At 42.7% G+C, this 50,449-nt stretch carries 42 protein-coding genes, 5 pseudogenes and 2 riboswitches; of the genes and pseudogenes, 34 read left to right on the top strand and 13 right to left on the bottom strand.

Features of this window, described 5'->3' with window-relative positions; translation table 11 throughout:
- The 4 genes and pseudogenes from JL57_RS18300 to JL57_RS18285 all read left to right on the top strand — a co-directional run.
- Positions 1-219: pseudogene (locus JL57_RS18300) on the top strand (IS110 family transposase); the annotation flags it as partial.
- Positions 220-822: 603 nt separating this feature from the next.
- On the top strand, positions 823-1,515 hold the full coding sequence (locus tag JL57_RS18295) for an HAD family phosphatase (RefSeq protein WP_034143411.1): 693 nt from the start codon (positions 823-825) through the stop codon (positions 1,513-1,515).
- Positions 1,516-1,933: 418 nt separating this feature from the next.
- Positions 1,934-2,623, top strand: a complete 690-nt coding sequence (locus tag JL57_RS18290; protein WP_034143410.1) for a TrmB family transcriptional regulator — start codon at positions 1,934-1,936, stop codon at positions 2,621-2,623.
- Between the two features lie 58 nt (positions 2,624-2,681).
- Complete coding sequence (locus tag JL57_RS18285; RefSeq protein WP_034143409.1) at positions 2,682-3,920, top strand: diaminopimelate decarboxylase; 1,239 nt, start codon at positions 2,682-2,684, stop codon at positions 3,918-3,920.
- 5 nt (positions 3,921-3,925) lie between these two features.
- On the opposite strand, the gene JL57_RS18280 is transcribed toward JL57_RS18285, so the two are convergent.
- Entirely contained in the window at positions 3,926-4,837 is a 912-nt protein-coding gene (locus tag JL57_RS18280) for a LysR family transcriptional regulator (RefSeq protein ID WP_034143408.1), read from the bottom strand.
- A gap of 119 nt (positions 4,838-4,956) precedes the next feature.
- Here JL57_RS18280 and JL57_RS18275 point away from each other — a divergent pair, with 119 nt between their 5' ends.
- From JL57_RS18275 to JL57_RS18250, 6 genes are all read left to right on the top strand, one after another.
- Positions 4,957-6,234, top strand: a complete 1,278-nt coding sequence (locus JL57_RS18275; RefSeq protein ID WP_034143407.1) for an amino acid permease — start codon at positions 4,957-4,959, stop codon at positions 6,232-6,234.
- A gap of 197 nt (positions 6,235-6,431) precedes the next feature.
- On the top strand, positions 6,432-6,956 hold the full coding sequence (locus JL57_RS18270; RefSeq protein WP_034143406.1) for a YfiT family bacillithiol transferase: 525 nt from the start codon (positions 6,432-6,434) through the stop codon (positions 6,954-6,956).
- A 307-nt stretch (positions 6,957-7,263) separates the two neighbouring features.
- Positions 7,264-8,850, top strand: coding sequence for a substrate-binding domain-containing protein (locus JL57_RS18265; RefSeq protein WP_034143405.1), 1,587 nt, complete (start codon positions 7,264-7,266; stop codon positions 8,848-8,850).
- Between the two features lie 115 nt (positions 8,851-8,965).
- Complete coding sequence (locus JL57_RS18260; RefSeq protein ID WP_034143404.1) at positions 8,966-9,655, top strand: vancomycin high temperature exclusion protein; 690 nt, start codon at positions 8,966-8,968, stop codon at positions 9,653-9,655.
- A 65-nt stretch (positions 9,656-9,720) separates the two neighbouring features.
- Positions 9,721-11,727, top strand: a complete 2,007-nt coding sequence (locus tag JL57_RS18255) for a molybdopterin-dependent oxidoreductase (RefSeq protein WP_034143403.1) — start codon at positions 9,721-9,723, stop codon at positions 11,725-11,727.
- A gap of 144 nt (positions 11,728-11,871) precedes the next feature.
- Positions 11,872-13,155: a LysM peptidoglycan-binding domain-containing protein gene (locus JL57_RS18250; RefSeq protein ID WP_034143402.1), complete on the top strand. Its 1,284-nt coding sequence runs from the start codon at positions 11,872-11,874 to the stop codon at positions 13,153-13,155.
- Between the two features lie 187 nt (positions 13,156-13,342).
- Here JL57_RS18250 and JL57_RS18245 read toward each other — a convergent pair whose 3' ends face one another.
- The 3 genes from JL57_RS18245 to cax all read right to left on the bottom strand — a co-directional run bounded on the left by JL57_RS18245 (position 13,343) and on the right by cax (position 16,587).
- The gene (locus tag JL57_RS18245; RefSeq protein ID WP_034143401.1) at positions 13,343-14,695 is read right to left on the bottom strand and encodes an ammonia-forming cytochrome c nitrite reductase subunit c552; all 1,353 of its coding nucleotides are present in this window, start codon (positions 14,693-14,695) and stop codon (positions 13,343-13,345) included.
- Positions 14,696-14,826: 131 nt separating this feature from the next.
- Positions 14,827-15,312, bottom strand: a complete 486-nt coding sequence (locus JL57_RS18240) for a NapC/NirT family cytochrome c (RefSeq protein ID WP_034143400.1) — start codon at positions 15,310-15,312, stop codon at positions 14,827-14,829.
- Positions 15,313-15,552: 240 nt separating this feature from the next.
- A complete protein-coding gene (gene cax, locus JL57_RS18235; protein WP_034143399.1) occupies positions 15,553-16,587 on the bottom strand; it encodes a calcium/proton exchanger in 1,035 nt (344 codons plus the stop codon).
- 166 nt (positions 16,588-16,753) lie between these two features.
- On the opposite strand from cax, the gene JL57_RS18230 reads away from it, so the two are divergent.
- On the top strand, positions 16,754-17,281 hold the full coding sequence (locus tag JL57_RS18230) for a GNAT family N-acetyltransferase (protein WP_291300243.1): 528 nt from the start codon (positions 16,754-16,756) through the stop codon (positions 17,279-17,281).
- 128 nt (positions 17,282-17,409) lie between these two features.
- On the opposite strand, the gene JL57_RS18225 is transcribed toward JL57_RS18230, so the two are convergent.
- The 5 genes from JL57_RS18225 to JL57_RS36490 form a co-directional block, all read right to left on the bottom strand.
- Positions 17,410-18,330, bottom strand: a complete 921-nt coding sequence (locus JL57_RS18225; protein WP_034143398.1) for a SufD family Fe-S cluster assembly protein — start codon at positions 18,328-18,330, stop codon at positions 17,410-17,412.
- Positions 18,311-19,060, bottom strand: a complete 750-nt coding sequence (locus JL57_RS18220; protein ID WP_034143397.1) for an ABC transporter ATP-binding protein — start codon at positions 19,058-19,060, stop codon at positions 18,311-18,313. The genes JL57_RS18225 and JL57_RS18220 overlap by 20 nt, the downstream gene beginning before the upstream one ends.
- A gap of 81 nt (positions 19,061-19,141) precedes the next feature.
- Positions 19,142-19,888, bottom strand: a complete 747-nt coding sequence (locus JL57_RS18215; protein WP_291300242.1) for an epoxyqueuosine reductase — start codon at positions 19,886-19,888, stop codon at positions 19,142-19,144.
- Positions 19,889-20,123: 235 nt separating this feature from the next.
- On the bottom strand, positions 20,124-21,692 hold the full coding sequence (locus JL57_RS18210; RefSeq protein WP_034143396.1) for a sodium:solute symporter: 1,569 nt from the start codon (positions 21,690-21,692) through the stop codon (positions 20,124-20,126).
- A gap of 30 nt (positions 21,693-21,722) precedes the next feature.
- Positions 21,723-21,827 (bottom strand): symporter small accessory protein, encoded by a 105-nt coding sequence (locus JL57_RS36490; RefSeq protein ID WP_366557049.1) that lies wholly within the window; start codon positions 21,825-21,827, stop codon positions 21,723-21,725.
- Positions 21,828-22,391: 564 nt separating this feature from the next.
- Here JL57_RS36490 and JL57_RS18205 point away from each other — a divergent pair.
- Positions 22,392-23,933: a L,D-transpeptidase gene (locus JL57_RS18205; protein ID WP_034143395.1), complete on the top strand. Its 1,542-nt coding sequence runs from the start codon at positions 22,392-22,394 to the stop codon at positions 23,931-23,933.
- A gap of 497 nt (positions 23,934-24,430) precedes the next feature.
- Here JL57_RS18205 and JL57_RS18200 read toward each other — a convergent pair whose 3' ends face one another.
- Positions 24,431-25,519, bottom strand: a complete 1,089-nt coding sequence (locus JL57_RS18200) for an aromatic acid exporter family protein (protein ID WP_045691280.1) — start codon at positions 25,517-25,519, stop codon at positions 24,431-24,433.
- Between the two features lie 275 nt (positions 25,520-25,794).
- Here JL57_RS18200 and trkA point away from each other — a divergent pair, with 275 nt between their 5' ends.
- The 3 genes from trkA to JL57_RS18185 are packed head-to-tail and all read left to right on the top strand — an operon-like array spanning position 25,795 to position 29,145.
- Positions 25,795-27,126: a Trk system potassium transporter TrkA gene (gene trkA, locus JL57_RS18195; RefSeq protein ID WP_034143394.1), complete on the top strand. Its 1,332-nt coding sequence runs from the start codon at positions 25,795-25,797 to the stop codon at positions 27,124-27,126.
- A 14-nt stretch (positions 27,127-27,140) separates the two neighbouring features.
- Positions 27,141-28,592, top strand: coding sequence for a TrkH family potassium uptake protein (locus tag JL57_RS18190; protein WP_034143393.1), 1,452 nt, complete (start codon positions 27,141-27,143; stop codon positions 28,590-28,592).
- A 58-nt stretch (positions 28,593-28,650) separates the two neighbouring features.
- Positions 28,651-29,145: a GNAT family N-acetyltransferase gene (locus tag JL57_RS18185; RefSeq protein WP_291300241.1), complete on the top strand. Its 495-nt coding sequence runs from the start codon at positions 28,651-28,653 to the stop codon at positions 29,143-29,145.
- Positions 29,146-29,458: 313 nt separating this feature from the next.
- Here JL57_RS18185 and JL57_RS18180 read toward each other — a convergent pair whose 3' ends face one another.
- The gene (locus tag JL57_RS18180) at positions 29,459-29,977 is read right to left on the bottom strand and encodes a NapC/NirT family cytochrome c (protein ID WP_291300240.1); all 519 of its coding nucleotides are present in this window, start codon (positions 29,975-29,977) and stop codon (positions 29,459-29,461) included.
- A 176-nt stretch (positions 29,978-30,153) separates the two neighbouring features.
- On the opposite strand from JL57_RS18180, the pseudogene JL57_RS34775 reads away from it, so the two are divergent.
- The 12 genes and pseudogenes from JL57_RS34775 to JL57_RS18130 all read left to right on the top strand — a co-directional run.
- Positions 30,154-30,261, top strand: a pseudogene (locus JL57_RS34775) (RidA family protein); the annotation flags it as partial.
- A gap of 19 nt (positions 30,262-30,280) precedes the next feature.
- Positions 30,281-31,034, top strand: a pseudogene (locus JL57_RS18175) (hypothetical protein).
- A gap of 86 nt (positions 31,035-31,120) precedes the next feature.
- Positions 31,121-31,753 (top strand): hypothetical protein, encoded by a 633-nt coding sequence (locus JL57_RS18170; RefSeq protein ID WP_034143392.1) that lies wholly within the window; start codon positions 31,121-31,123, stop codon positions 31,751-31,753.
- Between the two features lie 215 nt (positions 31,754-31,968).
- Entirely contained in the window at positions 31,969-32,142 is a 174-nt protein-coding gene (locus JL57_RS34770) for a hypothetical protein (RefSeq protein ID WP_291300239.1), read from the top strand.
- A gap of 44 nt (positions 32,143-32,186) precedes the next feature.
- The gene (locus JL57_RS18165) at positions 32,187-32,672 is read left to right on the top strand and encodes a hypothetical protein (RefSeq protein WP_291300238.1); all 486 of its coding nucleotides are present in this window, start codon (positions 32,187-32,189) and stop codon (positions 32,670-32,672) included.
- 94 nt (positions 32,673-32,766) lie between these two features.
- Positions 32,767-33,420 carry a futalosine hydrolase gene (locus tag JL57_RS18160; protein ID WP_034143391.1) on the top strand — a complete coding sequence of 218 codons (654 nt, stop codon included), beginning with the start codon at positions 32,767-32,769 and terminating at the stop codon, positions 33,418-33,420.
- The gene (locus JL57_RS18155; protein ID WP_034143390.1) at positions 33,417-34,259 is read left to right on the top strand and encodes a 1,4-dihydroxy-6-naphthoate synthase; all 843 of its coding nucleotides are present in this window, start codon (positions 33,417-33,419) and stop codon (positions 34,257-34,259) included. The genes JL57_RS18160 and JL57_RS18155 overlap by 4 nt, the downstream gene beginning before the upstream one ends.
- Positions 34,260-34,342: 83 nt before the next feature.
- The gene (locus tag JL57_RS18150; protein ID WP_034143389.1) at positions 34,343-35,236 is read left to right on the top strand and encodes a uroporphyrinogen decarboxylase family protein; all 894 of its coding nucleotides are present in this window, start codon (positions 34,343-34,345) and stop codon (positions 35,234-35,236) included.
- Positions 35,237-35,528: 292 nt separating this feature from the next.
- The gene (locus JL57_RS18145) at positions 35,529-36,833 is read left to right on the top strand and encodes a phenylacetate--CoA ligase family protein (RefSeq protein WP_034143388.1); all 1,305 of its coding nucleotides are present in this window, start codon (positions 35,529-35,531) and stop codon (positions 36,831-36,833) included.
- 144 nt (positions 36,834-36,977) lie between these two features.
- Positions 36,978-37,838 (top strand): GNAT family N-acetyltransferase, encoded by an 861-nt coding sequence (locus JL57_RS18140; protein ID WP_034143387.1) that lies wholly within the window; start codon positions 36,978-36,980, stop codon positions 37,836-37,838.
- Between the two features lie 43 nt (positions 37,839-37,881).
- Positions 37,882-38,676: an NRDE family protein gene (locus JL57_RS18135; RefSeq protein WP_034143386.1), complete on the top strand. Its 795-nt coding sequence runs from the start codon at positions 37,882-37,884 to the stop codon at positions 38,674-38,676.
- Positions 38,677-38,780: 104 nt separating this feature from the next.
- Positions 38,781-40,355 (top strand): ASKHA domain-containing protein, encoded by a 1,575-nt coding sequence (locus tag JL57_RS18130; protein WP_034143385.1) that lies wholly within the window; start codon positions 38,781-38,783, stop codon positions 40,353-40,355.
- Positions 40,356-40,451: 96 nt separating this feature from the next.
- Here the strand turns inward: JL57_RS18130 and JL57_RS18125 are convergent.
- Together JL57_RS18125 and JL57_RS18120 are read right to left on the bottom strand one after the other, a co-directional pair.
- Positions 40,452-41,066 (bottom strand): annotated as a pseudogene (locus JL57_RS18125) (cache domain-containing protein); the annotation flags it as partial.
- A gap of 54 nt (positions 41,067-41,120) precedes the next feature.
- Complete coding sequence (locus JL57_RS18120; protein ID WP_034143384.1) at positions 41,121-41,528, bottom strand: hypothetical protein; 408 nt, start codon at positions 41,526-41,528, stop codon at positions 41,121-41,123.
- Between the two features lie 188 nt (positions 41,529-41,716).
- Here JL57_RS18120 and JL57_RS18115 point away from each other — a divergent pair, with 188 nt between their 5' ends.
- From JL57_RS18115 to JL57_RS18085, 7 genes and pseudogenes are all read left to right on the top strand, one after another.
- Positions 41,717-41,983: a hypothetical protein gene (locus JL57_RS18115; protein ID WP_034143383.1), complete on the top strand. Its 267-nt coding sequence runs from the start codon at positions 41,717-41,719 to the stop codon at positions 41,981-41,983.
- Between the two features lie 130 nt (positions 41,984-42,113).
- A riboswitch (purine riboswitch) is annotated at positions 42,114-42,216 on the top strand.
- 383 nt (positions 42,217-42,599) lie between these two features.
- The gene (locus tag JL57_RS18110) at positions 42,600-43,763 is read left to right on the top strand and encodes an alanine--glyoxylate aminotransferase family protein (RefSeq protein ID WP_034143382.1); all 1,164 of its coding nucleotides are present in this window, start codon (positions 42,600-42,602) and stop codon (positions 43,761-43,763) included.
- Positions 43,764-44,043: 280 nt separating this feature from the next.
- Positions 44,044-44,145, top strand: a riboswitch (purine riboswitch).
- A 283-nt stretch (positions 44,146-44,428) separates the two neighbouring features.
- Positions 44,429-45,220, top strand: a complete 792-nt coding sequence (locus JL57_RS18105; RefSeq protein ID WP_034143381.1) for a xanthine dehydrogenase family protein subunit M — start codon at positions 44,429-44,431, stop codon at positions 45,218-45,220.
- Complete coding sequence (locus tag JL57_RS18100; protein WP_034143380.1) at positions 45,217-45,666, top strand: (2Fe-2S)-binding protein; 450 nt, start codon at positions 45,217-45,219, stop codon at positions 45,664-45,666. The genes JL57_RS18105 and JL57_RS18100 overlap by 4 nt, the downstream gene beginning before the upstream one ends.
- Before the next feature lie 240 nt (positions 45,667-45,906).
- Positions 45,907-47,142 carry an RNA-guided endonuclease IscB gene (gene iscB / locus JL57_RS18095; RefSeq protein ID WP_034143379.1) on the top strand — a complete coding sequence of 412 codons (1,236 nt, stop codon included), beginning with the start codon at positions 45,907-45,909 and terminating at the stop codon, positions 47,140-47,142.
- 60 nt (positions 47,143-47,202) lie between these two features.
- Positions 47,203-49,482, top strand: a complete 2,280-nt coding sequence (locus JL57_RS18090; protein WP_034143413.1) for a xanthine dehydrogenase family protein molybdopterin-binding subunit — start codon at positions 47,203-47,205, stop codon at positions 49,480-49,482.
- Between the two features lie 217 nt (positions 49,483-49,699).
- Positions 49,700-50,449: pseudogene (locus JL57_RS18085) on the top strand (sensor histidine kinase); the annotation flags it as partial.

The raw sequence follows: 50,449 nt of genomic DNA, 5'->3' as shown, positions 1-50,449 counted from the left end.
AGAACAACTCGCAATGGCATGGAAATCAACCCTGTTCTGAGAGAGTTCTACAAGTCAAAATGTGTCAGCAAGAAGAAAAAGGTGGCTCTCGTGGCCGTCATGCACAAACTTCTTCACTACATATTTGCTGTTCTTCGTGACCAAAAGCCCTTTGTGATTAAACGACCTGAAGATCATCAAACTTGGAGGACAACAAAGCCTCAACCAGCAGCTGCTTAAAGGAATAGTTTGGATACGACAGAGCCATTCGGATCGTGTCAAAGGTGATGCGAGGGATACCGGAGGGCGTTAGACCGAGGATATGCTCGCCATCATCCTATTGACACGTGCACTACACCCAAACGCTTGAAGACTGCAAAGTCTCTTTTACTCCAGAGAGTTACCCCAAATTGAAAGAGAGTTTGCTTGGCTAGCGCCGAGCGTCCCGTTTCTCTAGGTGGGCTTCCCAAAAATTAACGTTTAGGTCATTGTTCGGATTTTTCAATGGCTTAGTTTGTTATGCCGTATTTTACAAACCGAAAATTAAAAGAAATAATCAGACAAACTCTTGACTTTTATTAGCTGGTCTATTTCTGCCTGATCTAGTCACGGTCCTTTGATCTATAGAGATTTTCAATGAAACCGATTGGCTACTTCCATAAGGATATCCGAAATATGTTAAGGGAAAAGGTGCAAATTGTGAAAGTTTAATGAGATCGAAGTCGAGATTCTGTGAAATGAAAAGGTGGACTATGTTTAATTTTTAGGGAATTGCCCTAGTAGAGGAAAATGATGAATTTGAATGAGTTATGATCAGTGAATAAACAGTTCGGGAGGTTATGTATGATGCGCCTGGTGATTTTTGATTTTGATGGCACAATCCATCTTGAAGAAACCCCTCGCATCTTCTTGCGGGTCCTAAGCCAAGACAAAGGGATGCGTAAAAAGATCCGTAAGTTCTATATTTCGATGTCTTGGGTATACATATTGTATCGTTTGGGACTTTGCCGTCAATTAGCGATTAGGCGAGTTTTACAGGGTATCGTGAAGATGATGTCTGGGATGAATCAGACGGAAATAGAAGGTTTTTTTGGGCAATGTTTAGAATTGGCAAGAGGTAGTTTTAGTCCCGTGTCTCTTAGCCGGGTCAAGGTTCACCTTGAGTCAGATGATCAAATTTTGCTTCTCTCCGGTGCCTTTTCACAGTTTGTTGGCTCAGTCGCCAGAGATCTGGGTATGAAGTTTTGGCTTGGGACCGAAATTGAGTTGTCGGCTGGTGTTTGTACAGGACGAATAACCTCTATTATGAATGGACCCTCAAAGGTACTGGCGCTGAGAACATTTCTGCAGGAACAAAGGAAGGCAGGCGCAGTTTTTGATATGAGCGAGGCCTATGCCTATGCTGATTCAATCCAGGATCTACCCCTGCTATCCCTCGTTGGACATCCGGTGGCCGTTAATCCGGACCAAGAGCTTCTCAAAGAGGCTAAACTAAGAGGGTGGGAAATAATCAGGGACAGCTCATATCAAGAATAGGCTGTTCAACGACCTGGGAGGTTGGAGATGACGTTGAGCAACGGATTAGAAGGATGACAAGACTGGTTTGATTTAAGAAGATAAAGGCTGGAAGTGAGTACTGTACTTTAGTACAAAAAAGGACGGCATAGCGTCCTTTTTTGTTTTTTATTTCATGCTTAAATTCACATGGAAAATTATTAACAATTTTATAACTTTAAACTTCAAAAAAGACCGTTAGATATTTTTAAATGGAGTTGAAAATATATTAAATGTATTATATAGTGTTCCTGTACAGGAACACTATATAATAGCGGCAATGAAAATGAGTTTAAAGTGTATTGTAAAGTAGATGTGTTTTAACGAAGCTCAAACTTTCCTTTTGGGGGTCATAAAATTAACCTTACATAGGTTAGAAAAAATTAGGAGTATAAACGTTATGGAAATTATAGAGTTACTGATGAATTTCAATCTCACAAAACAGGATGCAACAATTTATCTTACCCTATTATCAGAAGGTGATCTTACAGGTTATGAAGTGGCAAAATTCACGGGCATTTCACGTTCAAATACTTACATCGCCCTTGCGGGTTTAGTTGAGAAGGGGGCTGCACATGTGATTGAGGGTAATGCAGCACGCTATACTCCCGTGCCAGTTGATGAGTTTTGTGATAATAAAATCAGAAATTTGCAGGAGATAAGATTAAGCCTCATAAGAAATATGCCCAAACAACGAGAAGAAAACGAAGGGTACATTACTATAAAAGGGAACCGGAATATTATCAATAAAATAACCAAAATGCTCATTGAAGCTGAGAAGAGGGTTTATATTTCACTATCAGGTCAAACCTTAGATATAATTAAGCCACAGTTAAATCAAGCAGTGTCCAGAGGTCTTAAAGTTGTAATCCTTACGAATCCGCCTTTTGAACTTAACGGTGCTACAATTTATCACGTGGAAAAAACCCAGCATCAGATAAGACTTATTGTCGACTCTGCAAATGTACTTACAGGGGATATTATTGATGATGATAGTGCAACTTGTCTTTATTCAAAAAAGCAAAACCTGATTGATTTGTTTAAGGAGTCGTTAACCAATGAAATAAGACTAATAGAGCTAATGAAATGAGATTAATCAATGCTGTATTTATTTTTGTGCACAATGTAGTAAAAACGGAGGTAACACAATGAAAAAAACATTTGTGAATTTAGAGCAATTAAAGGAAATAGTAGAAAAATACCCAACACCTTTCCATCTGTATGATGAAAAAGGTATACGAGAAAATGCTCGCAGATTAAAGCAGGCATTTTCATGGAACAAGGGCTTTAAGGAGTATTTTGCAGTTAAAGCTACGCCAAATTTAACAATCTTAAAAATCCTCAAAGAGGAGGGCTGTTATGTAGACTGTTCAACATTAACTGAACTTCTGATGGCTGATACCGTGGGATTTAATGGAGATGAAATAATGTTTTCGGCAAACGTAACGCCTAAAGAAGATTTTGTGCTGGCACGCAAACTCAACGCCATAATTAACTTAGACGATCTTACAGATATTGATTTTTTAGAGAATGTCGCAGACATTCCGGATACAATTAGTTGCCGATATAATCCAGGCGGTACATTTGCTTACAATAACGTGATCATGGATACCCCTGGTGAAGCAAAATATGGTTTTACCTTCGAGCAATTAATCGAAGGTTTTAGAAAACTTCAAAACAAAGGGGTAAAGCATTTCGGGTTGCACGCCTTTTTAGCAAGCAACACCGTCGACAATAACTACTATCCTGTACTTGCTAAAATGTTGTTTGAAACAGCGGTCGTTTTAAACCGAGAAACGGGAGTACACATTGCTTTTATTAATCTTTCGGGAGGCATTGGTATCCCATATCACCCAGAGCAGCAGCGGGCTGATATTTTTTTGATCGGTGAGGGTGTTCGCAAGGCATATGAGGAGGTTCTTGTTCCAGCGGGAATGGGCGATGTTGCGATATACACTGAGCTTGGAAGGTTTATGTTGGGGCCTTATGGCTGTCTTGTTACAACTGTAATCCACGAAAAGCACATCTACAAGGAATATGTTGGAGTCGACGCCTGTGCGGCAAACCTTATGCGTCCTGCAATGTACGGTGCCTATCATCATGTTACTGTTATGGGTAAAGAAAATGAGCCGTGCAGCTACAAATATGATATTACCGGCGGTTTGTGTGAGAATAACGATAAATTTGCTATTGACCGAATGCTGCCTAAAATTGAGCTTGGCGACTTAATTGTAATTCATGACACTGGAGCACATGGCTTTGCGATGGGTTATAACTACAATGGTAAACTGCGGTCTGCTGAAGTTTTGTCAAAAGAGGACGGTTCAACAGAATTGATACGACGCGCGGAAACACCGGCTGATTATTTTGCAACGTTTAACTTTTAGGCTTATCACCTAGAGATATAACTCTGTCGCCACTCAACAGCATACTTTCCAACAATGAGCAAGAATTCACGAAGTGCAGGAGAAATCCACTTTTTTCTGTGATAGGCGATTTGGGTAGCGAGTCGCTGCTGTCGATCATCCCAGGCCAGTAGCATCAGTTTACCCTCCCGCACCTCATTTTGCACTGTGATAAGTGGAAGAAAAGAAAGGCCAAGTCCAGACATAACGCAGTTCTTAATTGCCTCAATGCTCCAGAACTCAAGGTCAGGATTAGGAAATATTCCGTGGCTGTTAAGATGCTGTTCAAAGAGTGTACGGTAGGTGCACCCCGGCTCGGTGTGAAGTATCGTTTCGTCTTTTAAGTGGGTAGGTTCAACATATTCATAGGGAACAAGCGGATGGCCAGGTGGTGAAACGAGCGCCATTTTTTCATGTACGAGAGTTTCAATGTACAGATCCCGGTCTTCTGTCTCGGGTTGAAGCAGGAAAGCAAGATCCAGCTCTCCCGAACGGATCAGGTCATGCAATTCCCAGCATACGCCGGGCTTCAATATGATTTTAACGTCTGGATAACGGTTTTTGTATTCTCGAATTATCTCTGGCAAGCGAAAGGCTGCTAGGGATTCGGGAGCCCCTATCGTCAGCGTACCAGAAATAGCAGTATCCGACCGCATTGCGTCTAATGCCAAGTTATGCATTTTAGTAATTTCCTGGGCGTACGGCAGAAGTCGCTGACCTGCATCGGTAAGGATATTCTTTTTGCCTAACCTGTCAAAAAGAGGAGTTTCAAGTTCTGCTTCAAGCGCCTGGATTTGCGCCGTTACGCTTGATTGGGCGTATCCCAGCAAATTGGCGGCGCGGGTAAAACCACCAACCTTGACCACGGCTATAAACGTAAATAATTGACGCAATTCCAATCCCAATCTCCCCTTACCATCGGCTATAGCGATGTATATTATCGAAATCTTTCGTTTCTCAGATGGCACCATTATCTGATACTATTAGAGGAAATACAAGGGAGACAGGAGCAAAAGGTATGGAAAATCAAAATCGACTGAAAGGTACTATCGGCCTGCCGCAAGCGATAGCCCTATATATCGGAGCTGTACTCGGCTCGGGTGTACTCATCGTGCCTGGACTGGCTGCCGAGATTGCCGGTCCGGCTTCCCTTCTGGCGTGGGGGCTTATGACGTTATTAGTATTACCTCTGGCACTGACCATGGGGTTGCTATCGGCAAAGTTTCCGAATGCCGGCGGTGTCTCTCATTTTGTCACATTAGCCTTCGGAACAAAGGCTGGAACGCTTGTTGGCTGGTTTTTTCTCATGTCTGTACCGATTGGCGCACCTGTGGCTGCACTAACAGGAGCTGGCTATATGACAGTTGCCATGGGCTGGGGTGACAGTGCGAGGGTGGCTCTAGCGGCAGGAATGCTTGCAGTCGGTCTATTAACCAACCTTTTCGGTATGAAAGTGGTAGGGCAAGTTCAAATTTCCGTTGTGCTGGCAATTGTTGCCGTGCTGGTGCTAGCAATCATAGGTTCCGTACCTCATATTGAGTCCTCAAATTTTACGCCTTTTATGCCGAATGGCTGGGTGAGTGTCGGGCAGGCGGCCGCTATTTTATTCTGGTGTTTTATCGGCTGGGAGGCGGTTTCCCATTTATCTGAAGAATTTTTAGATCCGCAGCGAGCAGCGGTAAAAGGGGTAACCATTGCCGCTGTCATTGTTGGGTTACTGTATTTTCTCACAGCATTTGCTACAGTTGGAACACACAGTTACCATACCGCCGGATCGGATGCCTCGCTTGTTTTGATCATAAGTAAACTACTCGGACCTGGAGGGGCTTTGGTTGCCGGATTCTCAGGTATGTTCATCTGTACTGCCACCATTATCGCTTATACGGGTGCAACTTCTCGCTTGGCGTATGCCTTAGCACGAAAAGGAGACGCTCCAGGCTGGATGGGTATTTTGTCTTCACGATATAGTACACCAATAGGGGGGATTGCTTTTCTTGCCTTGTGCTTTATTGCCGTGCTTTTCCTGTACGGCAGCGGGGCGATATCCCTAATAACTCTGCTTCAGATTCCCAACGCAACGTTTATTCTTACCTATCTTGGCGGATGTGCAGCAGGAATCCGGCTGCTAAAAGGCAGTTCCTTAGGAGTAGGCATTAGCTGGCTGTCCTTTCTTTCAACAGCTGTGATTTTTCCGTTTGTCGGTTGGGCGGTTTTGTATCCACTGGTCATTATAGGTTTTTGGATTACCCGACAGGTAAGGGAGAAAAATACTTTGTTGTATAAGTTCCTTAATTGAACAGGATTCAATCTTTATTGCCCTGGCTAACTAATAGTTAGATCGTGTGGAAACATACGATTGATAAGACGGGAATGGTCCTTTATGTACTTAAGAAAGCCGGGGAATTTCTTTTATATAATGGGAGGAATCGGTTGTATTTCACCGAATCTTGATAGGTAGAGACATGTCAGTAAAGGAGAAGGGGGAGAACGTTTGTGGATGATTTACGATATCCAATTGGGACGTTTGATTTTGAAAAAGAGGTTCAGGAAAAACAAATCAATTCTTTGATAGACCAAATAGAAGCGCTACCTGAGTTGTTATTTAGGGCCGTCGAAAAAATAACTGATGAACAGCTTGACTCTCCCTATAGACCAGGCAGTTGGACTATTCGCCAGTTAATACATCACATAGCGGATGCTCATATGAATGCTTATATTAGAGTTAAGCTGGCCATGACAGAGGATAAACCCACCATCAAGCCTTATGATGAAGTGCTGTGGGCTGAATTAAGTGACTCTCAGTTACCTGTTGAACTATCCACAAAACTACTTGAAGGTTTACATAAACGATTGGCTGTTCTATTGAGGTCGTTATCGTCGTCAGGTCTTGAGAGGGAGTTAATTCACCCGGATGTTGGGCTATTAACGATTAAGAAGCTAATTGACCTTTACGCATGGCATGGAAATCATCACTTGGCGCAGATTACTGCGGGTATAAGTAGAATTACGTCAAAATAACTATTTGACACAATTAAGTATAAGGGTCAAAATTAAGAGGGCTAACTAACTAAATCTGACATTGGTATAAGCTTTTGTATTGGTAATTGTGTATCAGTAAGAATGGGTCAGGCTGGAAGCAGATACTTCCAGCCTTGTTTCTATTTTTATAGAAGTATCCGTAAATACTAGGACACTGTAGGAGGACTGGGCTAGAATTCGCCGAATTGTATAGATATAAGTGATAGTATAAATCGGGATTTGAGTAGATTCGGTAGTTGATATAGTAGTAAATATAGTAGTTGATAGAGAGTAGGAGTGTTGAACGATGTTATCAAATAAAAGGTATCTGGGAACCTCTTTAGCAACCCAGATGATCCTTATTCCTTTCTTACTTACCATAGGGATGATCATTGTTTCGTCAATTACAGATGGGCTAAGGTTATATGAGCTTGGCAAGGATGCCAAAAATTTGATCTTGTTATCGATTGCCTTTTTCGGTTCGCTTATTATAGGCATTATTGTTGGTTATAGTTTTGTAAAATTGTCAAAGCATAAGCCCAACTCGGCAAAGGAAAGGTATCTCATTGCTCTTGTGCCTATTCTCTATGCTCTGGTCTTTGCAATTTTGGCATTGTCACTCTCAAACGGGAATTTTAATTCAGGCTGGTGGGGAATGTATGCTCTCAAGAATCCTATGTTTTTGATCTTTGGCATAGGTCTCTCTTTATCAGGATTACATTTCATCATACCTGTGGCAGAGCTTATGGGGTATATGGGGTTTCTTATTGGGATTGTTTTGTGTGAATGGGCTGCGAAAACAGCGGTAGATAGCTCTCTGTCGAGAAACTTTAAAGCTGTCTTGGTCCTGCTTTGTATTTTTGTCCTTGCTTTTTCTGGCGTCGCGACAACAAAGGTTATTGATAATGGTATGACAGAACTGCTTTATGGGAAGTCAACAGTCGGGAGTGATCTAACGGAATTTGATCTGATGGAAAAAGCCCCGTTCAAGGATAACAACGGGCTCGCTAAGCTTGATAAACCTGCCAACTTACAATTTTCAGAGTTTGATTCCATGCCGCGTCTGGACGGTGCGACAGCCGCTTATCCGGTTTACGCGGCGTTTGTGGAAGCTGTCTATACGGGACTTGGTGAATACTATATAGCAAACAAGAACAACAATGATAAAGAAATATATCCTGCCTTTGTGGCAAGTGAGCGGTTTCCACTCGATTTAGTGAAGTGTTCAAAAACCGGCACAGCCTACGAAAGATTAATAGCGGGTCAGACCGATATAATCTTCGTTGCAGAGCCGTCGAAAGCTCATGTTGAAGAGATTAAAGCCAAAGGGGATGAGTTTGTCTTAACTCCCATTGGGAGTGAAGCGTTTGTCTTTTTCACAAACTCTAAAAATCCGGTTGAGAATCTGACCATAAAACAGATCCAGGATATCTACTCGGGTAAAATCACCCGCTGGAAAGAAGTCGGTGGACAATGGAATAAGATACTGCCTTATCAACGGCCTGAAAACTCGGGGAGTCAAACGGTCATGCAAAATAAAGTCATGAAAGGCATTACGATGTTAGAGCAAACCAAGGAAACCTATGCCGGGGGGATGGGTGAAATCATTAGTCAGGTTGCTAGTTATAAAAATGCTAAGAACTCCATAGGGTATTCATTTATGTATTACTCGACCGAGATGATTAAAAATAATCAGATTAAGTATCTGGCGATTGATGGTATTAAACCGACCCCTGAAACGGTGCGCAATAAAACGTATCCCTTCACAGTTCCTGTTTATGCAGTCTCGCTAAAATCGAATAAGAAAGAAAATGTCAGTCGTTTTCTTGACTGGATCTTGTCCGAGGAAGGACAAAGTCTAATCGAGAAAACCGGATACGTTCCGGCAAAATAGAAAGAAGTGGATGTTGTAATCGGTGTTAAGGGACCATAATTGATTTGCTCGATGGCTAAAATGTAGTATATTTAAGACAAGGGTTCGAAAATAACAGTTATATGGAAGGTGTGCTATGAGTAAGTTATTAACCTTAAAGGAGCGCCTGAAAAAGGCATTATTTTTCTCAGTTCTATTATTACTTCTTGCTTGTACCACTGGATTAATTGTCAATCAGAACGTTGAGTCAGTTGGAACAAAATACATCGTTACCTCAAACGAAGTTCCTAACGCTGATGCTATTCTCGTCTTAGGTGCTTATGTATTTCCAAACGGAACGGTGTCGACGATGCTTAACGATCGTTTAACCGCTGGATACGAACTATATGAGCAAGGGAAGGCCCCTAAGCTGATAGTGAGCGGAGATCATGGACGGAAAGATTATGATGAAGTTAATTCTATGAAGAGCTTTTTAAAAGACAAAGGCGTACCCAATCAAGATGTTTTCATGGATCACGCTGGATTTAGCACGTATGAGAGTGTCTATCGAGCAAGGGACATTTTTAAAGTCCAGAAGCTAATCATCGTTACGCAGGAGTATCATCTTAAGAGAGCAGTTTATGTAGCTAGGGCGTTGGGCCTGGAAGCGTACGGAGTTGCTTCTGACCGACGTGATTATGGACAGGCTATGAAGATGTATAAGTTTAGAGAAATTGCAGCAAGGAACAAAGACTTCCTGTGGACAAACGTTATTAAACCAAAGCCAACTTTTTTAGGAGATGCCATACCAGTTTTCGGTGACGGCAAGGCGACAGATGATAAATAAGCGTCGAATTTTCAAGATTTCATTAGTAATTTATGCTTATCAAAAACAGAAAGAGGGAATTTAGCATGAATACTGAACTAAAACGATCGGTGTGTCCTTACGATTGTCCAGATATGTGCGGACTTTTAGTTGAAGTTGTGGACAATCAAGCGGTAAAGGTAATGGGTGATCCAGAACATCCTTTTACTAAGGGAACGTTATGTCCGAAGATGGTGCATTATGAACGAACTGTTCATTCTCCGCAGAGGCTGACCCAACCTCTACTGCGCATTGGGGAAAAAGGTGCGGGCCAATATAGGCCCATTAGTTGGGAGGAAGGGATCCGAGTCATTACCGACCGTTGGAAGGGGATTCTGGCTAAATATGGCGCGGAAGCTATTTTGCCATATTCTTATGCGGGGACTATGGGTACAGTCCAACGCAATTGTGGGGAGGGGTTTTTCCACCGCTTGGGCGCTTCAAGATTGGAACGCACGATTTGTGCCGCCTCTAAGAGTCATGGTTGGGCTTCAGTCATGGGGGATACCCATGCACCCCACCCGGATGAAGTGGAAAAAAGCGATTTTATACTCTTATGGGGTACCAATGCCTTAGCGACGAACATTCATCTCCTGAATAATGTTCGTGAGGCGAAAAAACGGGGCGCCTCTGTTTGGTTGATTGATACCTATGAAAATCCTACAGCGCAGATGGTGGATCAGGTCGTACTAGTACGACCGGGGAGTGATGGCGCTTTGGCTCTCGGCATCATGTATATCTTAGTTCGTGAAGGCTGGATTGACCAACCGTTTCTAGATAGTCAGGTTCAGGGTTTTGAACAACTCAGAAGGGGAGTTTTGCCCGATTACCCACCGGATAAAGTAAGTCAAATCACGGGAATTGAAATTAGTTTGCTCGAAAAAATGGCGCAGCATTACGCCAGAGCCCGCGCACCTTTTATTGCTTTAGGATCGGGGCTTTGCCGCTATGGTAACGGAGCGATGACAGTACGCACTATTACCTGTCTTCCCGCGCTGGTCGGGGCTTGGGGCAAACCTGGAGGCGGGTTGCTCGCCAGTATTTCTACAGGTAAGGCTTTTCATGCGGATCGAGTTACGCGTGAGGATTTATTAGCAGAGCCAACCCGAGTGGTGAATATGAATCAGCTCGGCTTGGCTCTAACGGAATTATCAAAGCAGCCGATCATGAGCCTGTATGTCTATCACTCCAATCCGGCCGTAGTAGCCCCTGACCAAACGATGATTATCCAGGGACTCAGGCGAGAGGACCTTTTTACTGTAGTTCATGAGCGATTTATGACAGATACCGCTCGTTATGCTGATATCATCTTGCCGTCTACAAGCTCCTTAGAGCATGCAGACATGTACCGTTCCTATGGGCATTATGGCATTCAGAGAGCGACGGCGGTTATTCCTCCGATCGGCGAAGCCAAGTCTAACTGGGAGGTTTTTCAGTTACTTGCCCAGGCTATGGGTTTTGCAGAGGAGTTCTTTCAGCAAACAACAGATGACCTGATTAATCAACTTATAGATCCACCGACAGCCTGGCTAGAAGGTGTCGACCTGACAAAACTCCGAGCAGGACTTCCTGTCGAACTCTCCCTACCAGAAGATTACAAAATCAATTTTCTGACTCCATCGGGTAAAATTGAGCTCTACAATCCAAAGGATCCCGAGCCGTTGCCGCGCTATAATGAACCTTACGGGGATGATGCTCCCTTTTATCTGATGAGTGCGCCTAGTTTGTACTCGTTGAATTCTTCGTTTAATGAGCGACCTGATTTACTGCTTAAGAAGGAAGCACCTTGCCTTCAAATGAACCCTGAAGATGCTGAAACCAAGAATTTGCAAGACGGTCAAAGAGTGATCGCCTTTAATGTGCGAGGAGAGGTAGAGTTTATTCTTAAGTTAACGACAACAGTTCCCCCGGGAGTTGTCGTAACGGAAGGTCTGTTTTCGAGTGAAACGATGCTCGGAGAAAGTACCGTAAACGCCCTTACATCTCAACGCTTAACGGATAGAGCTGCGGGCAGCACCCTTTATGATGTCAAGGTGGATGTCCGATTATACTGAGGATCTAACGTTTATGGCGAAAAACCAAGTGTTCCATGATCAAAGGGAAAACATTTGTGTCTTTTTTCTTTTCTGAGGCGCGAGAATAACTTTCTGAACATAAATTAACAAAAGAGATTTGCGCGTGCTTAGAGGAGGATATATATGCAGATTCACGTGGTAAGGTCAGGAGAAACTCTTACGAAAATTGCCCAAGCTTATGGTATCACTTTTCAGGAGATTGCTGAGGCCAATCAAGTTCCAGATCGGAATCGATTAGTCGTGGGTCAAACACTTGTAATACCAATTAACGGGCAGTACCACTGGGTTCAACCTGGAGAAAGTCTTTGGATGATCAGTCGTCGCTATAATATAACTGTCCAAGAACTAGTCCGAATTAACCAGATCCAAAACCCTAATAATGTTCCGGTTGGTCTACGCTTGTATCTACCTCAGAAACCAAGGCCAACCGTAGAAACAAATGCTTACATTGATCCCAGAATGACCAGAGCCCGTTCGGCTGGGGCTGTTGACAAAGTGGGAGAGCACCTTACTTACCTGGCTATTTTTACCTATGCAGTCAATCGGGACGGAAATCTTACTCCGGTTGAAGATCAGCCGTCGTTGAATGCTGCTTTCAAGGACAGAGTTTTACCTCTCTTGGTTTTAACCAACTTTGAGGAAGGACAGTTCAGTACAGAAATCGCTACTGCGATCTTTACAAATGAAGCTTTGCAGGATCGTGTGTTAAACCAAGTTCTTCAGATTATGGCAGAGAAAGGATACCGGGGCCTTGACTTTGACTTCGAGTATTTAGGAGCAGAGAACCGAGAGCGATATGTTCGCTTTTTACAGAAAGCGCGGCAATTATTGAAAGCGCGTGGGTATTATATTTCCGCTGCGTTAGCACCAAAGAATCGGGCAGATCAACGTGGAGTACTATATGAGGGGCATGATTATCAAGCGATTGGGCAAGTTGTCGATTTTATCTTTTTTATGACTTACGAATGGGGCTGGTCCGGAGGGAGTCCAATGGCAGTATCCCCTCTACCCCAGATGAGAGGCGTTATGGAGTACGCGATAACTGTCGTACCGAAAGCAAAGATTATGATGGGGATGCCCCTATATGGCTATGACTGGACCCTTCCTTATGTAGTCGGCGGCAAATTTGCTAGGTCGATTAGTCCTCAAACAGCTTTGGAGCTCGCTATCCGCTACGGTGTAAGCATTAACTATGACAAAGTCTCTCAAGCCCCGTGGTTTAGATATACGGATGAAGAGGGAAAGCGACATGAAGTTTGGTTTGAGGATGCGCGAAGTATGCAAGCTAAATTTGATTTGGTCAAGGAGCTCGGGATTCGGGGTTTCTACTATTGGGTATTGGGAAATGATTTTCCTCAAAATTGGCTGCTAATTGAAGATAACTTTGTGGTGCGTAAACTAATCTAGGAGAACGTCAAATAATGCAATATAAACTATGAGCAAGTAGTTCTTCTCAGTTGGAACTGCTTGCTCTTTGAATTTTTTTAAAGACTATTAGCGGCCTAAACGGCACAAGTATAGGAGGATGTCTAAGACAACCTCCTATACTCAAACAGGTGAAAACTTCCTAAGGAGCGATTGTGATGCTATAGGCTTATTGCTTGGGCGTTGTTTCAGGGCCAGCAGCTTCAGCAGCGGTTCCTGCTCCGGGGGTCTTTCCTGCATCTGGTCCAGGCGTACCTCCAACGGTTGCCCCTACTCCTAAATTAGCTTTTAGTTGAGCTTGGCGGGCTAAATCTATCCCTTCACCGAGAATTCTTAAGGCCTCTTTGGGGCTGTGCCATCCCATACTGTTTTCGGCAGAGATGAAATCCCAACGCCATTGGGCCTTGCGATGCAAGGATCGAGCTTGGTTCATCATGTCTGCTTTGGCTGCAGGGTTCTTGGCTGCGGTCGCAATGGCATCGATGGCCTCTGAAAGTGCCGTTTCTAATCGAACTTTGGTATTATACACGGCGTCTTGTGTACCTATGACTTGATTTTTCAGGTACTCTTCGCTTTGTTTATGACATGTCTGACAGGATTGAGAGATGTGATTGAGAGGGCTTTGCAGATGGTGTGAGGATATTTTGGCTTGCCCTTGTTTTACATAGGGCATATGGCAATCCGCACAGGCGACACCGTTAGCAGCATGAACACCTGTCGAGAAGAGTTCATAATCCGGGTGTTGAGCTTTAAGCATAGGGGCCTGGCTTTCTTTATGATCCCAGTCTTTAAAACTAATTTCCTCATATAACTTTTCTGCATCCTCCATTTTCAACCCATAGTTCCAGGGGAAGGTGACTTTCTTATTATCTGGTTTGAAGTAATATTCGACATGGCATTGAGCACATACCATGGTACGCATCTCTTGCCGACTGAATTTGGCGGGATCGATTCCTCTTGTTTTTAACGCGTCGAGCAGGGGAACACTAGTGATGGCAAGAGCCATTGTTTTGGGGTCATGACAGTTTGCACAGGCGATGGGATGTTTAATTTGATCTTTTAACTGAGCAAAGGGAGTTGACCAGAAAGAGTCTCCCATTTTATCGACAAGCGGTTTTACATTAGGGCTTTTACAGTTCCAGCAGGAGCTGATAGTTTTTGGTCCGATACGTAGCGTTCCGGTCACATCTTCCAAAGCCCATATATGCCCTCGTTCTTCGTTATAATCTTCGGAAAAGGGATAGCCTGCAAACAGTTTAACTTGGGCCGGTGATTCTTTTAGATGTGACTCTGGGAGGGAACCACCGTATTTAGAATTTCCCTTGGTTTGTTCCTTTTGCTTAAGATAGCTGGCATAATGATCAGGGTATACTTTTCCCCATACGGCGGGATCGAGTTCTCCTTCGGGTATAGTGGCAGTTGTGGGTTGAGTAGGTGCTTTTTCGGTACAACCAGCTAATAGCACTCCGCTCAGGGTAAGGATAAGACCAAGCAGCATGAAACTGCGCCAGAATTTCTGCATTTAATTTCTACCTCCATTTATCCAATTGTAAGACTCCCACTTCTACAAGTGGGAGTGGTACCCCCGGCTCCGCTTCGGTGGGGGTAGAGTCCCCCACCGAAGACTCGATGTTCAACTTTAGTTGAACGAGTTCACTGTGTTGATGTATAGATGGGTTGGCTACTGAAGGGTTGAAGGGGCGTATCATGAGGTTCACCGCGATGGCACTCGAAACATTGTTTTCCATCACTGGTATTAATTCCTGCGACAACCGTTGAGTGACATCGAATGCAATTGCGTTGGAGAATCTTTTGACTCCATTCCTTGGTATGTAGTACATCAGGTTGGGCAAAGGTGTTTTTGTAATAATCTCTGGCACCTGAATACCCTTTGTAGGCGATTTGCTCAAGAATGTTATCATGAGGGATGTGACAATCCTTGCACCCTACATTGTTTGTTTCGCGGTGCGTACTGTGAAAAGAGGTTTCGTAGACTGGCTTCATGATATGGCAGGTCGTTCCACAATAATGAGTGGTTGAGGTTCGCTCATATTGAGCGACCAGAAAGAACATACCAATTGCTAGTAACGGTAGGCCGATGAGCAGCCACTTTTTTGTCCTTGAAGATAAACTATTCATAAGAACCTCCTCCCTCTAGTTAGGTTTAGTATGAAAGTTTATGAATACTTTTATGTATGATTTCTCAAGCATTTGAGTAGTGGAACATCTAAACTAAAGAACCTGGCTGGAAGCAATACGCTTCAGCCAGGTTCTTCGTAGATTGTATATCTATAAAGAATGGAATGGAGGGAGTTATTATAGCATTTGTTTCGTGAAGGAGGTCGTAGGGAAAATGACCGAAGCTGTGGATTACCGGGACTATACAAATAAAAAGGCTAAAGCCATGATCGAATAGGCCGCTAATAGTTGAGCACCTTCTAACCAGTTGGAACGGCCGTCCATACTAATAATGGCGGTGATAACAGTACCCATGATGATAACGATCAGTTCATAACTGGTAAATAATAAGTCCAGAGGTCGGCCCATAAAGTAACCGATAAATACCAGTAAGGGTGCAACAAAGAGCGCTATTTGAGTACTTGAGCCAATCGCAATTTCCAGACTGATATCCATTTTGTTCTTGAGGGCCATGAGTATGCTGGTGGAATGTTCTGCAGCATTACCGATGATCGGAATAACAATGACACCAATAAAAAGTTCGCTGATACCCAAGGTTTTAACGACGGGATCGATACCCTCAACCAGAAATTCACTCTCGATAACGACAAAAAACGTAGCAATAAGTAGAATAGCAAAAGACTTAAATTTTGACCATTTTGGAGTGTCTGAACATTCTTGGCTAGGACGAAAGACATCCTTGTGTGTATGGAGAGAAAAGATTAAACTAAGTAAATAAACGAGCATTAGAATAGCGGCTACTCCTAAACTTAGAGGTATGGCAGCGGGATTAGAGTGGGTATTGAGAAAGACTGCAGGAATGATTAACCCCGTTACGGCCATGAGGAGCATTGAGGTATGCATTACAGCCACTGCTCTATTGAATTTTTGAGTCTTGTACTTAAATCCGCCAAGGAGCATACTAAGGCCTAATACCAAGAGAAGATTCCCGATGATCGATCCTGTTATGGATGCTTTTACCACCTCGAAAAGGCCTGCCTTGAGGGCAAAGATCGTAATGATAAGTTCTGCAGCATTACCAAAGGTGGCGTTTAACAAGCCTCCAGCTCTTGGCCCAACGTAGATGGCGATTTCTTCCGTGGCTTTTCCCATGTAGCCTGAAAGAGGGATTATGCTTAAGCAGGCAGCGATAAAAATCAAGACAGGCGAGTTACCTGAAAGATGCAAGAAAATACTGACGGGAATGGCCAATAGTAATGGATTGAGATATTTCACTTAGAATAACCTCCTAAATCTGAGTCCTCACCGAAGACTGATGTTTAACTTTATTGACTGAGTTCACTTAACTTTATGTGTCAAATAACTGCATTAAATCCTATGGCCAATCGCGACAGCACTTAAATTTAAGAAGGATAGCACTATCAATTGGAAGGAGAGAGTTATGAATAAATTAATAGACACTGGTTTAGATGATTTTAAATTGAGGTTTGCTGAAATAACAGATGTTCCCCTGATTTTAGGCTTTATCAGAGAATTGGCTGAGTATGAAAAAATGTTGCCTGAAGTTGTAGCAACCGAAGAGGTTCTACGTGAGTCTTTATTTGAAAGAAAAATCGCGGAGGTAATTTTAGGCGAATATCAAAATAACCCGGTCGGATTTGCCTTGTTTTTTCACAACTTTTCGACGTTTATGGGGAAACCGGGTATTTATTTGGAAGATTTATATGTAAAACCTGACAAACGGGGAAAGGGGATTGGTAATATTTTCCTTGCCTTTTTAGCAAAGTTAGCGATTGATAGGAAGTGCGGTAGATTGGAATGGTGGTGTATAGACTGGAACGAACCCTCAATTAAGTTCTACAAGAAAATGGGAGCTGTTCCGATGGAGGATTGGACGGTATATCGTGTAGCTGATGAGGCTTTATATAAATTAGCAGGTACACGACCTGATCTAGAGGGAAAGGGTTAATGGGGCACAAATTGGCTTTAAGTTAGTTGGCCAGTGAATTCGATAACATTAAGAAACAAGGCTGGAGGCGGTCAAGCTTCCAGCCTTGTTAGAAGAATTTAAGCTTTTATGAATGTAGAGAATTCATCCTATTTAAGAAAGCCACTTAGGATGGCATCCTCGGCCTCGCTCTCCGAGAACCCCAGAGACATTAATTTGATTAACTGTTCGGATTCTATTCGTCCTATGGCAGCCTCATGCACTAACTGTGCTTCACTATGATAGGCGGAAATTTTCGGAGTGGAAAGAACCTGAGCATTATGCATGATAATCGCATCACATTGAATATGACCACGTCCTTTATTTCGTGCAACGAGATCGAAGAAAAATTCTTGCTTGGAATCATCCTGAGCAACTGACCGGGATATTATTTGAGCGGAAGAATCGACCCCTAATAATTCTACGGTAATATTGGATATGGCCTCTTGATCCTTGTAAGTTAGAAGTCTTTCAGTGACGATAAGCTTTGCATTATCCATAAGTCGGACGACTGTATCTCGTTTTGTTTGGTCAATCCCTTTTATCTGAATAAGTTCAAGCTCGACAATAGCCCCTTCTTCTACGTCAATAATTGTCTGAGGATTCAGGACCCGCTGCCCCTTACCCTCACCTTGTCCATAGTGTTTTTCTACATACTTGAGTTTTGCCCCTTTTCGGACAAAAAAGTTGTGGATTCCGTCATGCTGTGATTTGCGGTCTCCCGAATTATGTACCCCACATCCTGCTACAATCAACACATCTGAGTATTCACCCACTTCAAAGGTATTATAAACTAGATCATTGATATTTTCTTCAGTCACAATCACCGGAATATGGACACTTTCCCCTTTAGTGTAGGGCTTAATGATCACATCAATTCCCGGCTTATCCAGCTTAGTGATGATATCAATATTAGCCGTCGTATTGCGCTGAACTCCCACGCCATTTTTTCGAATGTTGTAAGCCCCTTGTGGTATTTCATGGAGATCGGCCACTTTCTCAAGCATCAGTTTATCTAACGCATTCAACACTTTGACCAACCCCTTTCACACAGTTTGTGCTACAGGCACAGTCTGCGTTTAAAATTCCTGCAAGAATGATGTCTCTTTCAGATTGAGCGCTGATTGCCCCATTGGACATGATAATTATTTCATCCGCCAAACCCATAATTCGCTCTTGGTGAGAGATAATGATGATCGTTGTATCATATTTCTCGTGGATATTTGTAAATGTTTCTGCTAGCTTCTGAAAGCTCCATAAGTCAATTCCTGCTTCCGGTTCGTCAAACACCGCAATCTTTAGATTGCGCGCAAGTACGGTAGCAATTTCGATTCTTTTCATTTCTCCACCAGAGAGACTACTATCAACATCTCTGTTGAGATAATCCTGGGCGCATAATCCGACGTCATAGAGAAGATCGCAAATGTTTATCTTTTCAGGATTTTGTGAGGCAGCCATATTTAGAAGTTCTTTAACCGTTACCCCTTTAAAGCGAGGAGGGTTCTGAAAAGCATATCCGATACCCATACGAGCTCTGTCAGTAATAGAGGTTGTAGTGATATCTTGTCCGTCGAGTAAGATGGTTCCTTTAGTAGGATTGTACACACCCATGATCAATTTAGCGAGAGAGGACTTCCCCCCGCCATTGGGTCCTGTAACGACGTATATCTTTTTCTCATAAAATTTGAGATTTATGTTCTTTAGAATCTCAAATCCTTTGGATCCTTCAATTTCCAGAGATACACTCTGTAGTTCAAGCATGATTCTGTTACCTCCTATGTATGTCTATATTTAACAATAACATAATTCCACATTTTATTGTAGCCAAATAAGTAAAGATTGTTAAGAAAGAGTGGCACAAGGACCTACGCTACACTTACCGCAAATATCGCATAAACCCAAGTCTGGGAACTGTTTATCCACTTCTAGTAAATGAGCATAACATCTATGTTTGTCCAGACCTTGCAGTGTTAAAGCTCCGGTGGGGCAGTTTTTAACGCAAAACTGGCATTTGGAATCTCTGATATAGAGACAGTTTTCGGTGGCTGGCCGAGGGGAGGGCGTTATTTCGGCGGAGATTACCATGCTACCAAAACGTCCTGCGCATCCAGCCGAGGTAATCAGAAGGTGGTTTAGTCCGAAGGTCCCTAATCCTGCAACATAGGCCATGCTTTTATTAGACCAACTTGCAGTTAAATCCTGTTCGTTAAAATTATGAGTAGCGGGTTGAGTCGCCACATTTATTCCCTGACTCGCTAATACTTGTTTGAGTTCTGAGCTAATGGTTGCGATGAGTTTGTTCGTTTCTATATAGGCTATGGCCCATTCTCTTGCTATCTGGGAATCCTTTCGATTAGCTGCCACTATGGTCTCAGAGAATGGTAAGAAAAAGGCTATAACCGTTTGAGCATCAGGTAGAAGTTCGGTTGGGTGTAAATGATGGGGCCCGATGATCTCCTTCATTTGATTAAATAGGGGGTCATGGACTGATGCGAACCCAATAAGTGGTTTGCGGTATTGAGTTAGTGTCTTAGCTTGGTCGACTTGGAAGTTGATCGAGTCGATTACTATTTCAGCTAGCTTAAGCAATGAGGTCATCTCCAATCTTGTTCTTGATAAAATCATTAAAAAGAGGCTCTGCTATGCACTCAATTCAACGTTAGGATCTAAAACCCTTCTTATTTTTAGATATAACTTACTTGTAACGAGTTCAGCCAATCGTGAGACGAATCACGTTTAGCTTCGGTAGTGTCAAGAAATCAGCCACTTTGCAAGATTGGCAAAGTGGCTGATTGTATGACTCAATGCCTAAAATCCAAGCAATTTAAGCGACAGACTTGGATGGTTTGGTAACTAATGAGGCGATGATGAAGACAATGATACTGGCAGGAAGAGCGATTATTAAAGGATCGATATAGCTTAAGGGGCCTGTTCCAGCCAGCGAATTTTTGCCAAATAGAACTTTGGCTAGGCCAAAGATGGCAGATTCTTTAGTATAGACAAAGATGCACATAAAACTATAAACAAGGGTCCCAACCAGCATACTCCAGGTTGCGCCAGTTTTAGTGGCGCGCGGCCACCACAGGGCACCAGCGTATATTGGTAGGAAGGCTGCGGCACAGAGACCAAAGAAGATTGAGGTGGCCACAGCGATGATGTTACCCGGTAAGACTTTGGCTACCATAACAGTGGCAATGAACCCTACAATTAAACCTACACGGGCGAGTAAGAGTGTTTTAGTCGGGTCATCCTTACTGGTTTTACCAAAAAGATCATAACTAATTGAGGTTGAGATGATGTGAAGTTGACCGCTCAAGGTAGACATAGCTGCTGCCAATAGACCAAGTAAGAAAAAGTAAACGAGCCAAGCAGGAAATGCTTCAGCTAAAAACAAGGGTATTACTTTATCTGTGTTAGGACCAGTTCCACCGATAGCGGACGCTGTCATGGCAATCGTATTACTCGTTTCGTGGAAGTAGACATTAGAAAGGGCACCAACGGTAAAAGCGACACCGGTCATGAATAGAATGAAAACTCCCCCGAAGACTAAGGCGCGGTTTAACTCTTTACCGGATTTAACCGTCATATAACGAACTATAAGTTGTGGCTGAGCTAAGACTCCGATACCTACTCCGAGGACTAAGGTGGATATGACAAACCACCAATTTTGGCTTAAGAAGGTGGGCATTGAGGCAAACCCGGTCATTCCCTGCTTCGCTAGAGCTGCAGGAACTAGGCTCGTCATGGCACTTAACTTAGCATGTGCCAGTGAGATGCCGCCAAGTTTAATGTACGTGAAACTGAGTAGGAGAAACATCATAATGAACATCAAGGTGCCTTGGAAGGCATCAGTATAAACAACTCCTCTTAGGCCGCCAAAAAAGACGTACGCTAAAACAATGAGAGAGAGAACCCAGAGTGCTGTAGTGTAATTCATATGCAGGGTCTGTTCTAAAAATCTGGCTCCACCAATCATTACGGCCGCGGCGTAAAGTGGTAAAACGATACTCATGAGTGCCGCAGACCACTTGCGAATGAAGGTTGATTGATAGTGAGCTCCCAAGAGGTGGGGGAAGGTATAGGCTTTAAGTTTCTGCCCTAAGGTGCGTGTTTTCTTGCCAAAGAAAACAAAGGCAATAAAAATCCCCACGAAAATATTTGCAAAGGTTAACCATAACATACTCAGGCCATAAAAACCGGCAGCACCTCCAAACCCAACAATGGCAGAGGTAGAGATAAAGGTGGCTCCATAAGCCATGCCCATGACATAAGGATGGATATTTCCGCCTGCCACCATGTAATCGGCCGAAGATTTTGTGTGCTTATAACCAAGATATCCGAGAAAGGCTGTGATTAATATATAAATTGCTAGAACAACAATAAAAATACCCATTTAAGACTCCACCCTTCAAACTATGAAAATTCAGTCATTATTCCAATTGATTAAACCATAAACTACACATAAGAGGGCACTGCCGATGGACAAGAGAAATGCGGCAATGACCCCCGGGTCAGTCAGCCCTAACATAAATCCACCCCGTTTCGATTTGATAAGATAAATTCGAGAGATTATAAACAATTCTTTCCGAATTAAGTGCGTATTATTTCCCTACCATGCTAACATTCTTTACTTTTCTCTAAGGTTGGATCGCTAGACACTATAATACAATTAATTAAAATTCCGTACTACTATCCTTCCTTCTTATTTGCTTTTAAGCGAATTACTAATCAATTTGTCGTAAAAATTACTTCGCTAAAAGGACATGTTGAAATTATAACAGTTGTGTTCTGAACAGACAATACCTTTTTCCGCCTGTATTAAAACACTTTCGCGCAAATATTGCATTTTTTTCAAGGAGAGTAAAACATCCGAGATTTGTTATTATGGATGTTATTGGACTAGAAATCCCTTTTTGTTGTCTTCCCTAAAGGGAAAATAAATAAAACAAGTCTGTAAGCGAAAAAGCTAATAGACTTGTTTTATTTTATTTTCTGAAAGAAGTCTTATCGTATCTAATTCTGAATAGTTTACTAGTAGCGTGAATCGATGCACCGCTTGATAACGCATGGAAATTTACCCAGCGAGGGGGATGTGGTTACTTTGGAGTCTACCAAACTAAAGGGAAATTTATATAGTTTAGGAAATGGCTATTATATTTCTAAAAATGATCCTTTATTTTGGAAAAAACTCTTGATTCAAAGACCTGAAGACAAGGAAGCTATGTATCATGTTGGTTTAGAATATGAAATTGAAGCTAGGAACTATTTGGATAGGTACAATCTTACCAAGACCGATCAGTATTTGGCTTTATATCATAAATTAATGAAACAAGCATTTGAGTTGATCAATCGTTCCTTTAACAAAGGGTTTCTGTCTGCAAGACTGGATGTTCTAAGAATGGAACGAGCCATGAAACTTACAGAAAGAAAGGTCCCTTTTAATATTGAAAAGTCTGACAGTCAAAATGGTAAAATCCGATTATTTCTAGCTTTAATTTTCGGATTAATTCTAGCCATGGTTTTCTTACCTAGGCTTCTAACTACGACCTATCATATAAACAATCATTATCTGTACATGTTGCCGTATGAGGTTATAGAGCGGAAACCTACCACTCTTATTTCCTTTCCTGGCCTTAAAGATCAAGCTAAGGTGATCGTCGTTAAACCTGAGATAAGTAAAGAGTTACTAGTTCATCAACTCGTTGCGGGACTAAAAGCTGACTACGAAATGAAGCCTGTTTCTGAAGCGAAACAGGTAATAGCTATCGATGAAACGAATACGGAAAGAGGGATGGTCTTTTGGGCAGGCGGGGATAAAACTATTCAGGTCTATATTTATCCACAGGAAAGTATAGCGTTTGAGAACACCCAAGAACGTCAATTATGGGAAACGACGACAGTCGTAAGAAGTGCAACATACCAATTCTGCAAAGAAAACGGTTATCTGCCAGAAGATCTTAAAACTCTTATTCAACCTTTCCCCAACAATTATTTAATGGAATTACCGAAGGACCCTTTTAAGTTAAAAAATACTGTGACCTTATCCTCAACAGGAGAGGGCGGGTGGCTATATTCATGGGTGAAGAATCCTGCTAATCAGGACGGGGTAGCTGTTGTAAAAGAGGCAATAAAGCCAAATATACCTTGCGCTAAGGAGATTCCATTTTCTCCTTTAACTATTACAATAAATAAGGGCAACCATACCTTGCTGGTAATTTCCGGAGATCGAATAATTCGGAAATATTCCGTAGCACTTGGAAAAGAGGATTCAACTCCCGAGGGGGATTTTTTTATCTCTAAAAAAATCATGAATCCCGATAAATTTGTACCCCTTGACGAAAATGTATATGGGACAAGGGCCATGGAATTGTCAAATATGAAGTTTGCCATTCATGGAACAAACCTGCCTTCGAGCATTGGGCAAGAAGTTTCTCAGGGCTGTATACGTCTAAATAACTCGGAAATTGAAGATTTATATGCCATAACCCCCTTGTATACTCCTGTTAAGATATCAAAAAGTACTTCACCTATCCAGGGCTTACCTCTACTTGATCCACCCAATATTTACCTGTATGATCGTACTGATAACCCAAAAGAAGAAGACAATCTTAGCGTATATCATTGGGCACACTAATTTAAGGCCAATAGTTATGCACCGTGCCTCATTAAACCTTCTGGAGCGTTCATTACGAAAAGCACTAAACGCGAAAAATGATTCAGGGCGATACTAGATGAATAGTTCCTGTCAGACCAGCAAATAATATCTTCATAAGGGTGCGTAATGGTTGAGCCGAACTATATATGCTGATTTAGGTGTATATGGGTCGAGCAAGATCTTGGGGATGTTGAGTTTTTCATACTCAATCATAGATCGCGAGATATATGCATGTGTAAGAAATCTGGTTATAGGTAGCCGAGAGGTTTATCTATAGTTAGGTAGATATCCTTTAAGGTTGAACGAACCATCAATATGGTTGTGAACTGCTTTATTATGGTCGGAAGATCATAGTTAGGTAACATGCTATGTGTATTGGTGCTAAGGTAGATCATTACGTGCTCTTACAGTTTTAAGTTATAAGAGGCGACCTGCTTCAGGGGCAAGGTCGCCTTCTTGTTTATATTATCTAACTATTAGGTATGCCTAGTTTTCTGCTTTGAGTTATACTGTTTATCAATCAGATTGAGCACTGTTTTGGTACGGCGTTCCGCCCAGCGCAGCTCTGTGGCAACAACCGATACTTCCATTAGGGCTCGTAAATAGAAAACTCCACTCACCTGCCGGTTCCATTCGTCAATGGCTTTATCAAATGATTCCCAGTAGGAAATGTCTTCTGTATAGAAGCCACTACGTTTCTTTTCAGTAAGGCTAAGGCGGAGAGTGCGAATCAGTTCAGTCAGTTTTCCGTGTCCAACCGACAAGACATTCATGATTCCTTGGAATTGTTCACTGATTTCTTGGAGTTCAGCCTCGGAGTACGTCGTTTGCCTGCGTTCGACCCGTTGAGCCGTCATTTGAGTGATGCTTTGACCACGTTCAATAAAGCCTCGACAAATCTCCAAGAGCCGCTCGATTATGGGAGGATTGTCTTCAATGGTTATCTCTTCACGAGCATGCTCGTATATCATCGTTAGATCATCAAGTTGGATAATGAGTTCTTGGGGGTCAAGTTTTTGGTAGGAGGTTAAGGAGCCGGCTTGGATGAAGGTGTGAAGACTTTCTAAGAAAAACGCAGATGAGTTGAAGAGAAGTGATTGAAGGGCATCGAGGAGTTTGGCTTTATATCTGGGTGGAGCTAAAACCCGATTGATTAGCAAGGCTACCCCAAGTCCTACAAAGATACTGAGAGACCGGGATAGGGCATGGTTGAGGAAGGATTCCGGAGGAGAGTCAAGGATGAAAATGATTGAAACTATTCCTAAGACAATGCCGCCGGACCAACCGATCCAGTTACAGATAAGAATAAGGACAATGACAATAGCTCCGATGGATACTGGATTAGCGCCAATGAGAATGCCAATGAATAATGCCAAGGTTGCGGCTAGCAGATGTACACCAATTTGTTGCCAGGCGTTATTCAGAGATTGACTGACAGAAGGTTGCATATTTACAACTGCAGTGATCACAGCAAAGGAAGCCGGTTCGATATGAAAAAGGTTACATAAGAAGAGTGTGGTTGTTACCGCTATTCCTGTTTTGATAGTACGTGCCCCAATGAACATGAAAATTCCTACTTTCAGACTTTCTTATACTAGGTGGAAATTTAACTTTCTGAACTTAAAAGTGCCACTAAGAGTTTATCATAAAGTATGTTTTAAAGTAATCCGAGCTATTCCCTGAACGGGATGTTTTGGAAAATAAAATTATAATTATGGCAAATATTGTACTAGGCCAAATAAAATAAAGGAATTAGCCTAAAGATTGCCGAATAGCAAAATGTTATTCATGATAGAATGGTTCCATTAGACCATTGGTGGAAGGGAGAAAATAAAAGTTTATGCGTATCGTCATTGTTGGAGCCGGAAAAGTAGGATTTAGTTTGGCCCAGCGCTTATCTGAAGAGGGGCATGAAATTACCGTGATTGAGCAGGATGAGGAGCGACGTCTCATCGTTCAAAATAGCTTAGATGTGATGACGATCAGTGGAAACGGAGCTAGTCCGCAATTTTTGGCAGATTATGGTTTGGTAAAAGCCGATCTAATGGTTGCTGTGACAGATCGGGATGAAGTTAATATGATTGCTTGCATGGCGGCCAGACAAGCAGGAATACCTCGAACCATTGCTCGTGTAAGAAATCAGGAATATGCAGGGGAAAATCAGCTGGAATTTAATAAAGCCTTAGGCATAGACCTAACCATTAATCCGGAAATGGTAACAGCCATTGAAATTAGTCGCATTCTTCTCACACCAGCTGCTTTAGATGTAGAAGATTTTGGTGATGGTAAAGTGCGTTTGTTGGAAGTTCGGATTAGAGCACAGTCTCCATTCGTCAATATTCAGCTTAAGAGGTTAACGTTGCCGGACCGAATACTTGTTGTGGGGATTCTGCGTCAGAACCGAATGATCATCCCTAATGGTACGGATTGTTTATTACCTGAGGACAGTGTCTTCTTTGTTGGAGCACAGGAATCGATTGAAGAATTCAGCGAACAATTCGCTGAAAGGAAAACCAAGATTCAACGGGTGATGATCATTGGTGCAGGTCGCATCGGGAGACATCTAGCCAAGATTCTTGATGATGTTGGAATGTCAATTAAAGTTATCGAGAAAAGTCGAGAACGTTGCAACGAATTGGCCAAGAGTATTGATAAAGGACTCGTGCTTTGTGGGGATGGTACAGATATAGACCTTCTAATTGAAGAGGGAGTTGGAGAAACAGATGCGGTAGTTTGTCTTACGAGTGACGATAAGCTTAATTTATTGCTTGCCCTTTTAGCTAAGGATCTGGGAACTCAAAAGACGATTGTCCGAGTGGGTCGTGGAGAATATATGTCTCTCATGGGTAAGGTGGGAGTCGATGTTATACTTTCTCCGAGGCTCTTAACTGCTGGAGTTATTTTGCGTCAAGTCCGGGCTGGTGAGGTTGTCGCAGTATCTCTGCTGGAAGGTGCTAAAGCGGAGGCTATGGAAATCGTGGTCTCTGCCAAGTCTTCGATTATCGGTCGTAAACTAAAAGATGCTAGGATTCCTAGCAATATGTTGATCGGTGCTTTATTGCGTGGAGATGAGTTAATTATTCCTAATGGTTATACTATTCTCCAGCCAGGCGACCGCGTCGTAATCTTTACTTTGCCTAGTTCCATTAAAAAAATAACTAAAATCTTTTAAGGTAGGGTTCTGTAATGAACTATTCATTAGTCGAAGATATCCTTGGCCGTCTGATGGTTGCATATGCAGCTTTCATGGGGGCTCCATTGTTGGTTTCATTGATCTGGCAGGAAAAAAGCATGCTCGCGTTTCTTATCTCCATCGTCGTAACCTTAATTTTAGGAATTAGCCTAGTAGCACATGGTCAGAAAGACGGGCGAATGGGTTTGAGGGAAGGGTTTGTCATTGTCGCCAGTGCTTGGTTACTGACGGGCATAACAGGAGCTTTACCTTATGCTTTGAGTGGAGCTGTACCTACCTATCTTGATGGATTATTTGAAACTGTATCTGGTTTAACCACAACAGGGGCGAGTGTTATTGACAATGTTGAAATCCTCCCTAAGAGCATTCTCCTTTGGCGCAGCATGACCCAGTGGCTTGGGGGTATGGGGATTATAGTGTTGTTTATTGTCTTTCTGCCAAACATGACAGGTACAGTTCATCTGTTTAATGCTGAGGTTCCAGGGCCAATTTCTGAACGCGTTCTTCCCAGAATCCGAGATAATGCCCTAAAACTTTGGCAAATATACTTAGGTTTTACGGTCTTGCAAATCATTCTCCTGATACTTGTGGGTATGACTTGGTTTGATGCTATCAATCATTCCTTTACTACGATGGCGACTGGAGGCTTTTCTACGAAAGGTGCCAGTATTATGTACTATGATAATTGGGGGATTGAACTGATAATCATTATTTTTATGATTATTGCTGGAGGAAACTTTGGCCTTTATTACTTGGCTTGGCGATCAGGGGTAAAAAAGATTCTTAAAGATGTGGAGTTTCAATTCTATCTGCTTATTATTGCAGTCTCAACGCTTACGATTACCTTGAGCTTGTGGTGGACGATGGGTACTGGGGTTAGCAATTCACTGCGGCAGGCGCTCTTTCAGGTTGCTTCGATTATGACCACAACGGGGTACGCTTCGGCTGACTTTAATCAGTGGCCTTCTGTAAGCAAGTTCATCCTATTATGCCTGATGTTTATCGGTGGAAGTGCGGGATCTACTGCTGGTGGAATAAAAGTTTCTCGAATTATCCTACTGTTTAAACTAGGTTGGGCTGAGTTGAAAAGGGCAATCCACCCAAAAGCAGTCATTAATGTACGCTTTGCCAAAAGGTCAGTTGATCCTCTTGTTTTAAATACCGTGGCTGTTTTCTTCTTTCTCTTTCTCAGTATTTTTGCCTTTGCTACCTTGCTTATTACAGCAACAGGATTAGAACCGTTTGATGCCATGAGTGCGGTGGCAGCTACCTTGGGGAATGTTGGTCCGGGATTTGGGGTGGTTGGTCCGATGACCACGTTTTCTTCCATTAACGCCTTTGGAGAAAGCGTTCTTATTCTTTGCATGTTGCTTGGTCGATTGGAGCTCTTTACCTTGCTGGTGCTAATTCAGCCAGAGTTCTGGCGTAGTCGTAAAGGGTGGTAGGGAGTTTTTTCTACATGTTCACGTGATGGGAGTTTAGTGGGAGGAGGAAGAGAGAAAAATGATGGTAATACAAAAAGCCGAGGAAGCAGATTTTGAACAAATTTGGACTATTTTGCAGGAAGTTTTTCAAAAGGGGGATACTTATGCTTTCTCACCTGACATTACTAGGGAGGAAGTCTTCCATATTTGGATGGAGGTCCCTTTGGACACATATGTTGCAATCGAGAACGACCTCATAGTGGGCACCTATTTTTTGAAACCCAACCAACCGAGTTTAGGTTCTCACGTTTGCAATGTTGGATATACTGTCAGTGCTCAAGCCCGTGGTAAAGGGGTAGGTAGACTGATGTGTGAGCATTCTCTAAACGAGGCTAAGGCGTATGGATTCAAAGCAATGCAGTATAATTGTGTCGTAAGTACAAATCAAGTGGCTGTTGAATTATGGAAAAAATGTGGGTTTGAGATTGTTGGTACAATTCCCAAAGCATTTAACCACAAAGAGCAGGGACTGGTAGATGCGTTTGTGATGTATCAGTGGTTGAGTCAGGGATAAGGCAATAAGGATATTGTATTCTATTCAATAAAGAAAACTTGGCTAGCGCCAAGCCTTCAGGCGCAGGCGGTCGGTCGAATGCTAAGCCATTCATGGCGCATTCGACACTAGACACGTCCTGTGTCGTCGCCTTAGTTCACTTTATGCGCTGGCCATGGATGGCCGAGTGTCCCTGTAGCCATGGATGGCGAGAAGGACCTTCCAGAAAGTATATAATTAAAAATTGTACTTTCTGACTAGTATAAAAGAGCCTTTACTTGGATTTACCAAGTAAAGGCTAATAATTTTTAATAGTAAAATCACCTTACCAGCTTCATGTTGAGTCTTTACTATGCCCCACATTTTGATGACACGTAAGACACGAAGTCTTATTCTTTAAAATTTCTGAATGCGGAAACTTTGGCGCAAGATCTCCGGAAGTAAGGAGAAGATTCTTTGCCTTGGGATACTCGCCACTGGTATGGCAGGAAATACAAGCTTCTGGATTTAGTCTTGTGTGTAACTTGTTAGGGTACTGGTTAGAAACATGCAAATATAATTCCTTTAATCCGCCAACCTTGCGCTTAACATAACCAATTGTGCCTGGATCGGCATGACATCTTAAGCAAGTAACATCTTTGTGTTTTCCCTGAGACCATGAGGTTACAGAAGGACTAATTTGATGACAACTTGCGCAAAAATTTGGTTGGGAAGTGTAGTGCATTCCTGCATAGGCTATTATCCCTAGAAGTACCACTGCCAAAGTTAAATAAATAACGACTTTTCTGATCTTTTTACTGGGCACGTCATGTTGTTCTTCACGGAATTTTTCAGCATCATTAAAAGAGGACAAAGCACTCAGCTCCTTATTCCCTAATAATCTCTTTAATCTACACCAAACAAGTAGTTAACGGACTTATAGTTCCCTCATTCTTCGCAATATATAATCATGATGGAAAATAATAAGAAGAAATTTAATTTTTGAAGCTTAGAAGGATAAGGTTGTCCTATGTTGAATTCTGCTGAGTAAAGCAATTTTTGTCCCCTTATCCCGCCCGTACCACAATTGGGGTAGCATCGTTGCCGCTATCAGCCCAAGTAGAAATTGAAATGATCGCTAAAAGAGGAGCCTCATAAGAGAAAGGAATTTGGCAGCATGGTTGAGCGACACGCTATAAAATATTTAGCACCAGGATGGTTTGCAGTGATCATGGGCACAGGAGGTCTTGTCAATATCTTAAATCAATGGCAAAATGCCTTTCCTGTCGCACATCTTCTGAGTTTACTGTTTGCTACTTTGGCGGGTGCCCTTTATTTTCTTGTTCTTGCCCCCTGGATTATGCGCTGGATATCCTTTTTTGAATATGCACGGAGAGACCTTCACCATCGTGATGTTTGGTATAGGCTTCTTTTTGTTTCTATTTATTAGTTCGATAATTTTTGTTCGCTTGGCGCAATATCCTCTACCCCCAGCCGAATTGACCCCTTCTTTTGGAATCCTGTTGAGTGCAGTGGGGCTGGCAGTTATTGCTATTATCGATACTGCAAAAAGTGCTCAAAACCTCGGAGTGGTAAACTACGTAGACCTAGCTTATCTAGGAGCAGCGATCATCTGGGGTTTTGGTGTTTGGGTTATCGGAATCATAGGGATGATTTCTTTTTATCATTTCCGAAGAGGAGGAATTCCATTTAGTTTGGGATGGTGGGCATTTATCTTTCCTTTGGCCGCCTATACCATCGCCAGCCAAAAAGTTGCGATAATTTTCTCGACGCCATTAACCTATTGGTTCAGTGCAATTTTGACGATATTTCTCTTGCTTCTCTGGCTTTATGTGTTTAGCAATACAGTGATAGGAGTATTGAGTGGCAGACTTTTCATGGGTAGTCCGATTTCTCAAACGAACAAGTGAAGATAGGCCGATTAGCGATTTAAACAAGAATAAGCTATGATTGTTGTATTACATTAAAAGCAGATTTTCGAAAGGTTGGGATAGCAATGGCAGTAAAGGCGCACCGAATCTATGCCGAAGAGTGGAATCCATCAGAGGAACAAATCAATCGGATTTTCCCAATTGAAGACTTGAAATCAGAAATAGGCCGGGACCCAGGTATCAAGGTGTTGCGTGACGATGAAATAAGATTAGAATATCCCAGTCAATATAATATTTCCGTACAAGCAAGAGCACATAATCTATCACTTGTGCAATTATTACAAGAGTACTATACCACTTATCGTGATAGTCCCGAGTTAGCAGGTTTATTAGGGATCCAAATACCACAGATCATGTGGGTCGACACCTTAGGATATGACGAAAAGATTATCAGTCTGCATGTTTCTAAGATAAACAAACAAGAGGTGTTCATCAATGATATAGTTTTAGTCAAAAATGAGGATTTTGATCTATTAAGTGACACCGTGATGGATACTATTCTGAATAATTTGCGAGTATTTGCCAAGGAACAAGGGGCAAAGTACTTATCAGGGTATGCAGCTAATTACACTACTTTGAACCTCTTGAAAAGTAAGGGCTTTAAAGACGATAAGCGAGAGAATATGGGAAATGATTATTTATTCAGAATAGCCGCTATCGGTGGTGAACAGTGGCCCTTCTATGATGAATTGATCTAAGTAAGGATTCTTTACTTTCCGGCATTGGAGGAATAGTTATGACCCATAAGATAACAATCTTTTCAGATTTTTTATGACCCTTTTGCATGATTGGGAAAGTCCCACTTGACCAGTTGAGGCTTTAGAAAAACTTCTGGTGAATGACGGCCTATCACTAAAATAGAATCCCTAGGAAAGAGTAAAAAAGGAGTATGAGCAGAGGAGAGTTTTGAGAGATGGAATTGACGGATGAACAGAAAAAATCTCTTTTAGGTCAGGGATATATTGCGTCTGAAGATGGAGTGCATTTTGCCTGTAGGGTTTTAGTCCCTGCAGGGAAAATGACTGCCCAAGCAGCACGAAAGATTTCCGAAGTAAGTGAGAAATATGGCAGAGGTCACTTAGTTTAACCCAAAGGCTTAACGTTGAAATTCCTTGGATACAGTATCAAGATTTGGCTAATGTTACTAAGGAGCTCAATGAAGTAGGCCTAGCTATTGGAGGCACAGGGTTAAGGGTTAGACCAGTACTTACCTGTAAAGGGACGATTTGTAAAAGGGGATTACTGGACACTGATGCACTAGCTCAAGCGATCGACGAACGCTTCTATAATGAGTATTACAAAGTAATGTTACCTAATAAATTAAGAATTATTATTAGTGGGTGTAGTAATAGCTGTTCAAAGCCTCAAATTGGATGCATTGGCTTGCAAGGCAGAACCCCAAATCAACTGGCTATTAGCATGGGGGGAATGTTTGGTAAAGATCACGTAATGGGAAGAGAGTTACCAGGGCTTTATTCGAGCAATGATGCTCTGGCTATGATCGATAAAGCGATTGCTTATTATCGTGACAACGGTCTTAAAGGGGAACGATTTGCCATGATGATAGAGCGAATTGGCTTCGAAGTCGTAGTGGACTTCCTATGCGGAAAACCCTGAGATTTATGTGGCGTGGAAAGGTCCCGTTGACGTGCTTATGCACTCTCTTTACAAATAGGGCTTTGGGAGTGAAGTCATGAGGGGAGTATGATATATGCACTCTAAAAAACATGTTCTTGTGATGACCGCCGTCTCTGCTGAGAGGGATGCGGTGTTACGTGGTCTAAAAGGGGATACAAGAATTGTGGTCTTGACAGCAGGTGTCGGTTCGGTAATTGCAGCAGTTAACACAGTCAAAGCGTTAGCAAGTGCAGAGTACGGCTTGGTTATTTGTGCAGGTATTGGGGGAGGCTTTTCTGGTAAAGCTGAGGTGGGTTCACTCGTGGTGGCGACTGAGATCATCGCCGCTGACTTGGGGGTTGAAACCTCAGAGGGTTTTTGTAGTTTAGATGAGTTGGGTTTCGGTTTTACACGTGTTCAAATTGAGGCTAACCTAGTGAACCGCTTCACCCAAGCTCTGCGCGAGGCAAGATTGTCCGTTAGTACAGGCCCGGTACTCACGGTATCAACCGTCACCGGTACTGCAGCGAGTACCGCAGAACTGGCGGCTAGAATACCGGGAGCCGCTGCTGAAGCGATGGAGGGGTATGGTGTCGGATTGGCGGCGCAGGATCGAGGGTTGCCGGTTCTGGAGATTCGCGCGATCTCAAACATGGTAGGACCGCGTGATCGCTCCGCTTGGCGAATTAAAGAGGCATTAGATGTGTTGGAAGCTGCGAGCGCAGTTTTGACGGAGGTACTAGTATGAAAATTGCATTCTCTCCTTGTCCCAATGACACGTTTGTTTTTCACGCCTGGGTACACGGACTAATACCTGGTGCACCTCAGCTTGATGTAACTTACGCGGATATTGATATCACGAATACTTTAGCAGCCGGTTCCGATGGACCAGATGTTGTTAAGATCTCCTATGCAGCCTTACCTTGGGTCTTGTCCGAGTATGCACTTTTGCCATGTGGAGGTGCCTTAGGTAAGGGCTGTGGACCGCTGGTGCTTACATCAGACAAAACAGGTAGTACCAATGATCCGGCAAGGTTACGGAACAAACGAGTGGCGGTTCCGAGTGAACGATCTACCGCATACTTGCTTTTTCGATTATGGGCAACTCAACATGTGCCAGGGGGAGTGGGGGAGATAGTAGTTCTGCCGTTTCACGAGATTATGCCGGCGGTGCGTGACGGTTTGGTTGATGCTGGGCTTGTGATTCACGAGGCACGCTTCACCTATCCTTCATTTGGGCTAACCCTTTTAGCTGACTTAGGAAATTGGTGGGAGAAAGATACTAACCTGCCAATCCCATTGGGCGCGATCATTGCTCGACGATCGCTAGACCTATCGGCAATCACAAGCTGGATTCAGGCATCGGTCAAGTATGCTTGGGCTCACCCAGATGAATCGAAAGAGTACATTCTCCAGCATAGCCAAGAATTGTCCACCGAAGTGACAAAAGCACACATAAAACTTTACGTCAATGAATTCACCGAGAATATAGGTGAGACAGGGTATAAAGCGGTGTCAACCTTGTTAAACAGGGCCTCTCAAGAAGGGATAGTGCCTAAGGTAAATTTGGAGGCACTATATTTGTAGATTAAACCGAAGAAAAGGAAATTGCCATCTTGTAAAGGATGGCAATTTTCAAGTTACTTAAAAAGAAAAAAAGGAAGAGTACGATGACGAAAATCGAAAGAATACTGGCCGCTACACGCTTTGAGTGGGTGGATCGAATACCTAATGGAGAGTTTTATCTTGAAGATGGATTTGTAAGCAAGTTATTAGGGCTTAAGGAAAAGGTGAGGTTTGAAGACAGGGTGAAGGCTTGTGAACTTTGTGGGCTAGATGCGTTAGCTTTTTCACCTTCCCCCTCGCAAGTAGACAAAGCTCTGGTTTGGGAAGGGCTTGAACAATGGAGAAAAGAGACGGATTTTTTTATTTTTGCCATTATCGACGGTCCTTTTCAGGGCGCTGCTAAGCTGTTCTCTTCGTTTACGGATTATTTGCTGGCCATTGCTCGACGTGACCCGGTAATTCCCGAACTCGTAGCTAAGGCAATTGCTGAGAATATTGCCCGGGGCTTAAATGCCCTAGTTTCTGGGGCAAATGGAATCATTATAGCAGACGATATAGCCTATCAGGGTGGTACATTTATTTCCCCTACTGCTCTGCGCCAAGACTTTTTTCCTGGCCTTAAGGACCAGGTTGATGTGTTACGGGCCCAAAAAGCTCCAGTTTTCTTCCATGCCGATGGGAATTTGCTCCCGGTCTTAAGCGATCTTGTCAATTCGGGTGTTGACGGTTTGCATTCCTTGGATTTTTCTTCGCTTGCCAATATAGCCAAGGCCAAAGTAATCACTGAAAAGAGCCTTTGTTTAATGGGAGGCTATGATCTCGGGTGGTTTGGAGAGGAGACGCGGAGAGATAGAGCGCAGGAATTATTAGCAGTGACTGCCAAGGGTGGAGGATATATCTTTGGTACTAGTGCGGGAATAGTCGGGAGTGATCTCGAGGTAAAAGAGGTTTTGGATGTCTATCAATATGTACAGAGCTATGCACTAAAAGAACTATGAGATAACGGGGCATTGAAGTCTAGACAAATTCACAATAGTTCGTTAGAATAGAACATGTAGAATTGCCTGTGAGTTGTTTCACAGGTATGTAGTAAGGAAGAATGGGTAGCGTGGGTTTTTTTGAAGAAGTATGACCCACTAAAGTAGGAGTCTGACGATTGAATGAAGGATGGTAGAATATGAAGCATTTAGCGGCTGTGCTAATGTAGCTATCCTTTTGTGGTAGCTATTTTTGTTTTTTAAGTATTATAGAGATATACCCCAATTTTCTTGAGAGAAAGGTTGATTGAGCGTGATCTGGAATATTGAGCAAGAATGTATGAGCCGTAGCCGTTTAGAAGAAATACAATTGGAACGTCTAAAGTGGACAGTCAATAGAGTATACAACAAGGTACCTCATTATAGGGGTAAATTTGAGAAGTTAGGGATAACCCCTGAGAAGATCAAGTCCTTAGATGACCTCAAGCAGTTACCATTTACGACTAAAGAAGATTTAAGGAGCAACTATCCTTTTGGTCTGTTTGCTGCCCCTCAAAGAGAGATAGTGCGCGTGCATGCTTCATCAGGTACCACCGGTCGTCCTGTGGTTGTTGGCTATACGGCAAATGACCTCAATACCTGGACTGATCTTACTGCCCGGATGGTTACACTGGCTGGGGTGACCTCAGAAGATGTTGCTCAGATTGCCTTTAATTATGGTCTGTTCACTGGGGGATTTGGCCTCCATTATGGATTGGAAAGAGCTGGTGCCCTCGTGGTCCCCGTTTCAGGAGGGAATACTGAACGACAACTCATGTTAATGCAGGATTTTGGCACGACTGTGCTGATTTCAACTCCTAGCTACTCTTTGTATATTGCGGAAGTTGCGGAGAAGATGGGTATAGATATTTCCACTTTAAAATTGAAGATTGGGCTGTTCGGTGGTGAACCTTGGACAGAGGAAATGCGTAGGGAGATCGAATCAAGGCTTCACATTCTTGCTACGGATAACTACGGCCTTAGTGAAGTCATGGGGCCGGGCGTAGCCGGAGAATGCACCTACAAATGTGGTCATCACATTGCAGAGGACCATTTCATCATTGAGACGATTGATCCCGATACAGGTGAAGTGCTCGAACCAGGTCAAGAAGGGGAGTTAGTCTTTACTTCTTTGACCAAAGAAGCCTTTCCAGTAATCCGGTTTCGGACCAAGGATATTTCTTGCATTAACCAGGAACCCTGTCAGTGTGGTCGGAGTACTGCTCGAATGAGAAAAGTTGTCGGTCGCACGGATGACATGCTGATTATTCGTGGGGTTAATGTTTTTCCCTCTCAAATTGAAAGCGTCCTGATGACCATAGAAGGGATCAGTCCACATTATGTGATCAATGTCCACAGGCGTAACTTCCTCGACGAATTGGAAGTCTTGGTGGAACTTAACCGTGAAGACCTTCTCGAGCCGTATTCTAAACTGGAAGACTTCTCGGGATACATCCGTCAGAAACTCCACAGTGTCCTTTCCATAAATGTGCGTTTGAAAATTGTCCAGCCAGGAACCTTGGAGCGAAGTGCTGGAAAAGCTAAACGGGTCTTTGATTATCGTGACCAACCAATGTAAATAATCGAGGGTAACCTTGTATAAAAGTCCTTGTTCCTCAGGGGACAGGGTCTTTTCTGTTTTTTTCCAAGTAAACACTGTTCGAAGACACAAAAAAACTTTATACTACAGTTGGATGTAACTTTTTGGAGGCAATTGCAGAGCATGACGATAAAAGCTTACCACAGCCTAAGTGAGAGGGTTCTCAATGAGGTACTGAACCTAGAGAATGTTTGTCTTGATTATGATAATCTCAAAGGGAGTCTTTTTTTAGATCCTTCCTTAAACTTTGATCAGACTATTAATAGTTTTCACCTTTGCTATGAAAAAGGTGAGTTGATAAGCATGATATCCATGTTCATCCCTACAAGGCAAGAGGCGGAGATTTCGGCTTATACTCTGCCTAAGTTTAGAGAAAATGGCTATTTCAAGGCGTTATTAGCGAATGCTGTGGAGGAATTAAGGAAATTTGAGATTCCGGACATCCTGTTTGTCTGTGAAAAACCCTCGATTTCGGGTAAAAAGGTCCTCGCAGCTCTCAATGCTGAGTATGAACATACTGAATATTTCATGAGATTCAATAAGTCAAGATATGCAGCAAGAGATACGTATCGTTTGTTATGGCGAAAAGCAGAGCTCAAGGACCTTGAAAAAACGATTACAACCAGCATGAGGATTTTCGATGATAGTTACGAAGATGCTAAGAGCTTATTGGAAAAGTGTTTCGAATCGGAAACTCGCGAACAGCATCTAGTCGTCTTAAACGATGAGATCGTTGGGATTGGTTCAGCAAATATAGAAGGAGAAGACGTGTCGATATTTGGTCTGGGGCTTATCCCTGAATATCGGGGCCAGGGATACGGAAATGAGCTGCTCCACCTAATCATAGACGATTTATTGCAAAGAGGAAGAACAGACCTCACGATTGAGGTAAATAGTGAGAATGCAAATGCCTTAGGACTATACCAAAAAACCGGTTTTTATATCGAGGTTGCTTATGAGTATTACCGTAAAAAAGTTTGCTGAATAAGTTAACTTTTTTGGGAGAAATGAAAGGGAACGTGGACTTATGTGTTTGATCTTTTTTGCCTATGACTGCCACCCGCACTATCGCTTAATACTAGCAGCTAATAGAGATGAGTATTTTCATCGACCGACAGAACGTGCTCATTTCTGGCAGTCTAACCCTCGTGTCTTAGCGGGTAGAGATTTAGAGATGCTGGGAACCTGGATGGGAATAACTCGTTCAGGCCGTTTTGCAGCACTGACAAACTTTCGAGATCCCTTAGCACAGATTACGAATGCGAAATCTAGAGGAACGTTAGTCAGTGGCTTCTTATGCATGAATGAATACCCAATCAGATACCTACAAGAAGTCGAACTTAGCCGAGATCTCTATAATCCGTTTAATCTCTTAGTGGGCGATTCATCGAATCTAATGTATTATTGTCATCAAACGTCGGAAGTTAAGGTTCTCAAGCCTGGGATATATGGTCTTAGTAATCATCGTCTTGATACTCCTTGGCCTAAAGTCCAAAAAAGCAAACAAGCTTTAGCAAATTACATAAACAATAAAACCTTGATCGAAGCTCAGGCACTCTTTGAAATCTTAGCAGATGATAAAATGGCTCAGGATCACGAATTGCCGGATACTGGAATTAGTTATGAGTTCGAGAAATTGCTATCCTCAATCTTTATTCAAGGAACTGATTATGGAACTAGGTCTTCGACGGTTCTATTAATTGGTCGCAACGATCGTGTGACCTTTAAAGAGAGAAGTTTTATGCAAAGTCCAAAAAACTTTGTTGATGTTTGTTATGAGTTTGACTTAAAAAGTAGAAACCAACTGAACTCCTCTTTATAGCCTTCATAGCTTCAGATAGCTATTTCCTAAATAGCGACAGTATGAAAATGCGAATGTCAAAGAACAAATAATAAATAATAAATAATAATAAAGAAGGTACTGCGATGTTAAACAAGAATCAGAAACCTGTGATCCTTGCGGAGCAGGTTCAATCTTCGCTTGCTAATCTCGAGCCACTCTCTAGGAAAGTATTCTTGTCTCTTAAACCACCCAGCCCACAAGATAACCGAGCGGATGTCGACCAAGTGCGCCATACGCTGGAGCGAAGCTACGGCTTGGTCAGTGTGCCTCTAGCACTTATGCCAAGGATACCGGGCATATGCCGGAGCGCCAATTGGCAGATCACAGCCACCTTGGGAGATACTGGACAAGGTTGGACCTTAATTGATATAGAGCCTGGAGATACTACCCAAGAGCACTTCGGGCTGGCTATAGACATTGGAACGACAACTGTGGTTGTGTACTTAATTAATCTCTGTGATGGCACAGTCCTTAGGCATGCCGCAGACTATAATGACCAAATTGTTATGGGTGAGGACATTTTGACCCGCATTCGTCATGCCGCAGAACTTGACGGTTTAGCAAGGCTGCAGAAAGCGGTTGTGGATACCTTAAATCGATTGATAAAGCGTCTTTACCCGCTTACTAGCAAAACAAGTAAAATTACCGCTGCAGCTATCGGGGCCAATACGACTATGATTCATCTCTTGCTAGATCTGGACCCAGCTTCTATTTGCCGCGCTCCCTATACTCCAGTCGTTAACAGGCCAGGAATAATTCCGGCCAGAGAAATAGGACTTGAGATTCACCCCTCAGCCCCAGTCTATTGCCTGCCTAGTATCGGAAGTTATCTTGGTGGAGACGTCATAGGGGGAATATTAGTCAGTGGTATGCATCAACAGTCGGACATTTCCCTGTTTGTGGACATTGGCACGAATGGGGAGATCGTACTAGGGAATGAAGAGTGGCTTGTCGCTTGTGCCGGAGCAGCTGGGCCCGCTCTAGAAGGTGGGGTTACAACCTATGGAATGCGAGCAGAACCAGGAGCGGTAGATCATGTTTCCATAGATCCGAAGACTGGCTGGGTGGACTATTCGACCGTCGGCAATCTCCCTGCCCGAGGTATCTGTGGCTCGGGTTTGGTGGACACACTTGCCGAACTTTTCCTTAACGGCTTCATTAATCGATCTGCTCGTTTTCAGAACGGTCAGCAGGAATTTGTCGTCGTCCCTGCCCATAAAACTGCCTCAGGGGAAGACATTGTTATTTCGCAAGTCGATATTAACAATTTCATGGCTACGAAAGGGGCTGTCAACGCGGCTACGGATCTGTTAATGGAAAATGTCGGCTGTGCTTGGCAAGAAATTAGCCATTTCTATGCCGCTGGAGCGTTTGGGCAGTATTTGCCCATCGAGTCAGCCGTTACCATCGGTCTCTACCCGGACCTTCCGCGTTCAGCGATTGTACGCCTGGGCAATAGTTCAGGTGAAGCAGCTCGCCAAGTGCTCCTATCCCGTACCAAGCGACTGGAAGCAGAAGGGATCGCAGGGAAGGTGACTTATTTCGAGCTGAATGCTAATTCCGCTTTCATGGATAAGTTCAGTGGCAGTAAATTTCTTCCTCATACCGACTTAGATCGTTATCCTAGTGTCAAAAGACGTCTGCAAACACGCGCCTAACCTCAGAGTAAGGTTTAATAAACACCGAGTAAAAAAGCAGAAGATCCTACAATGCAATAGGATGAAGCCCCTGTCGCGGCAGGTCTTCATACCTTTTTAAAGGGTTTCGCTGACAAGGGCTGACCACTTTTTCCCTTTATAAGCGTTATAGCCTCGTGTATGGGCATACCCGTAAATTTTAGTACCCATAGAATCTTTTTCAAAAAGATAACCGTAGGTTTCCCCTTGAATCGCAAGTTGAGCCGCCTTAAGATGCTTTAAATTCTCAGTGAGAATACCCTTGCGGTTTCGGCAGGCAATCACGTAGCCAGAGTTGTTAATAATGAATATGTCCCCGTTCTTCCCAATGCGAGCGGAATCGATAATGTCGTAGATATAGTCCCAGTTGAATCGTGTAGAAAAATACCCCAATACTTGGCCCTCGTCACTAAGGATAGGGCAGGTATAAGCCACGGTATGTGACTTACCAACCGTCGAATAGTAAAGATCACTTACCGATATGGCGTTTTCAGCCTTGGCAATTATAAACCAGCTTCTATCCGCCATATTCTGACCGATGAGTTCGTGGTGAACACCAGCTGCAACGATTGTGCCTTCAGGATCCAGTACATAAAGATCAAGATAGACTTCATAAATGTCAACTAGCTTTTTTAAGAGAGCGTTTGCTATAGCAGTGCGATCGGAAGTGGTTTTACTAAAGCAGTTCTTTAATAGACGTAGAGAATTGCAAGTAATTTCGGATTGACTATTCGAGTACTTTCATAATTAATTCTCGTATTCGGAATTGGGCACTTCAAACGATAAATTGCTAAAGGTTAGCACATCCTTGAATTCGATAAAATTGTAGTGGTTTGTTTGGGCTTTCTCCATGAGGAGAGAGATGGGGGTCGTAGTCAGGATAACATCCTTGGGCTGGAGTAATTGGTCGATTAGGCCAAAATGCTGGGAGTTAAAGCGGATAGCAATGTGAATCTCATTTTCCCAAGTTATCTGAAGGACATAGGCATCCTTAAGTTCAGTTGCAAACCAATGATAGGTATATCCAGAAAGGCCAGACTGGTTGACTGCCCTGACTTGTTCACCAAATTCCTTAACATATAGAATAAGCACATCGCGACCATTTTCGAGTTTGCCAAAGGCAGATTGTTCAGGTGAATAAGCCTGAGTATACATCGAAATCCCCCAATTCATTTGCCACTTCTTAGCTTGATTCAATATGCTGTTATTATAGACTATTTATTTGAGAGAATAAAGTAACTTAAGAGGGAAAAACGTCACTTAGCAGGAAATTCATCACTGAAGAAGTGTAATTTAAGCTTGAGATATTGGATAAATAAAGATTGCGGAAAGAAGGAAAATCAATGGAAAACTCTTGTGGAACGACGAAGGCTAATGTCTTTGAGACCACCGAGGTGAATGGTATCCCTGTGTATTATGGTGCAGGAGTTAATCCCGTTAATTCCCCTGCTCAGTTTTTCGTGGCTTGGGGCAAGGGGGTTCTGGCCAGTGGTTTGATTCACACCTTTAACAGTCAATCAGAGGAACAAGGGGCATTATGGTTTATTGATGAAGACGAGGCTGAGGCCCAATATAACAGGATACAGAAGCTCTTGGCAGGCTTAGCATAGACTAACATCTGCACTCAAAAGCGCAGGAGCTCAGATTATGTATATCGGTTTTTTCGAACATTCTTAAGATTACAATAGCAAACGTTCGAAAAAAATGTTGACCTCTGTCTGGATTTCTAGTAAAATGTAAACAGACAAGTGAATATTAGTTCATATAATAGCAGAGATAAGGTCTGCAAGTTTCTACCGGGCTGCCGTAAAATTGTCCGACTATGAGCGAAAGTGTACCTAGGGCAACGAGTCCAAGTAACACAGATAGTTATGACTTATCCAGGAGGTCAATATCTGTATTCGGATTATTCCGTTGAGTAAATTTGCGATTGGCAAACCCAGGCTGACAGGTTTCTCTCACTTCATCTGAGTAGAATCTGTTCGCTTGGGTTTTCTTTTTGTACACTTAGATCCAGCCTATTCGTTTTAACAGCACATCACTAGTGATAATTCTAGAACATACGGCCTACCAATGAAGGGAGGATATCGAAAGTCGTCGATAATCTAGAGTAAGATAGGCTTAGTCTTGTGAATTCATTGATGCACACTGATAAATGAGTGATCAATTAGTGGGATATTGGAAATGCTTAATAATAATGCAATAGTAAATGGAGGAAGAACACTAATGCGTAATAAAGAAATGTTACTAGTCCCAGGGCCAACACCAGTTGTAGATGAAATATATGATGCTTTATCCAGTGAGACAATGGGGCACACTGATCCTCGATTTGCCAAGATTTTTAAGAACAGCATAGAGTTAAGTAAGCAAATGTACAACACGGATGGAGAAGTTTTTATTATTGCGGGTTCAGGGACCTTGGCGATGGAAATGGCTATTATCAATACTGTTGCTCCAGGGGAGAAGTTGTTAGTCGTCAGCCATGGCTATTTTGGGGACCGCTTTATTCCATTGGCAAAAGTTTTCGGTATCCAAGTGGAGGCTCTTCAAGCGGAGTGGGGCCAGCAGATCAGTAAGGAATTAGTGGAAGAAAAATTGGCTGAGGGTGGTTTCAAGGCAGTAACCGTGACTCATGTTGACACGTCAACTGGAGTTATGGCAAATGTTGAAGACTTACTCCCGGTAGTTAAAAAAGCAGGTGCGCTCTTTATTCTTGATGGAGTATGTGCTTCTGCTGCCTTAGAAGAGGATATGCAAAAAACATACGGACACCCAGATTACAAGATAGATGTTGTGTTAACCGGCTCCCAGAAAGCGATTGGGGTTCCACCGGGACTTGGAATTGTGGCTTTTGGACCAAAAGCTTTGGCTGCACGTGAAGCGATGCCTTCAGTAATGGGGTACTATACAGATATTAAGAATTGGCTTCCAGTTATGAACGAGCCTGTGAAATACTTTGCTACGCCCCCGGTTAACATGATCTATGCCTTTAATAAGGGCATGGAGATGGTTATGGCCGAAGGACTTGATACCCGTTATCGTCGCCATTTAGCTTTAGGACGAGCAGTGAGAGCCGGTCTTAAAGTCTATGGCATGAAGCCTCTTGCTGCTGAAGATGTTGCGGCTCCGACATTAAGTTGTATAATCTATCCTGAGGGTTTAAATGATGCGGAGTTCCGTTCAAAGTTAGCTTCGAAAGGCGTGGTCGTGGCTGGGGCTTTAGCTGCTTTAGCTGGAAAGGCTTTCCGAATTGGGCATATGGGCAATGCCACTGAAGAAATGTTTATTAAAGCACTAGAACTCGTTGGTAGGACTCTTCAAGAGATGGGGTATGAGGCCAACATCGATGCTGCAGTCGACGAGTTCAAAGGAATTTATCACTCGGCCTAAAGGTACTTTATTACCGCGACTTGAATAACATAAGGACCTTTCTCGTACTAGTCAGAAATTACCAATTAAGGCGACCGCCGGCGACTGATGTCTTGGCGTTCGCTATGTTTTTTTAAGAAACAAAGCTGTAAGAATGAACTGGCAGCCTTGTTTTTAAACAATCATGCAAAGTATAATGATTGGAGAATAAGCTATCAGATCGAACAATCTACATAAAATAGTAATTAATGTTCGGAAAATGTGTTGACCTCTGTAATTATATCTTGTAAAATAAACTCAAGATCAACAAATGAATAGTGTTCATATAGTAGCAGAGATATGGTCTGCAAGTTTCTACCGGACTGCCGTAAATGGTCCGACTATGAGCGAAAGATGTACTAGGGCATAGTCCTTATATGTACAGATCCAAAGACTTTCTTAGTACTAGTCAGAAAGTATAACTTTTCGTTGCATACTTTCTGAAGCATAAGTGCAACTAAGGCTACCGCCTGCGCCTGATGGCTTGGCGCTAGCCAAATTTTCTTTAGAAGTCTAACTTTGTTTTTGGATTAAACCGCAGGGTCATCCCAGGCGGGCAGATTTCTCTCACCAATTTGAGTTGAAAACTGTTCGCCTGGGTTTGTTTTTTCTGCAAATTACTATAGGTAATGTAAGGAGGAGTAGGCGTGTTTACAATCCTTGATTTGGTTCAACCAGATAACCTAGCAGAAGCTTATCAGATCCTATCTGATAAACAAAATAACACCATTCTTGGGGGCTGTGCTTTTCTGAAGATGGGTAAAAAACGAATTAATAAAGGAATAGATCTTACGAACCTTAATCTTAGTTATATTCAGGAGAAAGATGGTTTTATAGAGATCGGGGCTATGACAAGCCTCAGAGAACTTGAAACTCACCCCTTGGTAAAGGAATATTATAATGGGGTGCTTCCTAAATCCGTTCGGGACATCATCGGAGTGCAATTTAGAAACGGCGTTACTGTGGGTGCTTCGGTTTATTCTAAGTACGGTTTTTCTGATTTGATCACGGCGTTGTTGTCCTTGGATACGGAGGTTGAGTTATTTAAGGCTGGAAGAATGCCCTTGGTGGACTTCCTAGCTAGGCCAAAAGAAAAGGACCTGCTCGTTAGATTATGGATTAAGAAAACTATGCGTCAAGCAACCTACCTGAGTTTTAGAAATTCTGCCAGCGATTATTCGGTCTTAAATGTGGCAGTCTCTACGCTTGATAATCGGTGGACGATCGCGGTGGGCGCCAGACCGAGTAGAGCCGCTATTGCCGTAAGTGCTTCCGCAATGTTATCTCAGGATGTTCTAACGTCAGAGAAGATTGAAAAGGTAGCGCAAAGAGCATCAGAAGAAATATCGTTTGGAACGAATACGAGGGGAACGGCCACTTATCGGAAAGCCCTTTGCAAAGCGCTTGTCAAACGGGGAATAATGGAGGTGTTGGCATGAAAATCGAACTAACGATTAATGATAAAGTGGTTAAATGGGATGTTGCAAACGATGAGTTTCTAGCGGATACCCTAAGATCCCATGGACTCTTGAGTGTTAAAAAGGCTTGTGAGACAAGTTGTTGTGGGCTTTGTACTATTTGGATTGATGGTAAATCGATGCTTTCATGTTCGATACTTTCTTTGCGGGCACACGGTAAGAAAATCACAACCATAGAAGGACTTCCCAAGGAAGCAGAGGAATTTGCTCGAATACTCAGCGCGGAAGGGGCAGAACAATGCGGTTTTTGTAGCCCTGGTTTTATCATGAATGTGCTAGCAATGAAAAATGAGCTGGTCAATCCTACCGAGGAAGAAATTATTCACTATTTAACGGGCAATTTGTGCCGCTGCACGGGTTACATGGGACAGCTTAGGGCGATAAAGACCTATCTGGGGGTGGCTTAGGGTCAACAACCACTACCCTAAAGGGATAGTGGCTTGTAGGTAACTACAAGCCACAGGTTGACTAGACTAAGCATTAACTTGCTACGTTATGTAAGCCATCATACCCGTGGACGTTTATCCTAATCTACGGCTCTATGGTCTAACATTAAACAGTTTTGCGTGGTAGAAACAGTGTGTTAGACATGACAAACTTATGTAACTTTGTCTAAGGATAGTTAACTCTGAAAGGAGATAGGCTTTATGTTAGTCTATGTTTTAAATCAAAAGAGTGAACCATTAATGCCTTGTAGTCCTTCTAAAGCAAGAAAACTCTTGAAGCAGGACAAGGCAAAGGTCATTAAAACAGAACCCTTTACGATTCAGCTATTACACGGTTCAAGTGGGTATAAGCAAGAAATCATCCTTGGCGTTGACGCAGGGAGTAAAGTCGTTGGTCTAACGGCAACAACCACTAAGAAAGAGTTGTTTTCGGCAGAAGTGCAACTAAGGAACGACATCGTTGATTTATTATCTACTCGAAGACAGAACCGACGAACGAGAAGAAATAGGCTGAGATACAGGAAACCACGATTCTCAAATCGAGTGAAGAGTAAAAACAAGGGATGGTTAGCACCCTCTATTGAAAACAAAATCCTAACGCATTTAACGATAGTTAGCAAGGTTTATAAGATACTGCCTGTGTCAAATATAATCGTTGAAGTTGCTAGCTTTGATATCCAGAAAATCAAAAACCCCAGCATCAGTGGCGTAGCTTACCAACAAGGCGAGCAAATGGATTTTTGGAACGTTAGAGAGTATGTTCTATTCAGGGATGGACATCACTGTCATGGTAAAAAAGGTTGTAAAAATAAGATACTCAATGTCCATCATATTGAATCTAGGAAAATTGGTGGAGATTCACCCAGTAATCTCATTACGCTTTGTGAAGAATGCCACGACGACTTCCATAAAGGCAAGTTGAAGTTAAACCTCAAGCGAGGACAAACGTTCAAGGACGCTACCTTCATGGGGATTATGAGGTGGAGTTTTTACAACAAACTGAAAAAACTATATCCAGCCGTAAGTATGACGTATGGCTATATCACTAAAAACACAAGAATCACCCATAGCTTGCCAAAAGAACACAGGATTGATGCATTATGCATAAGCGGTAACCCCCTAGTTGAAAGGCTAGACCACTTCTACTTCTTGAAGAAAGTAAGGTGCCACAATAGGCAAATTCACAAAGTAAACCTCTTAAAAGGTGGTGTTAAGAAGCTAAATCGAGCTCAATACGAGGTTAAAGGATTTAGGCTATTTGATAAGGTTCAGTATCAAGGGAGGCTTTACTATATCTTTGGACGAAGAAACAGTGGCTTCTTTGACATTAGAACGCTAGACGGGACTAAGGTAAACAAAGGGAGTGTTAGCTGCAAATCGCTCAAGCTAATTGAGAAAAGAAAAACTATATTAACTGAGAGGAGGATGGCGGGTTAGGGTATGCGTAAGGCATTCCTCCACTACCCTAAAGGGATAGTGGTTTCCTGCCAAGCCATTATGAAGAGCGTTGGTCAAAGCATTCGTAAAATTGATGGAATTGCAATTGCCATGGGTAAACCCGTGTATACTGAGGATTTAGTAATGTCTAATGCCTTAGTGATAAAAATCCTAAGAAGCCCACACGCTTATGCCAAGATAACTTCGATTGATATTTCAAGGGCTAAGAGTTTAGAGGGGGTAGAATGCATCCTTACCTACAAGGATGTTCCAAATGAACGATTTACCCTAGCTGGTCAATCATATCCTGAACCCTCGCCTTACGATCGTCTAATCCTCGATCAAATCCTTCGCTATGTAGGGGATGAAGTGGCGATCATAGCAGCGGTCGATGAAAAAACGGCGCTGTTGGCGATAAAAAGGATCAAGGTTGAGTATGAGGTAATGGAGCCTGTTTTAGATTTTGAGCAGGCTATCGGGCATTCCTCAGTCGTTCATCCTGAAGAGAACTTGAGCTGTAACTTTGAGATTGGATTGCAAAAGGAAAAAAATATTACGTCTACCTCTCATGAAGAAGTTGGAGATGTTGAAGAAGAATTTAAGCGTTGCGCCGTTGTGGTAGAGGATGTCTATTATCCACAAGCCCAGGCTCACACTATGATGGAAACCTATCGAGCCTTTAGCTATCTGGATCATGCGGGAAGGCTGATCGTGGTCAGCTCAACCCAAGTTCCCTTTCATATTAGAAGACAGTTAGCAAGAGCGTTGCAGCTTCCCGCAAGTAAAATTAGGGTAATCAAGCCTAGAATTGGTGGTGGTTTTGGCGGAAAACAGACGGGAGCCGTCGATATCTTTACAGCCATCGTAACTCTAAAAACAGGAAAACCGTCGATCATCATTTATGACCGAAAAGAAACCTTTAGCTGTACGACAAGCCGTCATGCTATGAGATTAAACGTCAAATTGGGTGCCGACCAAGATGGAATTATCAGAGCGATCGATATGCAGGTTTTATCGGACACGGGAGCGTATGGAGAGCATGCTCCGACTGTTTTAAGCTGCGTAGGCCATTACACCCTGCCACTTTATAGTAAAACTAGAGCAGTACGATTTGACGGGAAGGCCGTTTATACAAACAAAATGCCGGCAGGCGCTTTTAGGGGATATGGCGCAACTCAGGGTACCTTCGCCTTAGAATCAACCGTAAATATGTTAGCTGAACGATTAAAGATGGATCCGACAGAAATTCGTTTAAAAAACATCAGTAAAGTAGGGGAAACTTTTCTTACGGGTCAGGGGGTTATGCTAGGCAGCTCGACTTTGGATCGATGTATAGAAAAGGGTAAAGAGCTGATTGGTTGGGAGAAAAAATTTCCGCGCCGTGAAGTCAGTCCCAATAAAGTAAGAGCAGTAGGTATGGCGATCACGATGCAGGGCTCCGGGATTGCCAATATCGGGACTGCCTCAGCAGAAATTCGCTTAAACGATGATGGAAACTTTACCCTTCTCACAGGAGCAACGGATATGGGAACAGGCTGCGATACGATTCTTAGCCAGATGGCCGCTGAGATTTTGGAGATTCCTATGGAGAAGATCATTGTGAACGCCGGAGATACAGATACTTCTCCCTATGATCCGGGGTCCTATGCTTTAAGTACAACCTATGTTGCGGGGACTGCCGTCGTCAAAGCGGCGGAAGACCTCAAAAAGAAGATTATAGAACAGGGAGCTAAGCTCTTAGGGGTTTCTCCAGAAAACGCTCAATTCGACGGCTTAGCGGTCCGAACAGATGACGGGGATCAAGAAATTAGTCTTAGAAAAATAGCAGAGCTTACCGTGCTGGGCGCAGGGAAACTTCAGCTCATTGGATATGCGACTCACGGAAGTGACGTTTCACCGCCACCCTATATAGCCGGTTTTGCAGAAGTAGAAGTAGACCGAGAAACGGGAAAGGTGGAGTTGATCGACTATGTTGCAGTCATCGACTGTGGTACTGTGATTAACCCTAATCTCGCTCGGATTCAAGCCGAAGGTGGAATTGCCCAAGGAATTGGAATGGCTCTTTATGAACAAGTGAGATATGATGAGATCGGCAAGATGGCTACCAATACCTTCATGCAATACAAAATCCCCACTCGTCAGGATGTCGGGAAAGTTCGGATAGCGTTTGAAGAGAGCTATGAACCTACGGGTCCATTTGGTGCAAAATCGATTGGGGAAGTTGTTGCAAATACTCCCCCGCCCGCTATTTCTCATGCGATTTATAATGCAGTCGGAGTTCGAGAAAACCATTTGCCAATTACCCCAGAAAAGGTCTTTTTAGGAATGCAGAAACTATAAACACTTGGAGACTGGGTTGAAGCTGCTTATGCTTTTACCTAGTCTCCTTTTAGTCATCCAGTCACTAAGTTGTATTTACTGGGGACAGCGTCAAACTCGTTGATGATGGTGTATAGTTTTGCACATCTTTTGTCATGACTCTTTTTGCCTTAGCAAAAGAAATTATCCTATTCTAATTTCATGTTATAATAGTATGAGAAGGAAAGGATGTAATGCAGTGGGAAGAGTCGTAAGATCAAGAAAAATATGGATAGGAATTGGATTGTTTTTGTTGGGGATCTTAATACCATATTGGTTAAAACCTCAACTTATAGGATTGGATCAATTACTCCAAACGATGAACCAAAAAACAGACGGCAGTGCGTTAATGGTTAATGCCTTTCTCATTGTGTCAATTAATACCATTATATCCATACCTCAGTTCCTCAGCGTGGTGATGTTGGGAGATGGGATGGCAGATGCTTTCAATCGTTCTGGATTAAAAACCATCATTCCCCTAACTGTAGTACCCCTCGCTTATGTGATCGTCAATCTGATGACTCCATTAAACTATAGTTTTGGGGCCACAGATATTTTTCTTTGGCTATCGATTGTAGTGATGCAGAAACTAAGCAAACAAAAATTGAATATGGGGATGAAGCTACTGGTTTTCTCCCAATTGATTTTTGGTGTTGCTTGGTTAAATCAAGTTCCTTTTCTTACCCCTTATGGTTTCGGACTAGGTTCCTTATCGATAAAAATAAAACAGGCAGCGATTCAAATTGGATTTGGTCAGGTTCTTGCACTTTATGCGAATGTGTTGTTTTTTATCTTCGTAGCAAGTGCTATTACTTTATGGATTTATTTGATTTTATATATGGAGAAATGGGCTATTTCGCAAGACCTACACCGTGCCCAACTTGAAGCCAATGAATCTCGTTCAGGACGTGAAGTTCTCCATCTTGTCCACGACCTTAAAACTCCGCTT

The organism is Desulfosporosinus sp. BICA1-9, from assembly GCF_000802135.1.
This window is presented reverse-complemented; position numbering and strand designations above follow the sequence as displayed.

Coding starts and splice junctions, on each gene's coding strand:
- JL57_RS18295 (WP_034143411.1), top strand. CDS start 823: ATGATGCGCCTGGTGATTTTTGATTTTGATGGCACAATCCATCTTGAA.
- JL57_RS18290 (WP_034143410.1), top strand. CDS start 1,934: ATGGAAATTATAGAGTTACTGATGAATTTCAATCTCACAAAACAGGAT.
- JL57_RS18285 (WP_034143409.1), top strand. CDS start 2,682: ATGAAAAAAACATTTGTGAATTTAGAGCAATTAAAGGAAATAGTAGAA.
- JL57_RS18275 (WP_034143407.1), top strand. CDS start 4,957: ATGGAAAATCAAAATCGACTGAAAGGTACTATCGGCCTGCCGCAAGCG.
- JL57_RS18265 (WP_034143405.1), top strand. CDS start 7,264: ATGTTATCAAATAAAAGGTATCTGGGAACCTCTTTAGCAACCCAGATG.
- JL57_RS18260 (WP_034143404.1), top strand. CDS start 8,966: ATGAGTAAGTTATTAACCTTAAAGGAGCGCCTGAAAAAGGCATTATTT.
- JL57_RS18255 (WP_034143403.1), top strand. CDS start 9,721: ATGAATACTGAACTAAAACGATCGGTGTGTCCTTACGATTGTCCAGAT.
- JL57_RS18250 (WP_034143402.1), top strand. CDS start 11,872: ATGCAGATTCACGTGGTAAGGTCAGGAGAAACTCTTACGAAAATTGCC.
- JL57_RS18245 (WP_034143401.1), bottom strand. CDS start 14,695: ATGCAGAAATTCTGGCGCAGTTTCATGCTGCTTGGTCTTATCCTTACC.
- JL57_RS18240 (WP_034143400.1), bottom strand. CDS start 15,312: ATGAATAGTTTATCTTCAAGGACAAAAAAGTGGCTGCTCATCGGCCTA.
- JL57_RS18230 (WP_291300243.1), top strand. CDS start 16,754: ATGAATAAATTAATAGACACTGGTTTAGATGATTTTAAATTGAGGTTT.
- JL57_RS18220 (WP_034143397.1), bottom strand. CDS start 19,060: ATGCTTGAACTACAGAGTGTATCTCTGGAAATTGAAGGATCCAAAGGA.
- JL57_RS18210 (WP_034143396.1), bottom strand. CDS start 21,692: ATGGGTATTTTTATTGTTGTTCTAGCAATTTATATATTAATCACAGCC.
- JL57_RS36490 (WP_366557049.1), bottom strand. CDS start 21,827: ATGTTAGGGCTGACTGACCCGGGGGTCATTGCCGCATTTCTCTTGTCC.
- JL57_RS18200 (WP_045691280.1), bottom strand. CDS start 25,519: ATGTTCATTGGGGCACGTACTATCAAAACAGGAATAGCGGTAACAACC.
- trkA (WP_034143394.1), top strand. CDS start 25,795: ATGCGTATCGTCATTGTTGGAGCCGGAAAAGTAGGATTTAGTTTGGCC.
- JL57_RS18190 (WP_034143393.1), top strand. CDS start 27,141: ATGAACTATTCATTAGTCGAAGATATCCTTGGCCGTCTGATGGTTGCA.
- JL57_RS18185 (WP_291300241.1), top strand. CDS start 28,651: ATGATGGTAATACAAAAAGCCGAGGAAGCAGATTTTGAACAAATTTGG.
- JL57_RS18170 (WP_034143392.1), top strand. CDS start 31,121: ATGGCAGTAAAGGCGCACCGAATCTATGCCGAAGAGTGGAATCCATCA.
- JL57_RS34770 (WP_291300239.1), top strand. CDS start 31,969: ATGGAATTGACGGATGAACAGAAAAAATCTCTTTTAGGTCAGGGATAT.
- JL57_RS18160 (WP_034143391.1), top strand. CDS start 32,767: ATGCACTCTAAAAAACATGTTCTTGTGATGACCGCCGTCTCTGCTGAG.
- JL57_RS18155 (WP_034143390.1), top strand. CDS start 33,417: ATGAAAATTGCATTCTCTCCTTGTCCCAATGACACGTTTGTTTTTCAC.
- JL57_RS18150 (WP_034143389.1), top strand. CDS start 34,343: ATGACGAAAATCGAAAGAATACTGGCCGCTACACGCTTTGAGTGGGTG.
- JL57_RS18140 (WP_034143387.1), top strand. CDS start 36,978: ATGACGATAAAAGCTTACCACAGCCTAAGTGAGAGGGTTCTCAATGAG.
- JL57_RS18135 (WP_034143386.1), top strand. CDS start 37,882: ATGTGTTTGATCTTTTTTGCCTATGACTGCCACCCGCACTATCGCTTA.
- JL57_RS18130 (WP_034143385.1), top strand. CDS start 38,781: ATGTTAAACAAGAATCAGAAACCTGTGATCCTTGCGGAGCAGGTTCAA.
- JL57_RS18120 (WP_034143384.1), bottom strand. CDS start 41,528: ATGTATACTCAGGCTTATTCACCTGAACAATCTGCCTTTGGCAAACTC.
- JL57_RS18115 (WP_034143383.1), top strand. CDS start 41,717: ATGGAAAACTCTTGTGGAACGACGAAGGCTAATGTCTTTGAGACCACC.
- JL57_RS18110 (WP_034143382.1), top strand. CDS start 42,600: ATGCGTAATAAAGAAATGTTACTAGTCCCAGGGCCAACACCAGTTGTA.
- JL57_RS18100 (WP_034143380.1), top strand. CDS start 45,217: ATGAAAATCGAACTAACGATTAATGATAAAGTGGTTAAATGGGATGTT.
- iscB (WP_034143379.1), top strand. CDS start 45,907: ATGTTAGTCTATGTTTTAAATCAAAAGAGTGAACCATTAATGCCTTGT.
- JL57_RS18090 (WP_034143413.1), top strand. CDS start 47,203: ATGAAGAGCGTTGGTCAAAGCATTCGTAAAATTGATGGAATTGCAATT.